The organism is Acinetobacter sp. YH12218 (assembly GCF_013417925.1).
GTDB lineage: Bacteria > Pseudomonadota > Gammaproteobacteria > Pseudomonadales > Moraxellaceae > Acinetobacter > Acinetobacter amyesii.
In genome coordinates this window covers 1-57,671 of the sequence record NZ_VPDB01000009.1, presented here as the reverse complement: position 1 = coordinate 57,671, position 57,671 = coordinate 1, and the positions used below count along the sequence as shown (strand labels likewise).

The following is a 57,671-nucleotide window of genomic DNA, read 5'->3' as shown; positions in this document are numbered from 1 at the left end:
TGGCTTAAAGTTTTCCTTGACCAAAGCTTGTACGTCGTCGTGATAGTACATCCCAATAAAAATGAGGGCAGAAGTATAGTTGAAGCTCAGGTTTTTTATACGATATGTAGAAGGCGATTGTTTAATAGTTAAGATATTATCTTCACTTACTTCTATGGTTTCTTTGCTAAGAATGTTTTCACATTCGACAGTGATAAAATAATTGTATTCGGTGTGGAATAAGCTTTCAAAATCACTCATTTGTTTTGGGCTAAATGAACTGATAGGTTGTTCTCTGGGAATGTGTTCAATGGCACTGTCTAATGGTAGGTTTTGAATGTAGTCGCTATTAATTTTGTTAATTATTCTATTCTCAAGATTTATCATTTTAGTCTATTGTTTGTAGTGGCTTGAATTTATTTTAAAATTTAAATAAACATGCAGGGAGCATTTAACTCCCTGAAGTCGTTCAGTGAATTATCGTTTACTTATCTTTCGGCTCTGGTGGTGTCATCCCAAACTGTAAATACGCCATATTGGTGGCAATACGTCCACGCGCAGTACGCATGACATAGCCTTGCTGAATGAGGTAGGGCTCGATTACATCTTCTAGCGTCCCTGAGTCTTCTGCCATAGCAGCAGCTAGAGCTTCTACACCTGCAGGGCCACCATCAAAACGCTCTAGTAGCATTGATAAATAACGGCGGTCTAGCGTATCTAAACCATCTTTATCGACATTTAGCATGTCCAAAGCACGTTGAGCCATCTCTTGGGTTACTTCACCTGTGCCTTTGACTTGCGCATAATCACGGACCCGGCGTAATAAACGGTTTGCAATACGAGGTGTCCCACGAGCACGGCGTGCAACTTCTTGAGCACCTTCGGCGGTCATGGGCACATCCATCAAGTTGGCAGAACGAGTCACAATATGCGTTAAGTCTTTGACAGAATAGAACTCTAAACGTTGTACGATACCGAAACGGTCACGTAAAGGAGAGGTCAGTAGGCCTGCACGAGTCGTCGCTGCAACAAGAGTGAAGGGTGGTAAATCCAGTTTGATCGAACGGGCAGCAGGGCCTTCACCAATCATGATGTCGAGTTGGTAATCCTCCATCGCTGGATAGAGAATTTCCTCGATGACCGGTGAAAGACGATGGATCTCATCAATAAATAAAACATCACCTTCTTCGAGGTTGGTTAGCATTGCAGCCAAATCGCCTGCACGCTCAAGGACGGGGCCTGATGTTGATTTTAAGTTGCCGCCCATTTCACGGGCAATAATATTGGCCAGTGTGGTTTTACCTAAACCCGGTGGGCCAAAAATTAAGGTGTGATCAAGTGCTTCTTCACGGCCACGCGCAGCACCGATAAAGATTTCCATTTGTTCACGGACGACAGGCTGTCCGATGTAGTCATCAAGGGAAGTTGGGCGAATGGCGCGGTCGAAGTGGTCTTCGGGTTTTTCTGAACCACTGATAAGACGGTCTTGCATAATTATTTAACTAATCTCTATATCGTTGTGGAAGAATCACAGCCTCAAAAAGCGATTGAACTTTAAATGCCATTGTATAGGCGATTCTCACTTTTGACTGGGCAAAAGTGACAAAACCCATTTGTTAAACTGATGCTACGTCCTTGTAGCACAGTTTAACGGCGACATCCTTGTCGCCTGCGTGATTCACATACTGTCTATAACCCTAAAAGGCAAAGGATGCGGTGCTCATTAGAAACTACAAATTATTTATTCATCGACTTAAGTGCTGCACGGATAATGTCGCTGGCTTCAGTAAAGTCACCTTTGGCAGCATTCACTAATTTTTGTGCTTCAATTGGTTTGTAACCTAATGATTGTAAGGCCGCCTCAGCTTCGGCTACGGCAGAGTTGCCCGTAAATTGAATTTGTTCAACAGTTGAATTCGTTGGTGCAGTGCCTGAAGCCATGGCTTTAAAGCGATCACGTAACTCAATCATGAGGCGTTCAGCGGTCTTTTTGCCTACACCCGGAACTTTGACTAAAGTGTTTATATCTTCATGTTCAACCGTGTGAATCAGCATTTCAACACTTAATGTTGATAAAATGCCCAGTGCCATTTTAGGGCCTACGCCGTTAACTTTTAAAAGTGTGCGAAAAATCAGTTTTTCTTGAGCATTGCTAAATCCATACAGCAGTTGTGCATCTTCACGAACAGCCAGATGTGTCCACAGGGTAATTTTTTGACCTTTTTGTAGTTGGCAAAATGTTGAAAGTGGGGTGTCAATTTCATAGCCCACACCATTTACATTGAGTAATACCGTTGGTGCTTCCAATGCCAGCACTTCGCCAATTAAACATCCGATCATGTCATTTATTCACTTTATTTCAGTTTAGTCTGAGCCATTTGCTCAATTTCAATTTGTTGTGAGATTAGCGTGAAGGCCAGCGAATTACTAGCCTTCACATTTTTTCAGGTTTAAAAGAAACCAACTTTATTGCCTTGAAGTTCTTGTGCAAGGTTATAAGCCTGATGGTCTGAAAATTTAGAGATAATATCCAATACTTGCATGATGTTTTCATAATGCAACGGCCCAAAATGTGCCCCCGAACGGTGAAGAATGGACATCAGTCGTTGTTCTTTAAAACTCAAAGTTTTATTTGGCGTAGTTAGAGGAATAAAGGCATCTAAAATATTTTGTAGACTTTGATGCGCAATAATCTCTAAGCCGGCTTTTTGTGGATGTTCAAAAATTTTATCGCGGGCTAATTCTTTTGCTCGGTTAATTCCACGCTCAATATCTTCACTGCAATATTGCAATAAACTGCCTTTAAGTTGACCTGACAAAATTTCATGATGATGGCGGGCGAAGGCTGTCGTGACTTCTTCGACTAGACGTTTCATCACACGACCACGTAATGCAGCTATTTTTTGTTGCCAAGTGGTATCAGTCATCGCCAATTCGGCAGGTATGCCATAGTCACCGACCAGATCAAGGAAAATTGGCTCAACTTCGTTATAGTTCAACATGTTGAGGATAATGCCATCTTCAAGGTCAATTAAGGCATAACAAATGTCATCTGCGGCTTCAAGCAAATAGGTCAACGGATGACGACAGTAGTGATATTCGCCCAGTTGAATTAAACCGAGTTGTTCTGCAATTTGCTGCAAGATTTCTTTTTCTGCTTGATAACAACCAAACTTTGCTCGTTGGCTCGCAGGTTTATTGCCTTGCGATGCAATGGTTTTTGAAAGCCAGGGGTATTTTAAATATGCACCTAAAGTTGCATAGGTTAAACGCATACCCCCATCATTTGGATGATAATCAATTTTAGTCAGTAGGCGTAAACCTTGGGCATTGCCTTCGAACTGTCTCACGTCGGCTTCTTCTTCAGGGCTTAAGTCCTGTAAAAAATTGGTATGTGATGCATCATCAAACCATTCTCGAATGGCATATTCGCCTGCATGGCCAAAAGGCGGGTTGCCAATATCATGTGCTAAACAAGCGGCTTGAATAATCGCACCAACATCGGCAGGTGAAATCCACATCGGGAGTTCATCTTTAATTTTCTCAACCGCCAACATCCCCAATGAACGTCCAATACAAGACACTTCTAAAGAGTGCGTCAGGCGAGTATGAATGCCATCGTGTTGGGTTAATGGATGGACTTGAGTCTTGCGATTAAGCTGTCGAAAACTCTGCGAAAATATAATGCGGTCGTAGTCTTTGTGGAAAGGGCTACGTGCCTGTTCAGAGCTATGTTTATTACTACCAATACGAACTGTAGAAAGCAGTTCAAGCCAACGCATTTGAGTCATTTATCATTATTCAGTTATTTACTAAAAACTATGATGCCAAACTTGTGACTAAAGTAATAGTGGGTCGCGTCATAGCTTGACACTTTATTTAAGGGTATCGGTGGAGGTATAGAGTTATTCGTATTAAGGTAGGGTGTTTTTAAGATAAATATTATTCATTGGCCAGACTATTCGCTGATTCAAACCGATTGGGAATGTCGCCTTGAAAACCTCAAAATTCTAAAATTGATATTAATTTTCGATTAATGTTTTTTACAATTTATTTTGTGCTAAGCTGCACTGCTGTATTCAATCTTTTTGACTGAAAATAAAAACAAAATTTAAAAAATCTTGTGCCATTCTCGAACAGAAAATGCTTTTCCCATCTAGCTGATTTCGCCAATACACAGTAGAATATGCGCTCTCTTCAAGTCACATTGCGGCTTGGTTCAAAAGACCAGCCCGTGGAGCCAAAATCAGCATGTTTATCGTGGCCGGTGCACCAGCACACTCTTCTTTTAAGAAAACGCAACTATTAACACGTCTATCTTCGATTAGTTCTGTTCAGGAAATTGAAAGCCAATTGGTCTATCTATTTGACCAAGCGCTAAGCGAACAGCAACAGCAATCTGCTTTACAGCTGCTTAATGATGGTCAATCTTTTGAATTGCGCCAGCCAGCAAGTGATGAAGTCCAAATATTAGTGACGCCACGCGTTGGGACAATCTCTCCGTGGTCGTCGAAGGCAACAGACATTTTCGCCAACTGTAATACACCGGTTCATCGCCTTGAACGCGGTGTTTTGTTTACTTTGAAGGGCGTAAATGCTGTTTCTGATGAAGTAAAACTAGCATTACATGACCGCATGACCGAAAGTGTTTTCAATCAAATTGAAGAAGCGACTGCGCTGTTCTCTGAAACTGAACCAAAGCCGTTAAATGCAATTGATATTTTAGGTCAAGGCAAAGACGCTTTAGTGAAAGCAAACTCTGAATTTGGTTTTGCACTATCTGACGAAGAAATTGATTATTTAGTTGCAGCGTTTAACAAGCTTGGCCGTAACCCGCATGACATCGAATTGATGATGTTTGCTCAAGCAAACTCTGAGCACTGCCGTCATAAAATCTTTGGTTCAGAATGGACAATTGATGGCGAAGTTCAGCCATTGTCATTGTTCCAAATGATTAAAAACACTTATAAAGAATCTCCAGATGACGTTTTGTCTGCATATAAAGACAACGCATCAGTGATCGTGGGCTTTGACACTCAACGTTTCTATCCGAAAAAAGACGAAGAAACAGGTCAGCACGTTTACAAATATAAGAGCCAAGCTGCTCACATCTTAATGAAGGTGGAAACGCATAACCATCCGACAGCAATTGCGCCATTTGCGGGTGCTGCGACAGGTTCAGGCGGTGAAATCCGTGATGAAGGCGCAACTGGCCGTGGCGGTAAGCCAAAAGCAGGTTTAACAGGTTTCACTGTTTCTAACTTGAACATTCCTGGCTTTGAACAGCCTTGGGAAGAAAACTACGGCAAGCCGTCTCGTATGGCATCTCCGCTTCAAATTATGATTGAAGGCCCATTGGGTGGCGCTGCGTTTAATAACGAATTCGGTCGTCCTGCTTTAAATGGTTACTTCCGTACGTTTGAACAAAATGTAAATGGCGACGTAAAAGGCTTCCATAAGCCAATTATGATTGCCGGCGGTTACGGTAACATCCGTCCTGACCATGTAGAAAAAGATGCGATTCAACCAGGCGATTTACTGATCGTACTAGGTGGTCCTGCAATGCTGATTGGTTTAGGCGGCGGTGCAGCGTCTTCTGTAGACAGCGGTAAGTTGGGTGAAAACCTAGACTTCGCATCTGTACAGCGTGAAAACCCAGAAATGGAACGCCGTTGCCAAGAAGTGATTGATGCTTGCTGGCGCATGGAAGATCATAACCCAATCGTGTCTGTACATGACGTAGGCGCGGGCGGTATCTCAAATGCCATGCCTGAACTTGTGAACGATCACGAGTTAGGTGCGGTACTTGATCTGCGTAAAATTCCATCGCTTGAAAAAGGCATGTCTCCGATGGAGATCTGGTCGAATGAAGCGCAAGAACGTTATGTTTTGGCGATCCGTCCAAGCTCATTAGAATTATTTGAATCACTGTGTGCACGTGAACGCTGTCCATTCGCCGTACTTGGTGAAGCAACTGAAGCGCGTCAATTGACAGTGAACGATCCACTGTTTGAAAACAAAGCTGTGGATATGCCAATGCAAGTGATGCTTGGCGGTACACCACGCATGAGCCGTTCATACGAAACCATTGAACGTAAAGGCGATGACTTCACTGCTGAAACAGTAACAGATTTGAAAGATGCGATTTACCGCGTTCTTAAGAATCCAACTGTTGCATCTAAATCGTTCTTGATCACGATTGGTGACCGTTCGATTACAGGTATGGTTGCACGTGATCAGTTCGTCGGTAAGTGGCAAGTGCCTGTAGCGGATGCTGCAGTAACAACGACTAGCCTTGTTGGTTATACAGGTGAAGCGATGGCAATGGGTGAGCGTCCACCAGTTGCGTTGTTGAATCCTGCTGCTTCTGCACGTTTATCTGTAGCAGAATCAATTTCAAACATCATGTCTGCAAAAATCGACCAGATCAGCGACATTAAATTGTCTGCAAACTGGATGGCTGCTGCAGGTCAACAAGGTGAAGACCAAGCGCTATTCGAAGGTGTTAAAGCCATCGGTATGGAAATGTGTCCTGCTTTAGGTATCGCAATTCCTGTAGGTAAAGACTCATTGTCTATGCGTACAACTTGGAATGATGACGGTGTTGATAAATCTGTAACATCTCCTATGACAGGCGTCATCACAGCATTTGCACCTGTAACAGATGTTCGTAAAACATTAACACCTGAACTTAAAAATATCGAGTCTGTACTTGTACGTATCGATCTTTCTAAAGGTCAATTCCGCCTTGGCGGTTCGATCCTTGCTCAGGTTTATAAAGCAATTGGTTCTGTAACACCTGATGTAGACAGTTTTGATGACTTCAAAGCATTCTTTGCGTTGGTTCAAGATTGGAACAACCGTGGTCTAATCAAGGCTTACCATGACATCGGTGATGGCGGTCTATTGGCAACTGTTGCAGAAATGATGTTTGCTTCACGCCTAGGTGCAGCACTTGAAGATCAATCTGTTGAATCTCTATTTGCAGAAGAAATTGGTGCAGTGCTTCAAATCAGCAAAGCGGATTGGGCTGCATTAGAAGCTGAAGTTGCAGCGTCTTCATTGCGCGATGCAATTGCAGTGGTAGGTACTGTAAACGATACAGATACTTTAACTGTAAATGGTTTGAGCTTAGACCGTGCTGAATTACAGCAAGCATGGACTGAAGTGTCACATCAAATCCAACGTCTGCGTGACAACGTAGAAACTGCGGATCAAGAATATGCGTTAATCGCGGACAAATCACATGCAGGTTTAATTGCAAAACCAACATTTGATTTGAACGAGCCAATCGAAGCACCGTACATCAATGAACGCCGTCCAAACATGGTGATTCTGCGTGAACAAGGTGTAAACGGTCATGTAGAAATGGCTGCTGCATTCGATAAAGTCGGCTTCAACACTGTAGATGTACACATGAGCGACTTGCTTGCTGGCCGTATCAGTCTTGATGACTTTGAAGGTTTAGTCGCGTGTGGCGGTTTCTCTTACGGTGACGTATTGGGCGCAGGCGGCGGTTGGGCTAAATCTGTATTGTTCAATCCTAAACTTCGTGACCAATTTGAGAAATTCTTCAACCGTGATGAAACTTTCTCTCTAGGTATTTGTAACGGCTGTCAAATGTTGTCTCAGCTTGCACCATTAATTCCAGGTGCAGACGCTTGGCCTCGTTTCCACCGCAATACTTCAGAGATGTTTGAAGCTCGTGCTGTAAACGTACGCGTTGAAAAATCAAATTCTGTATTGTTAGAAGGTATGGAAGGTTCGATTCTTCCTATCGCTGTAGCACATGGTGAAGGTCGTGTGGTTACAAGCGCAGAAAACATTGCAGCATTGAATGCTGGCGATCAGGTGATCTTGCGTTATGTAGATAGTCAAGGCAACCCAACGCAGCATTACCCAATGAACCCGAATGGTTCGCCAGAAGCGATTTCAGGTGTAACGTCTAAAGACGGTCGTGCAACGATTATGATGCCGCACCCTGAACGTAACTTCCGTGCGATTCAGCATTCTTGGAAACCAGAAGATTGGGATCAAGACGGTGCTTGGTTACGTATGTTCCGTAATGCACGTAAATTTATTGGTTAATCTTAGATAGATGAATAATAGAAAAGAGCCGCCTTCGGGTGGCTTTTTTTATGTTTAAAATGTACCAAAAGATATATTAATTATTGTGAATGCTTATTTTTACACATATAATCGCTTTCGATTTTTAACCACCTGCGGGTGGTTTTTTGTTGGTTTTAAATTTTTATTTCTCCCACTGAACTTGGTTTAGATTTTGCTTTTATATTTGTGGAAACATGCTAGTGTGTAATTTATGCACAATAACTATGCAAGATTAAAGACTAGCAAGATAAAAGAAAGATGGATAAGTAAACGAGTTCAGTATCAACACTCATGATGAGGTGATGACATGATTAAAATAGTAGAATATTCGGCAGTGGATAAGTCTGCGCTGCGTAAAAAGGGTTGGAAGCTTTTTGGTGCAGTGGTGTGTTTGCAGTTGGTGTTTTTATTTTTGGGTTATGCGTTGCAGATGTAATATTTGAACAATTGAAACCGCCGTGAGGCGGTTTTTATAAGCCTTCCGCGTTAGATGGTAACAAAGCACTATATTTTTCTTTCAATTGCTTTTTAAACTTCTTATCCCAAATAATAAAATCAATACCACCATCATAAGGTGCAACAATAATTTTTTTTTCAAATGAAACGAGAAATGCATGAATTTCTTCATTTGCAATTTTTAATAATAAATCATCATGTTTTTTAGGCTCCCATATTATTTGAGTGTATAAGGGTATAAAACAGACATCATTTTCATCACCATCATCAAAGTATTCAGGATCTATCTGATGTAGATTCATAGAAGGTGATTCTATTAAATTGTAGGAAATGATTTTTCTTCTATCATACTCAGGGTGGAAATAATTTGGCTCTGGCTGAGAATAATGTGGCGTAACATAATTACCTGTCACAAGGTAAACCGAGGTATCTAAGCCTAAACAATCTGTGATGATCTGATTTTGACGATCTAATAAAAGTAGCACTTCTTCTGTTGTGTCTGCATATTGTTTAGACTCGGGCAAGCTATGCATACGAAACCAATATTCCGAAAAATAAAATTTTAATACGTAAGGAATAGGTACTTTATTTGGAAAGTGATCATTCCATTGTTGTTCAAAGGTTTTAGTCATTGTTAATCTTTATATATTCTTAATGGGTTTAATATAACTTAGCATTAGGTAAATTTTCATATATCAAATGCAATGCTCAAGCTTATCTACTTCATACCTGAATAGCATCTTGAATCTACCAAACTTGCCGTATTTGAAGCAGGTGTCAGAGGTAGGCAATTTTGAGCACTGTACGTGGTAAATTTAGAGACAATACCAACTCAACATTTAGTCCGACAGAGTCTAACGGGCGACATCCATGTCGCAGGTTCCGTGATCAAATATTAAAATTTGATTTGATGATTGACTGTTAATGATTCTATTTAAATCATTAACTGAATCTGCTTTAAGACAGCCTTCAACGTATTTTCATAATCAAAAGCAGCATTAGTACTGTCTTGGTATCGCCAAGCCACATAACCATCTGGACGGACTAATACTGCACCTGATTCATGGATTTCAGATTTCGCATTCCATGTCCCATAAACGTCACGATATTCACGTGATCCAATTTGAATCACATCTAAATAAGGTAGATTCAACGATTCAGCAGCAGATTTCCAACCTTTGCCTGAAAGACCTGTCAGTAGGGTGAAACGACCATGCCCTGTAATATCTAACGTTGATTGCTTATCGCCTTTGGCATCAATAATCCAAGTATGTGGAACTTTAGCCCCCGGACGCGTGGTTGCTTGCAAGTAAAGCTGTTGATCTTTGGCAAAGATCTCAGGTTCAGATTCAGCAATCATGGCATTGGATGTATAGCGCTGATTCAACTCTACACCTTGGGCATTAAACTCAAAGTTTTTAATTTCTAAGGCTTGATATAGCTTTTGACGAATTTCTGCAGCTTGTTCATCTTCCGCAAAAATACGTTGCATCATTTGAGCTTGAGTTGTGATGCCTTGGTCAAAGCCAAATACCTCTTTGAGATGCTTATAGTCAAAGCGAGATTGATTGGCACGCGCCACGATTTGCTTGCCGACAGGCGCACGCTCTAATGTATAAGAATCAAGTAGAGCAGGAGTAGCCCAACCTTTGATGGCATACGCCAATTTCCAACCGAGGTTAAAGGCATCTTGCATACAGGTATTTGAACCTAAGCCACTTGATGGTGGATGACGATGCACCGCATCACCGCCGCAGAATACACGACCTTTTGAATATTCGGTTGCCCATGTTTGGTTCACATACCAATAAGACAATTTTTGAATTTCGACATTTTCTACTTCAGCACCGACAAAGGCATTTAAACGACCACGCACTTGCTCTTCGGTGACTTGTGGTTCACCTTTGGAAATATCAAAGCCCCAACCCATAATCCATTCATTCCACGGTGTAATGGCACGGAGTAAGCCCATGCCCAGATCACCAAAGCTGGCTTCAGGATTGACAATCCATTGCAAAATGGCAGGGCGGTGTTGCACATATTTGGAAAGATCAGCTTTAAACGTGACATAGACTGTACCTGCGCGAGACATCACCCCTTCCATGGGTAAATCAAGCTCTTCAAGCACTTTAGAGCGAGCACCATCCATACCAATTAAATATTTGGCACGTAAGCTAAATTCAGTTTGGGTAATGCGATTAAGGAATGTTGCTGTTACGCCATGTTCATCTTGTATATGGGACAAATATTCAGTATTAAAATTATAAATTGCACCACGCTCGGCTGCATTTTTTACCAACAAAGCTTCCATTTTCGGTTGAATAAGATCGACTAATGGACAGGGGCTACCTTTAATATAATCGCCATGACGTTCATCGCCCGTGCCCCAAGCACTCATACGGGCAATTTCTTCACCGACAAGACTTGTGGTAATGAGGCTTTCACCCATCTGCTCCCAAGGAGTTGCAATTTCTTTGACCTGTTCTTCGATACCTAAGTCACGCAACACTTCCATCGCACGTTGGTTGGTAATATGGGCACGCGGACTATTAGCTAACCAATTAAATTGGGTAAAAAGCTGAACCTGTATGCCGTAATTTGCCAAGGCCAAACCTAAAGTAGAACCTGCAGGCCCTGTGCCAATAATCAGAACATCGGTATCGAATTGCTGTGTCATACAAAACTCCATGTGTATGTGAAGCGCAAACTTGGAATAGTCCGCAGTCTAGGCAAATGGTTTTCCGAGTAGAATGGATATTCATATAAACTATAGATCTATTGGTATTTTGACTGCATGACACAGGTGATGTAGTGAGTGTGTGGAGTGAAGTGAATGGAATTACGACATTTACGTTATTTTGTGACGGTGGCGAAAGAACAGAGTTTCACTAAGGCAGCGGAAAAACTATTTACAGCACAACCATCGCTCAGTCAGCAAATTAAAGACTTAGAGCAAGAAGTTGGGGTGCAATTATTTGAACGTTCTGCTCGCAAAGTCTTACTGACCGATGAAGGGCAGGCTTTTCTGAAATATGAAGAGCAAGCACTAGAAAATGCCAAACAAGCTGTAGCCGCAGCTCGCCACGTGGCGCAAGCCAAAAATAATCAAATACATATTGGCTTTTTAAATGTCGCAGAATTGAAAATTATGCCGAGTATTTTGGCGCAATTAAAACAGCATATTCCTGATTTGAAAATTCATTTACATAGCTTGACGTGTACAGAGCAAATCCAAAAACTCAAAAATACCGAATTGGATATTAGCTTTACTCGTTATCACTTAAGTCATGACGACTTTACCAATATTCAGGTTTTAAGTGAGCAGATCTATCTAGTCGGTGCAGCGCATCTGCATCCATCAGATCGCATCTTAAAACTTCAAGAGTTAAAAAATCACACCATTATTATGTGTGAACAAAATGCTTCTCCTGTTTTTTACGATACCTTAAATGCCTTGATTCCTTTTGATCAGCATCAACATGATCATATGCTGTGGGTGACCAATGTCATGCAGCATTTAAATTTGATTAATATGGGCATGGGCCTGAATTTTGTGCCCGAATATTTACTCAAATTTTTAAATGATTCGGTCAAAGTCATTCAAACAGATGTGGAATTACCGAAACTAGGTTTATATGCAACCTATCCGCATGCATCGAATAATGTGGCATTGAACATGATTTGCAGTGCTTTAAATGATGTAGCTGCTCAATAGCGTCTAGAATAGCCAATGTTAAAACTGATTTATTATGTACCTGAGTCTCACTTAGAATCGACTAAACTGGCCGTATTTGAAGCAGGAGCAGGTGGTATAGGAAACTATGAACACTGCGCGTGGCAAGTACTTGGAACAGGGCAGTTTAAACCTGTAAAAGGTGCAAATCCATTTATTGGTGAGTTGGATATGTTGGAGCAAATTCCTGAATGGCGCGTGGAAACCATCGTGCCTGAAGAAAAGGCAAGTGCGGTAGCGAGGGCTTTAAAAGCAAGTCATCCTTATGAAGAGCCGGCATTTGAGTTTATTCAAATGGTGGATATTCAATTTTAATGATGCTTTTAAATTTTTAAGTTATAGAAAAAAGTAGATACACGAAGGGTGACATGAATGTCACCCGTTAGACAGAGATTCAAGGATGAATCTTCTGTCTAACAAGGGATTTTGGTTACTTTGATCCTTCAAAGTAACGTAATACCTACGCGTTATACACTAAAGTCACGTAGCTAATTGAGGTTGTGAGTATTCAATTGAAAGCAAGTTAAACCTTCTGAATAAATAAATCACGATCAAAACGATACTGCGGGAAGAACACACCATCTTTAGCACGTTCACCTGCACCAATCACCATCACTGGGTATTGCTGAGCATTTAATCCTAAAATCTTCTTCACCAAAGGTTCATCAAAACCTTCCATCATACAACTGTCAAAACCATAGGCACGTAATGCCAAAACTAAGTTTTCACAAGCCAATGCTGTAGTTTTGCTCGCCCAAAGTTTCGCATCTGCTTCATTAAATGCTGTTACAGGCAATTGTTTATCCAGTGTACGTGCAACTTTGAAAGCTACTTTCTTAAAGTTACCTAGTGCGTTGAAGTAACCTGTTTTATAGTTATAGGGAATAAACTTGTAATACTTTTGCACAGCTGCAGGTGCTTCAGGAAATGGAAATTCCGAAATATTACGTTTAGCCATTTCATCTACACGGTCGGTACGCGCGACACAGACAATCAATTCAGCAGCAGTTTTTGCCGCAAGTTGCCCTAAGCAAGCTTTCACCAACTGTTTTTTCTTTGCAGGGTTCTGAACGACATAGAATGTCCAAGGCTGTAAATTTGATGAATTTGGCGCAAGCAGGGCAAGGTCTAAGCATTCATCTAAAACATCGTTTGGAATGGCCTTGTCGGTAAACTTACGTACAGAACGACGGCTTTGTACAACTTTTTTAAAATTTTCGATATCGATGCCTTCAGGTGCAGGTTCGTAGTAGCGTTTCTTTTCAGGTTTATTTTCAGTTTGTGATGCTGCAGTCATGTGGAAACATCCAGTTTTTAATTTAGAAAATAGATTGGGGCTGAGATGAAAAAAACCACCCAAATATGAGTGGTTTTTAAGTTCCATTACAAATTAATTGAACTGAGAGAAGTCAGGTTTGCGTTTTTGCATAAAGGCTGCAACAGCTTCCATCATTTCTGGAGAACCTACTCGATCCATGAAAATCTCAGCTTCATGGTCAATCCATGCCACGATTTCATCTACATTATGTTTCATTAATGCTTTTGATTGAACCAAAGAAGCTAGTGGTAGTGCAGATAACTGTGCTGCTTTTTTCGCAGCCGTCGCATAAGCATCTTCTTCAATACTATTGACCAAATTTGCTGAAAGCGCTGTCGCACTATCAAACTTTTGAGCAGTTAACAGTAATTCAGCAGCTTTATGGTAGCCGGCTTGTTGAACCAATAGCTTGCTCGATGCACCTTCAGGTGATAAACCAAGGCTCACAAACGGAATTTGGAATAGGGCGGTATTGTCGCTGTAGACTAGATCGCAATGAAGCAGAATCGTAACACCAATCCCAATGGCAACACCGCGAACCGCAGCAATCAGCGGCTTAGAAAATTGAGCAGCAGATTTTAATAAAATGAACGGTGCGCCTTCTGAAGCTGGAGCTTGTCCTTTTTGAGCAGCAGATTTCATAAAATCTTGCATGTCATTGCCCGCACTGAAGTCCGCATCTTGACCACGGAGTACAATTACACGCACTGAAGTATCCTGATCAGCTTCATCTAATGCTTTTGCAATCCACAGATATAATTCTGTATACAGCGCGTTCTTCGCCTGAGGTCGGTTGATGGCTAAGGTCAGTACGCCATTGTCCAAATTCGCATTCAAATGTTCATGGGGTTGTTGAATACAGCTCAGTGTCATCGTACTATCCTTGCGTAAAAGTTTCGTTTTGATTTTATGCTCAACATTATGTCGCATATTTCAGCCTGTGGCACAACTGCTCAGTTCATAAAAAGTTTGATTTGATATGAAATATACATTTGATTATTTGGTTTTCATTGGGCGTTTTCAGCCGTTCCATTTAGCGCATTTGCAAACCATTAAAATTGCCTTACAACAAAGTCAATATGTGCTTTTAGCACTGGGTTCGGCGCAAAATGAACGTAATATCAAAAATCCATTTTTAGCGTCAGAACGTGAGCAGATGATCCTGTCGAATTTTTCAGAGCAAGATCAGAAGCGAATCAAGTTTGTACATGTGATTGATGTATATAACGATGAAAAATGGCAAAAGTTAGTCAAATCTTTGGTGAATGACGTGGTTGAAACGAATGCAAAAGTCGGTTTGATCGGGCATTTTAAAGATGATTCTTCTTATTATTTAAAATTCTTCCCCGAATGGGAAATGGTTGAGTTGGATAGTCTAGAAGGAGCCATTTCAGCGACACCGGTACGTGAAGCGTATTATCGTGGTGAAATTCAGCATGATGCTTTTCCTCAAGGTACCGTCGATTTTTTGAAAAAATTTCAACAGACAGACATTTATAAACAACTTCAACACAAATTTATGACTCAGGATAAAACAAATCTGCTATAAAAAAACGCTAAAATTTCTAGCACTACAATGGAGCAAAAAAATAAACATTGTAGTGATTTTAGGCTGTGTTTTATTCAGGAGAAAAACATGAATTTGCGTCACGGAACCTTAGCAAAATATATGGGAGCCTTCGCTTTATGCTGCGTATTGCCCCTACATGCTGCTGAGTGGACGCTAACGCCTAATAGTCAGGTCACATTTGGCATTAAATCTGTGGGGCTATCTATTGTTGAAGGGCGCTTTAATAAGGTTCAATCGAACCTAAAATTTGATCCTGAAATTCCGCATAAAGGTTCAGCGCATTTACTGTTAGATGTAGATAGCATCAGTTTTAGTAATCCAAGCTTAAAGGGATTAATCTTGGGCAGTGAATATTTTGATGCCGCTGAATTTAAGCAAGTGAAGTTCGTCAGTAAACAAATCGAACCCGTGGCTTATGCGAAATATATGATTCGAGGGGATCTCACCATTCGTGGCATCACTAAGCCTGTGATCTTCGATACCACACTCACCCCAAGCCCGCAAAATCCAAAAGTGTTGGATGTTCAATCTTTAGCAACCATTAAGCGTAGTGATTTTGGTATGCGTAAAGCACTCGGTGGAGTAGGTGAGCAAGTATTGATACAGCTCAAAGGCCAATGGCGGCTTGAATAACCCTATTTTGCTGGCTTCAACACATATGATCTTTGGCGTGTTGTAGCATAAAAGCAGTTATTTTCTGTAATTGAATTGATTGTTGGTTCCAATGATGCCAATACAAGGCTAAATCAATACTGAGTTCTGTTGAAAGCTCTATCAATTTTCCCGCTGCTAATAAGTCTTTGCTTTGATAGTCGGGTAACCATCCGTAGCCCAAGCCCATCGTAATGGCATCAAAAAATGCCGTTGAAGAGGGAATGAAATGATGCGGATATTGTGAAGGATTGAGTCCGAAATTTTTCTGAATCGATTGCGTATGCAGGTCATCCTTCTCATTAAAAATCAGTGCAGGCGCAGCCCTTAACGCATTTCGCGTCACACCTTGACCGAACCATCTTTGGATAAAATCAGGGGTTGCTACAAAGCGATAATGCATTTCTCCCAGATATTCTGCGACGCAGCCTTTCATGGCTTCTGATTCTGTTGTGACACAGGCATTGACCAGTCCTGCTTCTAATAAATGATGCGTTTGTGACTGATCATCGACCTGAAAATGAATCACGATTTTTTCTTCAATTAAGAGATCTTTGAGTAGCGGAAGCAACCATGTCGCAAGTGAGTCAGCATTGGTTGCAATATTGACTTGATAAAACGCATTCGCGGTTTGTCCTGTTAGATTTTGCAGAAAATTATGTTCTAGTAATTTGCTGTGTTGTAAATAATGCAATAAAGATTGGCCCGCAAGTGTTGGGCGGCACGGACGTTCACGCACAATGAGTACATGACCTAATTTCTTTTCTAAAGTTTGCAGCCTGAGCGTGACCGCAGATGCCGTAATGTTTAAACGTAGTGCAGCTTGTTCAAAGCTTCCCGTTTCAGCAACCGCAAGAAATGCTTCACTATGTTTGCTTTGTAGCATGAGTCACCTATGAGCATTAGAGATTCTGCAAACTAAGAAAAACTTAGTTATAGTGATATTTATTTATAAATACTTATTTTAAACAATAAGCTTGGATAATAGCTACATTCATTTAAAGCTTTGAAAGTGTAGTTAAAAATGTTGCACAGTTATATGCAAGGGCTCGCAATTGGATTTAGTCTAATTATCGCGATTGGTGCGCAAAATGCGTTTATTCTCAAGCAGGGGTTAAAAAAGCAGTATATCTTTTGGCTTTGTGCTATTTGCGCAGCTTCTGATTCGATACTCATCTTACTAGGTGTGCTCGGATTCTCTCAATTGGTTGAAAGTCATCCGGAAATTGTGAGTGGAGCGAAATATTTGGGCGCAACGTTTTTAGCAGTTTATGGAGCACAGCATTTTCTGCAAGCCTTTAAAACTTCGAGCAGTTTAGCGCCCAGTGAGAAGAATGAAACAAAATTATTGAAGTTGGTACTGATCTGCTTGGCTTTAACGTGGTTGAATCCACATGTGTATCTCGATACGGTTGTGCTGATTGGATCTATTTCCACGAAGTTTGACTCGACCGCAGTCTATTTTGCGACTGGAGCAATCACAGCCTCATGGGTATTTTTCTTTGTCCTCGGATTTGGTGCGCGCTATTTATTACCGCTCTTCCAAAGTGCAAAGGCATGGAAAGTTTTAGATTTTATTATTGGCGTTGTGATGTGGGGAATTGCAGCCTCATTATTGCTCTAGTTAGAAGCTTCTTATTAAGTTTGAGCCCATTCCTAAAGGAGCGGGCTCAAATCATTACTTTTATGCTGCTTGTAATGCTTTTAAATCTTCTAGGACTTGTTCTGCATGGCCTGCGGCTTTGACTTTACGATATTCTTTCACCAGCTTGCCATGATGGAAAATAAAGGTTGAGCGTTCGATGCCCATAACCTTTTTGCCATACATATTTTTTTCTTTAATCACATCGAAATGCTGACATAGCACTTCTTCTTTATCACTGATTAAATCAATGCTTAGATTTTGCTTTTCAGTGAAGTTTTGATGGGCTTTAACCGAGTCGCGAGAAATGCCGTAGATTGGTGTATTAAGCGCATCAAACTGATCTTTTAAGCATGAAAACCCAATGGCTTGCGTCGTACATCCTGGTGTTGAATCTTTAGGGTAGAAGTAGATGATCAGCCAGTCATTGTTTAGTTCTGCAAGGTTGACTTCACCTGAGGTGGTTGGGAAGGTTTGATTTGGTAAGCTAATTTCAGTCATGAAGATTTCCTTTTTCATGTCTTATCCCTAAATGGGCTTAAACAAAGTATGTGAAATATGACCATCATACAGAATTTACTTTGAACTTAAAGCAATAAAAAAGCCTGCAAATGCAGGCTTTTTTGAGACGAAAATTATTTTTTCGCTTGAGCAGATTTCATTGCTTCTTCAGTTAAAGTTTTTAATTTACCTGTTAACTGAGGGCCGAAACATGCTTGAAGGTCTTTATTTTGTTTTTGAACAAAAGCGAGTGTTGCAGGACTTTTCTTCTGGTTGATTGTGCTTTGGATTTCCCATTTTTGAGCATTGGTTAAACGACCATCTGCTTCAACAGCACAAGTACAGTATTTGCTAACTTCAGCGGCAGTTAGTTTTTTACCTTTGCCAGTTTCTTCTTTACAAACATTAATTAACGAAGATTTTACGTTAGTGCTCTTATATGCTTGTTGAAGCTTGTCGTTGTCAGCGTGTGCAACTGAAGCAAACAATGCAGCCGCAGAGAACGCAGCAGAAAGAATAATGTTTGATTTTAAATTTTTCATAAACCCTACCTTGTTATTTCGGTATGTAACGTGTCGGATCTTCAACACCTGCGTCAACGAAACCTTGTTTACGAAGACGACAGCTATCGCATTTACCGCAAGCACGACCTTGGTCATCTGCTTGATAGCAAGACACCGTTTGACTGTAGTCTACGCCATGTTCTATACCTAAGCGAATGATATTTGCTTTGGATAAATGTAACAGAGGTGTTTCAAATTTAAGTGGTTTTCCTTCAACGCCAACCTTTGTTGCAAGGCGAGCCATGTTGGCAAATGCTTCGATAAACTCTGGACGACAGTCTGGATAGCCTGAGTAATCAACTGCATTAATACCAATGACAATCGCTTCTGCACCAAAAACTTCCGCCGCAGCTAAAGCATATGACAAGAAAATCGTGTTACGAGCTGGTACATAAGTTACAGGAATACCGGCTTGTTCATGATCAGGAACTTCAATGCTATGGTCAGTTAACGCAGAGCCACCTAAGTTACCTAAATCGATATTAATGACACGATGTTCTACACCAGCTTGCTTAGTTAACTCACGAGCAGCATCTAGTTCTGTCGTAGAACGTTGACCATACATAAAACTTAAGGCGATACATTCATAACGTGCTTGAGCCCAAGCTAAACAAGTGGTTGAGTCTAAGCCGCCAGACAATAAAACTATGGCACGAGGGCGCATATGCATTACTCCAAATAATTCTTTAAAACTTAACGACCAGTTTCATCGTTCCAAAGCAACTTATGTAATTGCAATTGGAAGCGAACAGGGAGATGGTCTTCTAAAATCCATTGTGCTAAATCACGTGCAAGCTGAGGCAAACGAACAGCACCTTTTTCAACGGCAAAGGCCGGAGAGAACCAAATGGTGCTGACTTTTTCGTTTAGCTTATAGTGCTCAACTTGCTGTTTTGACCATTCATAGTCTTCACGATTACAAATCACAAATTTGATCTGATCATGCGCTGTTAAATGGTCGAAGTTGCTAAGCAAGTTTCGTGCAACTTCACCCGATGTCGGGGTTTTTAAATCCATAACTTTTGAAACACGCGGGTCAACTTTAGACACATCTAAAGCACCACTGGTTTCTAAAGAGACTTCGCAGCCTAAATCGGCCAGACGGGTCATGAGGGGAAGGGCGTTCGGTTGAGCAAGTGGCTCACCACCCGTCACGCAAATATAAGGAGTTTTAAAATCTAAAGTGGTTTGAATAATTTCTTCTAATGATTGGCGTTCACCGCCTTCAAACGAATAGGTTGTATCACAATAAGTGCAACGTAACGGACAGCCCGTCAAGCGGATAAAGACCGTAGGCAAACCTGCGGTATTGGCTTCACCTTGCAATGAATAAAAAATCTCCGTAATACGTAAACCCGCAGACGGATCAGAAACAGGAATAGCGGAAGATCGAAGGGTACTCATAACAAAATTAACCAGATATAAAAAAACAAAAAATCTCTACGATCATTGCTAACCGTAGAGACGAGGAGCGATAGAGGCTCCACGGAACACGAATGCTCCGCTGAAATAAAGACTTAGTCTTCGCGTAATAATTCGTTCAAGCTTGTTTTCGCACGAGTTTTCGCGTCAACTTTTTTCACGATTACTGCAGCGTATAGGCTGTATTTACCGCATTTAGACGGCAAGCTACCAGAAACCACAACAGAACCCGCAGGAACACGGCCGTAATGGATTTCGCCAGTTTCACGGTCATAAATTTTGGTCGATTGACCAATGAATACGCCCATTGAAATCACAGAACCTTCTTCTACGATTACACCTTCAACGATCTCAGAACGTGCGCCGATGAAGCAGTTATCTTCAATGATTGTTGGGTTTGCTTGAAGTGGTTCAAGAACGCCACCAATACCAACGCCACCTGACAAGTGAACGTTTTTACCAATTTGAGCACATGAACCAACAGTTGCCCATGTATCAACCATCGTACCTTCGTCAACATATGCACCAATATTGACATATGAAGGCATCAATACAACATTTTTCGCTTGGAAAGAACCTTTACGTGCTACAGCAGGTGGTACTACACGTACACCAGCAGCTTTAAATTGTTCTTCAGTCCAGTCAGAGAACTTAGTATCAACTTTGTCATAGAAGCGTAAGTCACAAGCTTCCATTGGTTTGTTGTCATTCAATTTGAATGAAAGCAAAACGGCTTTTTTCACCCATTGATGAACAATCCATTCACCATCAATTTTTTCAGCAACACGTAATGTACCGTTATCTAGGCCAGCGATCACTTCTTCTACTGCTGCACGTACTTCAGCAGGACAGTCAGCTGCAGTGAAATTAGCACGGTCTTCAAACGCTTGTTCAATGATTGTTGAAAGCTGAGACATGTTCTTCCATCCAGAAAAAAATTTTCCAAGATTTTACACTAAATCGAGTCAAAAATAGATGGTAAATCGGTCTAGGATCGGAATTAATTATTAAGCAAGCACTAAAACCAAGAAATTAAGAGTGATGAATTTAGCATTTTCATAAGGTTTGTATAAAAAATACGCAAAATATACAGAATTGTTCCTTAACATCATTATTATATTTAAAAAAATGAAACAAAAACTCTTTATTAATCAATATTAAAATCTAAATGTATCAAAAGTTAACAAAAAATCAGTAAATTTGCATAAATGTTGAGCTGTGTTTCCTTTTAACATGTGCCATATAAGAAGTCTGTAAAATCTGAATAACAGTTTATTTTGAGGAGAAACACATGAAATCATTACGTTTATTAACAGTAGCTGCTCTACTTACTGCTGCAGGTACTGCAATGGCAGATACCTCTGTAGTTCATGATGGCTATGCATTTGATCAAAACCAACTTATCCCAACTGGCGCTCGTCTAGAAGTGGGTACGACTGGTTATGGTGGTGCGTTACTTTGGACTGCGAACCCATACGTCGGCCTTGCTTTAGGTTATAACGGTGGTGATATTTCATGGTCTGATGACTTATCTGTCGATGGCGTAAAATACGACATGGATATGGATAACAAAGTTGGTTACTTAAATGCAGAAGTTCGTCCTTGGGGTGCAAGTGCTAATCCATGGGCTCAAGGTCTTTATGTTGCTGCGGGTGTAGGTTATATCGACACTGAATATACGTTAGATAAGCGTCGTAAAGGTGATACACCAATTAAAATTGATGGTGAAGAGACAAACTTTACACGAGTAAACGGTACAGTGTCTTATGATAATGACATCGCTCCATACCTAGGTTTAGGTTTTGCGCCAAAATTGAATAAAAACTGGGGCGTATTCGGTGAAGTAGGTGCTTATTACACTGGTAATCCATCGGCTAAATTGACAGGTGTAGGTGATGACCCTGCAATTCTTGCTGACCATGAACGTAACGTTGAGCAAGATGACAAATACGAATGGCTTCCAGTAGGTAAAGTAGGTGTGAGCTACCATTGGTAAGTTATTACTGAAATAAAAAAACGAGCTTCGGCTCGTTTTTTTTGTTTTTAGAATGCGTTTAAAATCTGTGACCAAATTTCAAACCATAGATCATGGCATCATTGTCTGAGACACTTGCAAGACCTGAAATATGAGATGTTTCAGTATTCGATGGTTTTGAGAGTTTCATATAATACAGGCCAGTCGCTAGAAAATTGTTCGGGTTAAATTTATACATCATACCTAAACCTAAACCTCGATAGCCATCACTTGGGTTTAAGGTAGACGCCGCATTTCCTGTCCCGTTGTCCCAAATAAACTCTGCAGCAGCGAGCCAACTCGGATTCAATTGATGTGCAATCCCTAACTTTCCTGACCATTGATCTTTCTGATATTCCACCAATTGGATATCAGCTAAATCACGGTATTGTGGATCGAGTGCTGCGTATTGAAGCACGGCATTAAACTGCGGTGGCTGAATGTTGAAATCTTTCCAATTAATCCAACGAACTGTGCCATATACAGCATTATGTGAGCTAACAGCTGTTTGAAATTCAAAATTGACGCTTTGTGGCGTTTGAATTGAGGTATGGGTGTCAAGTACTAATTGAAAAGGACCATTTGAATATAAAGTTGATTCAGAGGTCTTATTTTCATGTTTTATTTTTGAACGATAGGTTAGGCTAGTTTTAATAGCATATTCAGGGAGTTGATAACTGAATCCGAGCAGCCAACCAATCGCTTCATCTTGTTTAAAATCGGCATGGTAGCCATTGAGAGCAGCATATTGTTGCCCAGAAATTTTTAAATCACCTTTAAATGTTTGTAGGCTTAAACCGCTATAAATATTCCAATTATTATTAGGTTGATAGCCTACCAGTCCAGTTAGGTTATGCGTTCTAAAGTTAATATCGGCGCTTTCAATATCGATATTTGAGCCATCGGGTAAGCGAGGACTATATTGATAACTGATATCAGTATGAAAAGGTTGCTCATAAATTACTCCCGCAGAAATATTTTCATGTGGTTGAATTTTAAGTGCAAATTTCCCAGAAAATTGTTGATGAGCGAGATTCCCTGTAGAAAAATCAGTGATGCCCAATTCACTAATTAAGCCTTGATTCTGAACTTTGCCGTCAACTTGAGCATCGACATAAGCGAAACTGGCTTCAGTATAATTTCCGGGTTCAAGAAAGGCCGAGATCGATTGATCTGAGTTTTCTATTCCTGCTGCATACATGATCTGTATGGGGCAGACGATACCGACTGCCACTGCGACGAATTGATTTTTCATAAATATGGGTCGGAAGTAATAAGGTTTTAATTTTTATTGTGTTGGATGTATTTTAATCAAAATTAAAAATAAAGCCAAGAAAACTTAGATAAAATATGTGTTTACCAAAAAAAGAGGACAGTAGGTGTCCTCTTTAATTCGTCAATTGGCCTATCATTCTTCTGGGTAAGCCACTTTTTTCAACGCTTTGATGTCGGCATCTGGTGAGCATAAAGAAATAAACTCGTAGCCATAACCGCGTAGCAAATGTCCTTTGCGAACAGCAATCCAAGTGGTATTAACGCCAAAAATATCGGTAGGAATCTGTTTTAAACGGTAGTCACGTTCTGGGTCATATGCCACATCGTTGACAATACCAACCCCCATATTAAGTTCAACATAGGTTTTAATAACGTCTGCATCAAGTGCGGACATCACGATATCTACATTAAAGCCTGAATCTTCAAAAGCTTTATCAATTTTAGAACGACCCGTAAAACCACCGTGGTAAGTAATAATTGGATAGTTCGACAAATCTTCAATGGTGATATTTGATTTTTGGGTCAGTGGATGCTCTTGTGGTGTGATGATACTGTGTTGCCAGTTATAGTAAGGCACACTTGCAAGGTTATCTTCGGTGGTTAACGATTCGGTTGCGATCCCAATATCCGCTTCACCTTGAAGGAGCATTTCTGTAATTTCAACAGGGCTTGCTTGTTGCAAAATTAGATGAACTTTTGGAAATTCTTTTTTAAATTGGTTCACAATCGGCGGCAAGACATAACGCGCTTGCGTATGTGTGGTCGCAATAGTCAATGTCCCTTCATCCACTTTGTTAAAGTCATCTGCTAGACGTTTAATATTGTCTGCATCCACGAGCATGCGTTCAACGATTCCCAATAAAGACTGGCCTGGTTCGGTTAAACCGAGTAGACGTTTACCTTTACGAATAAATAGCTGTACACCAAGTTCATCTTCTAGATCTTTGATGTGTTTACTCACGCCAGACTGCGAGGTGTAAAGTGCAGCAGACGCTTCTGTTAAATTAAAATTCTGACGTACGGTTTCTCGAATAATTCTTAATTGTTGGAAATTCATAATTTTATTTTACCTTAAAAGCAAGTGGGGCTTGTAAAGGCCCCCAACTTTTTGTTTTATGCAACTTGGTTTTCAAATAAATGCAAGTTCGTTGCACTTAACCATACTGTTTGATTTGGGCGGAATTGATGTGCTTTCGCTTCATCTGCCGTTAATGAAATTTCAATCAGATTGCCCTGACGGTCATGCAATTCAGCAATCACTTTACCTGCAATCCAAAGCTCACGTACAAAAGTTGCTTGGATAGCATTTTCTTGCGGCTGTGCATGAATGCGTAGTTCATCCGGACGAGCGAAGGCAATGACATTTCCTTGCGGCGCATTGGCATTTTGTGGCAACAAAATTCGGTCTTCACCAATTTGAATGAGGCCATTGCTATTTTGACCTTCAAAACGGTTGGCTTGACCTAAAAAGTCAAATACAAACGGTGTTGCAGGTTTTTCATAAACTTCACGTGGCGAGCCAATCTGTTCTACGTTGCCTTTGTTCATCACAATGATTTGATCGGCCACTTCAAGTGCTTCTTCTTGGTCATGGGTCACGAAAATAGAGGTGATGTGGAGTTCGTCATGCAAGGTACGTAACCAGCGGCGTAATTCTTTACGAACTTTGGCATCCAATGCACCAAAAGGTTCATCCAGTAATAACACACGCGGCTCAACCGCTAAAGCACGTGCTAAGGCAATACGTTGGCGTTGACCACCTGAAAGTTGTGCAGGGTAACGGTCAGCCAAGAAACCAAGTTGAACAAGATCAAGTAAACGAGTAACCCGTTTTTTGATTTCAGCTTCATTTGGACGCGTTGCACGTGGGCGTACGCGTAAACCAAAAGCAATGTTGTCAAATACGGTCATATGACGGAATAGTGCATAATGTTGGAATACAAAACCAACTTCACGTTCACGGACATGAACTTTAGTGGCATCTTCACCTTCTAGAATGACTTGACCGCCATCGGCAGATTCAAGTCCTGCAATGATACGCAATAGGGTAGTTTTACCACAGCCTGATGGGCCAAGCAGCGCAACGAGCTGACCATCAGGGAAATCTAAAGAGATATTTTTAAGTGCATGGAATGCACCAAAGTGTTTTTCAATATTTTTTACTTGAATACTCATGAGGTCATTCCTTAAGAAACTTGTGAATCTTCTTTACGCTTGTCTTGTCGTTCCTGACGTAGTTCAACCCATGTTTTTAAAATCAGGGTGACAATCGCCAAGAGCGCTAATAGTGAAGACACAGCAAAAGCAGCACTAAAGGTATATTCGTTATAAAGGATTTCTACATGTAGCGGTAAGGTGTTGGTTTCGCCGCGAATGTGACCTGAAACCACAGAAACAGCACCAAACTCACCCATTGCACGTGCATTACAGAGAATCACGCCGTAGATTAAGCCCCATTTGATATTTGGAAGAGTCACTTTCCAGAAGGTCTGCCAACCTGAAGCACCCAATACGATTGCCGCTTCTTCTTCCTCTGTCCCTTGAGCTTCCATTAACGGAATTAGCTCACGTGCCACAAAAGGAACGGTAATAAACACAGTAGCAAGGACAATGGCTGGAACGGCATACAAAATTTTGATGTCGTTATCCATTAACCAGCCGCCTAACCAACCTTGAGTACCAAAAATCAATACCAACATTAAGCCAGCAATGACTGGAGAGACTGAAAATGGCATATCAATAATCGTGGTTAAAATAGATTTACCACGGAAATTAAACTTGGCAACACACCATGCCGCAGCTACACCAAAGACCACGTTTAGCGGTACGGCAATCACAGCGGTCAGTAAGGTCAGTTTCACTGCTGATAATGTGTCTGGATGAACCAGTGCTTGGAAGTAAACGCCAACACCTTGTTTAAAGGCTTCAACGAAAACCAAAATCAAGGGCAAAATCAGGCAGCTCGCAAAGAAAATCAATGCAATCACTATCAGTGTATAGCGTACCCATGTTGGTTCACGCGTAGCATCACGCGACTGTAATTTTTCCGCAAGCGCATTACTGTTCGTATTCATCGTGCAGTTCTCCCTGTACGGCGACTTGCCCATGCTTGAACCAAGTTAATTAAGAATAAAATGGCAAAAGAAATCACCAGCATCACGACTGCAATCGTGGTCGCGCCTGCATAATCATATTCCTCAAGACGAGAGATGATCATCAATGGCGCAATTTCAGTTTTGAAGGGTTGGTTACCTGCGATAAAAATCACCGATCCATATTCACCCACACCGCGTGCAAAGGCCAAAGCAAAACCTGTTAACAGTGCAGGAAATAGAATAGGTAAGATCACTTTGGTCATGATCTGAAAGCGATTTGCACCCAGTGCAGAAGCTGCTTCTTCAAGTTCAGTTTCTAGGTCGCTCAGTACAGGCTGTACAGTACGAACCACAAAAGGAATACCAATAAAGATGAGAGCCAAGGTAATCCCGATTGGGGTATATGCGACTTTAATGCCAATGGGTTCAAGGTACTGACCGATCCAACCAGTCGGTGCATATAACGAAGTCAGTGCAATACCAGCAACGGCAGTTGGCAATGCAAAAGGCAAATCAACCAATGCATCGATAATACGTTTACCCGGGAAGGTATAGCGAATCAAACACCATGCTAAGAGCAAACCAAAAACCACATTGACTAACGCAGCAATAATGGCGGCACTAAAACTCAGTTGTAACGATTTTAAAATACGTTCTGAGCTTAAAATTTCCCATAGTCCATCCCAACCGATACCTAAAGATTTAATAAATACGGCCGAAAGGGGAATGAGCACAATTAAGGATAAATACGCTAGGGTAAAGCCTAGAGAAAGACCAAATCCTGGCAGCACTCGGGATCGCTGCGACATGATGACTCCTCAAAATGAGAAAAGCTGACTTAAAAGGTCAGCAAAATTGAATAAATGATTTTGCGACAAGCTTAATGCTCAGTACTTAAAAAGCAAATTGAAATAAATACTTGTTTTCATCAGTAAAGCTGATATGTTTCATGTGGTTTTCTGAAATTAAGTAATTGAAAATTTCAGGAAACGGTCCAAAACCTGATGCAACATTAATGTGACCCACAGCACCCATATTCACAGGGTAAAGCTTCCAAGCATCAGCAAGTTGTTTTGCATCTTCAAAGCCAAGCCAAGGATCATTTTCACTAATCAACATCGTTGTCGGCACACGAATACTTAATTGATGAAAAAATGCTTTGTAATCCGTCGTACTGTCGCGTGCAAAGCCGTTTTCTCCAAAGCGTGCTGGATTGGCTGGCGCAACCAAAACTAAATTTTTGATTTTTTTATTAAGTTCTGGATACAAGGCCAATGCTGCCACCGTGGTTAAACAACCAAAGCTATGCGCCACAATTTGAATTTCACCCTGTAGAGGTCGTACGGTTTGAACAAATTGTTTAATCCAGTCTTTTAGTACAGGGTGATTCCAATCTTTTTGCTGAACACGAGAGCTAGACATGAGCTGACGTTGTAACCAAGATTGCCAATGTGCGTGTTCACTACCGCCTACACCCGGGACAATTACTGTATGTGTCATGTCAAGTTCTCCTGATTCAGTCAATGACTGGTCTTATTTTCCGTTGTTGGTTTTGACGATTTGGTCAAACACGCCGCCATTTTCAAAGTGTGCTTTTTGGACTTTATCCCAACCACCAAATTCTTTATCAATGGTTACGAGTTTAAGTGGCTTAAAGACTGATGCGTATTGTGCAAGCGTTGTAGCGTTACGTGGACGGTAAAAGTTCTGAGCCGCGATTTGCTGACCACGTGGTGAATAAAGGAAGTTTAAATAACCTTTGGCTAAATAAAGATTGCCTTTTTTCTCTGCGTTTTTTTCTAAAACAGCAACAGGGGGCTCAGCTAAAATTGAAAGTGAAGGGGTCACAATTTCAAATTTACCCGGTTGTTCACGAATCGCTAAATGTGCTTCATTTTCCCAAGCCAGCAATACATCACCAATACCACGTTCAGCAAAGGTCGTAGTCGAACCACGTGCGCCTGAATCGAGCACTTTGGTGTTTTTATAAATTTTACGGACAAATTCTTGAGCCGTTGTATCATTACCACCCGCTTGATGTTTTGCCCAAGCCCATGCAGCTAAATAGTTCCAACGTGCACCGCCTGAGGTTTTCGGGTTTGGGGTGATAATACCCACGCCTGGTTTAACTAGATCGCCCCAATCTTTAATCGCTTTTGGGTTGCCTTTACGGACTAAGAACACAATGGTTGAGGTATATGGCGTTGAGTTTTGTGGAAGTTTCTTTTGCCAATCTGCAGGTAAAAGTTTGGCTTTTTCTGCAATCACATCAATATCCGCTGCCAGTGCTAAAGTCACCACATCGGCATCTAAACCATCAATGACGGCACGTGCTTGTTTACCTGAACCACCGTGAGATTGTTTAAAATTAATTTTTTGACCTGTACGGCTTTCCCAATATTTACTGAAGTCTTTATTCACACTTTCATAGAGTTCACGCGTTGGGTCGTAAGATACGTTTAAAAAATCTTTCGCAGCTGCGCCAAAAGAATCCGTTGAAATAACTGCAGCAAGAACACCCAATTTTAACTTTGCGGAAATACTCATGTGAACCTCAATAATTTTTACTTTATCTGTAACATGGATGAAGAATAGCGCCAATCTTTATGCATAAAAAATAATTAAAAACGAATTTTATATGAATAAAAAAGATAACAGGCGTATCTACGAAAAAAAAGCATCGACCTTATGCGAAAGGAAGATGCTTTTCGCTATTTAAAGCATTATTTTGAATTATTGGTCTTCACGATTTGGTCAAAGACGCCACCATTTTCAAAATGTTTTTTCTGCACTTTGCTCCAACCACCAAACTCTTTATCAATCGTGACGAGTTTTAAAGGTTTAAAAACATTTTTATATTTTGCTAAAACTGCCGCATTACGTGGACGATAATAGTTCTGTGCGGCAATAGTTTGACCTGCAGGTGAGTACAGATAATTTAAGTACGCTTTGGCTAAATTTTCATTGCCATCCTTCTTGGCATTTTTTTCTACAATCGCAACAGGTGGCTCGGCCAAGATAGAAAGTGAAGGGGTCACAATCTCAAACTTACCCGGCTGTTCACGAACTGCCAAATGTGCTTCATTTTCCCAAGCCAATAACACGTCACCAATACCACGTTCAGCAAATGTAGTTGTTGCACCACGTGCGCCTGAGTCGAGGACTTTGGTTTGCTTATAAATTTGACGGACAAATTCTTGGGCTTTTGTATCGTTGCCACCTGCTTGATGTTTGGCCCAAGCCCACGCAGCTAAATAGTTCCAACGCGCACCACCCGATGTTTTTGGGTTCGGGGTAATAATGTCGACACCTTGTTTAAATAAATCGCCCCAGTCTTTGATGCCTTTCGGGTTGCCTTTATGCACTAAGAACACAATAGTCGATGTATACGGCGTTGAGTTTTGCGGAAATTTCTTTTGCCAGTCTTTTGCAACTAAACCACGTGCAGCAATTTCATCAATATCTGCAGCCAAGGCCAAAGTGACGACATCGGCATCTAGACCATCAATAACTGCACGAGCCTGTTTACCTGATCCACCATGAGATTGTTTAAAGTTAATGTCTTGGCCTGTGGTTTTTTTCCAGTAAACACTAAAGTCTTTATTGAAGTTGTCATACAATTCACGGGTTGGATCATATGACACATTTAAGAAATCTTTGGCAGATGCACTAAATGCTGTGGCAGAAATGAATGCAGCCAAAACCCCAAGTTTTAATTTAGATAGATTCATGTTGTCCTCAATTTTTATACATGTTTTGTTGGATGAGGCAAGAATATCTGTAGTTTTTATGCAGAAAAAATAATTAAAAAAGAATTTAATATGAACAAAAAAGAAATATATGCTGAACGATTATTTTTTAAAATAAAGTGATGTAATTGGGATGACGATGTATGCAGTGTTTTAAAAATGCGCAGCAAATAGAACAAGTTGATTTACTTGATCGAGCCTTTCACTATGGCGATGGCTGTTTTAGCACGGCACGTATTCGCCAAGGACAAATAGAACTTTTAGCTTTGCATATTGCACGATTAAAACTGAGTAATGAGCGATTAAAGCTAAATGCAGATTTAAGCCTCATTGAAGACACTCTAAAATTGTTACGTAAACAAGATGTCGTCAATGGCACTTTAAAAATTGTGTTGAGTCGTGGTATTGGTCAGCGTGGCTATAGTTTACCTGAGCATCCAGCAGATGTTTGGGTGTTTTATTACCCCAAAGCTGTTGCAGATTTTGAGTACGAAAATGTCGAAAGTGGTGTATTACATCAAGCCATTGGGTTAACCATGCCAAGTTTGGTGGGCTTGAAGTCCTTAAATCGATTAGAACAAGTCATGCTCAAAGCAGAGTTGGATCAAACCCCATGGGGGGAAGCTTTGGTGACGGATGTGCAAGGTACAGTTGTCGAAGGTGTGAGCAGTAATTGTTTTATTCGTACAAATGAAGGATGGATTACGCCCGAACTTCGTTATAATGGCGTGCATGGTGTCATGCGTGCAGAAATTTTAAAACGGATGCAGCAGCATCAGATTGCATGTACTCAACGTCACGTCAATATGGATGAAATTACGCATTTTCAGAGTGTTTTTTTCTGCAATGCTTTAAGTCCCATGAAAATTGCATCAACTCTGAATGGAGTTGAGTTAGATGTTCAAGCTTGTATTGAACTTTTCCGAACACTTCAATTAAGTCAGATTCGTTAATATGTCCACCGCGTCTAAAAAAACAAATAAGAAAAAATCTGCCAAAGCAGGTTTTCCATTTAAAGCATGTTTGGTTGTGCTACTTGGCATCGTTGTACTTGTGGCGATTTTACTGTGGTCGAGTTTATTTAAAGCCTATCCCGTGGAAGGCAAAAAGCAAATGTTGGCGATTGGTGCAGGGGATACCTATTCAGGTTTTATTGACCGACTGGCCAAAGAGAAACAAGTTCATTTTCCTATTATTTTGAAGTTGTACCAAAAGTTCATGATTAATGACACCTTAAAAGCAGGTGTGTATGAAATTCATGAAGGTATGAGTGTACGAGAAGTTATGGAGTTGATTTCGAATTCTGAAAATGCGCAAATGAATCGAATTCTAGTGATCGAAGGTACGACATTTAAGCAACTGATAGATGCTTTAAAAAATGACCCTTTGGTGACGCATGACATCAGTCATTTACCGTATGCAGAAATCTTAAAAGAGCTCGGCATTCCGTATTCACACCCTGAAGGATTATTTGCACCGAATACGTATTTCTTTGCAAAAGGCGAGTCTGATCGTAAAATTTTAAAAGATTTGTATAACAGACAAATCAAAGCCTTAGATCAGGCTTGGACTAATCGAGCTCAAAATTTACCGTACAAAGATAAATATGAAGCCTTAATTATGGCGTCGATTATTGAAAAAGAAACCAGTCTTGATCGTGAGTTAGAGCAAGTATCAGGGGTGTTTGTCCGTCGTTTGCAACAAGGCATGCGTTTACAAACGGACCCTACGGTTATTTATGGCATGGGCGATAAGTACAACGGTAATATAACTCGTCAGGACTTACGTACACCAACAGCCTATAACACTTACACGATTAATGGTTTACCACCAACACCGATTGCTTTGCCGAGTCAAAAAGCAATTGAAGCCGCGATGCATCCTGATTCATCTAACAATATATATTTTGTTGCAACAGGAAATGGCGGCCATAAATTTAGCAGTAATTTGCAAGACCATAACCGCGCGGTACAAGAATATTTATCTGTAATTCGTGCGAAAAACTAAGGAGTGAGCATGTTTATTAGCTTTGAAGGTACGGAAGGTGTGGGTAAAACTACACTCATTCGTAAATTACATGATCATTTCCAAAATTTGGGTAAAAATGTCGTACTTACACGTGAGCCGGGTGGTACACCTATGGCTGAACAAATTCGTGCATTACTTCTGGCCGTCAATCATGATGAAGCAATGAGTGATGATACAGAGTTGTTACTTATGTATGCTGCACGCGCACAGCATTTGGCGCGCGTGATTTTACCTGCATTGGCAGAAGGTAAAATCGTTTTATGCGATCGTTTTGCCGATTCGAGTTTTGCTTATCAATGTGCAGGACGTGGTTTAGATCGTGACAAGCTCAATGTCTTAAATGCAAGTTTTGTTGCGCGTATACCGGATATTACTTTTTGGCTTGATGCACCGATTGAAACAGGAATGTTAAGAGCAAGAGAGCGTGGTGCTTTAGACCGTTTTGAACAAGAGAAAGCAACTTTCTTTGAGAAAGTAAGATCAGGTTTTGCTGAGATTCATCAAACGCACCCTGAACGAATGAAACGCCTTGACGCAACCCAAACACCTGAGCATGTTTTCCAACAGGCATTATCGCATCTACAGCAGATCTAAAATGCCATAGTATTTGTTAGGCAATTGATTTAAAAATCATCCATAGCAAAAGTTATGGATGATTTTTTATGCATGCTACAAAACAGGAGATTATCAATTTCCTTAAGACTGAATTTGCGCCAAGCTTAAAGCATTGCACTATCGTTGAAGTTGGTGAAAAGGCTGCCACTTTAATTTGGCATGTGACTGAAAAAGATTTGCGGCCTGGCAATACTGTTTCAGGCCCGACTATGATGACTTTGGCGGACTTTGCGCTATATGTGGCTATATTGGGGGAGATCGGGATTGTAGGACTGGCGGTCACGACCAATATGAATATTAATTTTTTAAGAAAACCCGAAGCCAATCAAGATTTAATAGGCGAGTGTCGATTGCTGAAAGTGGGCAAAAGTATAATTTATGGTGAGGTGTTGGTGTATTCAGCAGGTGTGGATGAGCCTGTTGCACATATAACAGGGAGTTATTCTATTCCACCGAAGCGATTATAAAGGCTCAATTGCATTTGCTGATTCAAATAAAAAGCCGAATTTACATTCGGCTTTTTATGGTTTTTAAACATTTTAGATGTTTAAGAAACCAGTTCTGTATTCACCAATGGACATTCCACTTGGAAATTGGGTGGACTTAACACCGTTTTACGTAGTTCGTCTGCTTGTTCAGGATAGTCTAAAGTGAAATGCAGACCACGAGATTCTTTACGTTCCATTGCACAGCGCACAATCATTTCTGATACCAGTACCAAGTTACGTAGTTCAATCAGATTTTTACTGACTTGGTAGTCTTGGTAATACTCGGTAATTTCACGATTAAGCATTTCAATACGATGGAGCGCTCGTTGAAGCCGCTTGGTCGTTCTGACAATGCCCACGTAGTTCCACATGGTTTGGCGAAGCTCGTCCCAATTTTGCAAAATCACTACATCTTCATCAGGGTTAGTCACTTGCGAGTCATCCCATTCTGGGACATGAGGCGCCTGATAAGTCCCTTGATGTTGTGCTGTGATATGTGTTGAAGCACTCATACCATAGACGAAACATTCAAGTAAGGAGTTACTTGCCATACGGTTTGCACCATGTAGGCCGGTATAAGAGGTTTCTCCAATGGCATATAGGCCTGGAATATCGGTCTGACTGTTTTCATCAACCACAACGCCACCACAGGTGTAGTGTGCTGCCGGAACCACCGGAATCATTTCTTTGGTAATATCAATACCGAGTTCCATTAAGCGTTCATACAATGTTGGGAAATGTTCTTTGACAAATTCTGCAGGTTTATGGGTGATATCAAGCCAAACATGACGGATTCCTAGACGTTTGATTTCATAATCAATAGCGCGCGCTACGATATCGCGTGGTGCTAATTCGGCACGCTCATCAAAGCGCAGCATAAAGCGTTCACCATCTGGAAGACGTAAATAGGCACCTTCGCCACGCATCGCTTCGGTAATTAAGAAAGAGCGAGCTTGAGGATGATATAAACAGGTTGGATGGAATTGGTTAAACTCCATATTGGCAACACGGCAGCCTGCACGATACGCCATGGCAATACCATCACCCGTCGCAATGTCGGGATTTGATGTATATAAATATGCCTTCATGGCACCACCACAGGCAAGGGCAGTGAACGGTGCTAAAAAGGTATGTACTTTTTCGGTTTTTTCATCTAAAGCATATAGACCGAGAGCACGGTTTTCAGCTTCAGGATTTAATTTTTGTGCGGTGATTAAATCGATTGCAATAAAATTTTCAAAAATATGAATATTGGCTTTTTCTTGCGCACGTTCAACCAATGTTGTGGAAATAGCACGACCTGTGGCATCTGCTGCATGGATAATCCGCCGGTGAGAGTGACCACCTTCACGTGTCAGATGTAACTGTTCTTGGTCGTCTAAAGTAAATTGCACACCCTGATTCAGTAGAAAATCGACAGAAGATTTACCACCTTCAACGGTTTGTTTTACCGCTGCCATTTCACATAAATGCGCACCGGCAATCATGGTGTCATTGATATGTTGTTCAATAGAATCTGTTTTATCGAGGACGGCTGCCACGCCACCTTGGGCAAAATATGTACTGGCATCCGTCAGCGTCGACTTAGCTAAAACAGCAATATTAAAATGATCTGGTAACGAGAGGGCTAAACTTAAACCTGCACCGCCACTTCCCACAATAATCACATCAAATTGATGTGTCGTGTTTAAATTAGACATGTTCATCAGCTAATTTTAAAAATGTCCGATCATCACAACTGTTTTTGCCTAAAAACGCAATGACTATAAATTAACTAAATAATGAAAAATATTCATGGATCTGTAATATTTAAGGAATGTTTAAGATTGTTTATCCTAAATATTCATCAAACATTTTATTACGAAGCTTAGACTTGCATTGTGATAAAAACTAACGTATTTCAAATGATAAGCACAATTGAGTGAATGCTAACAATGAATAAATCGTATTTACAAAAGGGACTTTATGCAGCTGTGTTTACGGTTGCTAGCGTACAAACGCAGGCAGCAGGTCCTGTTGATTTTTCCAATTTGGTTGAACAGGTCAGCCCAGCTGTCGTAAGCGTGAATGTGGTTAAAAAGCTCAGTCAAGAAGAGCTTTTACAGCAGCAAGTCCCAGAAATATTACGACGCTTTTTTGGTAATCAGGTCGTTATCCCGCAGCAAAAAATGCCGCAAGAAAAGACCGGTTATGGAAGCGCATTCTTTATTAGTAAAGATGGTTATCTATTAACTAATCACCATGTGGTAGAAGATGCATCGAAAGTCACCATCGTATTGAATGACCGCCGTGAAATTGATGCCACCGTTGTGGGTAGTGATGAGCGGACTGATGTGGCTTTGCTAAAGGTGAAAGGTTCAAATTTTCCAGAGCTACGCACAGGTAATGTTGACCGTTTACGTGTAGGTGAGCCAGTGTTGGCTATTGGTTCACCATTTGGTTTTGACTATTCAGCTTCGGCAGGGATTGTCAGTGCGAAAATGCGCAATATGATGGGAGAAACCTCGGTTCCATTTATTCAAACCGATGTGGCATTGAACCCCGGAAACTCAGGCGGCCCTTTATTTAACCAGTCTGGTGAAGTGGTTGGGGTGAACTCTCGTATCTTTAGTGGTACGGGTGGTTATATGGGTTTATCGTTCTCGATTCCTATTGATGTGGCGATGGATGTTGCAGACCAATTAAAGAAAAACGGCAAGGTGACACGTGCTTACTTAGGCGTTATGCTGCAAGATATCGATCGGAATCTTGCTGAATCCTATAACCTTTCAAAACCTGAGGGCTCATTGATTACTCAAGTTGCACCGAATTCACCCGCAGCAAAAGCTGGCTTTAAAGCGGGTGATGTCATTTTGAAATTTAATGGTACACCGATTTCACGTACTGGCGAACTACTGAATTATCTCAATCGTACAGGTCCTAATCAAAGTATTCAGCTTGAAGTATTACGTGATGATAAACGCCAAAACATTTCAGCAACCTTGATCACTGCACCAGATGATACGCCTGCAAAAGCTGAAATTGCACCTGTGAAAAAAGGCCCTGTAATTGGGGTGTCAATTCGTAATTTAACTGCAGATGAATTAAAGCAACTGAGTGTGAAAGGTGGTGTATTAATTCAAGATGTACGAGCTAGTGGTATTGCTGCACAAGCGCGAATTCAGCCGGGTGACGTTGTGACTCAAGTTAATAATAAAGTCGTAAACAATGCAGAAGATTTTGTGAAAGTTATTTCAGAATTGAAAAATGGCAGCATTGCACGTGTTTCTTTGATTCGTCAGGGGCAACGTGCGATTGTGGGCATGCGCATTCAATAATGATTTGCTGAATGAAAACCACTCCAAGCGAGTGGTTTTTTTAACTTTAGTGTTTTTGCAATTTACCCTTAGATAAAAATGAGTAGACTGTGGAGCATATTTTAAAATTTGCAGGACGCTATGAGCGATATCTTTGATTTAAAAATTACAGTTCAAGCTGAACATATCGACACATTAAATCATGTGAATAACGTGGTGTACGTCAGTTGGATGCAAGATGTCGCGACAGCACATATTGAAGCCTTGGGTTTAGGTTTAAAAGAATATATTGAATTGAAGCATGCCATGGTTGCTGTTGAGCATCATGTGCAATATCGCAAAGCAGCAGTTGAAGGTGAGGAGATTATTCTGCGAACGTGGCTCAATGATATCAATGCGTTGTATTCATTTCGTCAGTATGTATTTTATCGACCTAAAGACAAAGCGATATTATTTACAGGCAATACGCAGTGGGCATGCATTGAAATTGCCACAGGTCGTCCAAAACGCATGTCGCCAACCTTTACCCAAGCGTATCAACCTATTGCGGATAGCCTAAATCCGCTGGATTTTAGTGCTTATGATCTTTGAGTTTGATTTTATCGCAAAATTTCAAACCAAGACTAGCCAAGTTCTCCATGTAGGATGAATGACTTGCATAAAAGCAATGCATTATTTTCGATACTTTGAAAAATCCATCTGCTATAATCCTCGGCAATTTCTATTCGGCTTTTGCTATGCATAAAGAATTGCATGTATAGCGCTTTTATTTTTCCAAGGTAGCCCATGGCGCAAGCTAAAAAATCTGTTGATATAAAAAACATTCGTAACTTCTCGATCATTGCGCATATCGACCATGGTAAGTCGACGCTTGCCGACCGATTTATTCAAACTTGTGGTGGCCTGCAAGATCGTGAAATGCAGGCACAGGTTCTAGATTCTATGGAATTAGAACGTGAGCGTGGTATTACGATTAAAGCTACGTCTGTGACTTTGTATTACACTCATCCTAACGGTGAAGAATACCAGCTTAACTTTATTGACACACCTGGGCACGTTGACTTTTCTTATGAAGTTTCACGTTCACTTGCTGCATGTGAAGGCGCATTATTGGTGGTCGATGCTGCACAAGGTGTAGAAGCCCAGTCTGTTGCTAACTGCTATACAGCAATTGAACAAGGCTTAGAAGTCCTACCTGTTTTAAATAAAATCGATTTGCCGCAAGCAGAGCCAGAGCGTGTTATTCAAGAAATTGAAGACATTATTGGTATCGAAGCGACTGAAGCACCTACATGTTCAGCTAAAACCGGTCTAGGCATTGAAGGGGTGCTTGAAACACTAGTCAATGTCATTCCTGCACCCGAAGGCGATCGTAATGCACCATTACAAGCCTTAATTGTTGACTCTTGGTTCGACAACTATTTGGGCGTGGTTTCTTTAGTTCGTATTAAAGAAGGTCGTGTGCGTAAAGGCGATAAAATGTTGATGAAATCAACTGGTCAAACGCACATCATCACCTCAGTAGGTATTTTTAATCCTAAACATACAGAAACTGACATGCTCGAAGCAGGTGAAGTTGGTTTCGTGATCGCGGGTATTAAAGATATTTTTGGTGCTCCAGTTGGTGATACGATTACCTTGGCAACTACACCAGAAGTTCAAAGCTTACCGGGTTTCAAAAAAGTGAAACCACAGGTCTATGCAGGTTTATTCCCAATCGATTCAAGTGAATTTGAACCGTTCCGTGAGGCGCTGCACAAACTGCAAATTAATGACTCAGCGTTGTTCTTTGAACCTGAAAGTTCAGATGCACTTGGTTTTGGCTTCCGTTGTGGCTTCTTGGGTATGCTGCACATGGAAATTGTACAAGAACGTTTAGAACGTGAGTATGATCTGGACCTGATTTCTTCAGCACCAACCGTAATTTATGAAGCGGTGATGAAAAATGGTCAAACCATTTATATCGACAGTCCTTCTAAAATGCCTGATGGTTCAACAGTTGAAGACTTACGTGAGCCAATTGCTGAATGTCACATTTTAGTACCGCAAGAATACTTGGGTAATGTGATGACTTTATGTGTTGAACGTCGCGGCGTTCAAAAGAATATGAAGTTTATGGCGAACCAAGTGGCCATTACGTTTGAAATCCCAATGGCTGAAGTAGTTATGGATTTCTTTGATAAATTGAAATCATGTTCACGCGGTTTTGCATCGTTAGATTATAACTTTGTGCGTTTTGAGAGTTCATCTCTAGTTAAGGTGGATGTGTTAATCAACGGTGAAAAGGTTGATGCCTTGGCCATGATTTGCCACCGACAAGATGCTCGCCATCGTGGTATTGCACTTGTGGAAAAAATGAAAGATTTAATTCCACGTCAAATGTTCGATGTGGCTATTCAAGCAGCGATTGGTGCACAAATCATTGCACGTTCAACTGTAAAAGCGATGCGTAAAAACGTTTTGGCTAAATGTTATGGTGGTGACGTGTCGCGTAAGAAGAAACTTCTTGCGAAACAAAAAGAAGGTAAGAAACGTATGAAACAAGTGGGCAGCGTCGAAATCCCACAAGAAGCGTTCCTTGCTGTATTGAAAGTAGAAAGATAATAAATAGAGGTTTATGAGCTCATGGATTTTGACTTTAATTTGATCCTTGTTCCTACCACAGTCATTTTTTTCTTAATTTGGCTGTTGGATAAGTTTGTCTGGAAGCAACGGCAGACCAAAGGTAAAGGGAATGAAAATGTCGTTATCGCATGGGCTTATGATTTCTGGCCGATTCTAGCGATAGTTTTGGTGATGCGTTCATTCTTATATGAGCCATTTAATATTCCATCTGACTCTATGGTTCCAACCTTAGAAACAGGTGATTTTATTGTGGTAAATAAATATCAGTATGGCGTACGTTTACCTATCGTCAATAAAAAAATTCTTGATGTCGGTGAACCTGAGCGTGGTGATGTCATTGTATTCCGTTATCCACCACAACCAACCATCAGCTATATTAAACGAGTGGTCGGTTTACCAGGTGATCATATTATTTACGATCATGGTCAACTGAGTGTGAATGGTCAAAAGGTGGCAAAAGTTCCTGTAGAATTTAGCCGTGAAAAAGATCAACTTGATACACCTACACCGATTTATCATAAAGAAACCATGGGTAAGCATACGTTTACCATGCGTGAGCTTGAAGGCGTCAATGTTGCGCGCCAAGCACCATTTATCAACTATGTTGAAAATGGTAAATATTCAACAGAAAATGGTTTATATTGGGAGGTTAAGGTTCCTGAAGGTCACTATTTCGCGATGGGGGATAATCGTGATCAAAGTGCGGACAGTCGTTTTTGGGGCTTTGTGCCTGAAGAAAACCTCACTGGACGTGCTTTTTACAAGTGGATGCATAAGGAACCTGGTTTAAAACTGCCTTCATTTAGTCGTAATGGCAGTATTGATTAGTCTTACATCAGGAAAATAAAATGAGACATCAACGGGGAACGTCTTATATCGCAATTTTAATTGCTGTGATTGGTTTTGCTTTTTTAGCTAAAGTTGTTATTGCGGTTTGGGGGCCGTATCTCGATAACAAAATGATTAATGGGTTAATCGAGGAGCAGTTAAAAAGTGGACCTGCGAATATTAGTCCAAGTAAATTTGTTCAAGAAATGGATAAAAGATTTTCAATGAACAGTATTCGCGATGTTAGTTTTAAAGATATTGCTCAAGTCTCTAATGAAAAGGGGCTTGAAGTAAAAACGGATTATGAAATAAGAAAACCTTTCTTATTGAATATTGATATTGTGTTGAAGTTCGAGAAAAGTTTTGATCAAAGCTCAGTCCAAGCTAAATGAAGCTCGTTTAGCAAGTCGTATCGGTTATCAGTTTAAACAACCTGAATTGTTACAACTGGCCTTGACCCACCGATCGGTGAGCCATAAATACAATTATGAACGCCTAGAATATCTGGGCGATTCATTGTTGGGTATGATAATTGCCAATTATCTGTACCATGCCTACCCGCATGAAAATGAAGGGCGTCTAACGCGTATGCGTGCGACACTGGTTCGTCAGGAAGCGCTAGGAAAAATTGCCAATGACTTAAAACTCAGTCAAGAATTAATCTTGAGTACAGGTGAGTTGAAATCTGGCGGTCATCATCGTGAGTCTATACTTGCGGATACCGTTGAATCGATCATTGGTGCAATCTATGTCGATTGTCAGGATTTAAAAATTCTGGAACCGATTGTTCTTAAATGGTATGTGCCATATTTAGATCATATTGAACCAACTGATCAACTGAAAGATCCTAAATCACGTTTGCAAGAGTATTTACAAGCACGTAAAAAACCTCTCCCGGTTTACGAGGTTGTAGATATTCAGGGTGATGCTCCGAACCAACATTTTAAAGTTGAATGTACAGTTGAAGGGCTCCCTGTTAAATACGGTGAAGGTTCAAGCCGTCGCTTTGCTGAACAGGCAGTAGCGGCAGAAATCTTAGAAATTTTGGAGAAAAAGTCTTAATGACTACTCATTCCGATCACGTAGATGCTGATCACGAGTCGCAAGGCGACAGTAACGATTTAATTAGTCAGTTCTTTAGTGCACAAGGCACTGAAATTCCAGCCGATTTTAAAAGTGGGTTTGTGGCGATTGTTGGTCGTCCAAACGTGGGTAAATCAACGTTGATGAACCATATTTTGGGTCAAAAACTTTCCATTACCTCTCGTAAACCACAGACCACACGTCATAAAATTGTGGGTATTGACTCACGCGAAAAATCTCAAGCGGTATTCGTAGATACCCCGGGGATGCACAAAAAAGAAGTCCGTGCCATTAATAAAATGATGAACCGTGCGGCACATTCTGCACTTCGTGATGTGAACTTAGTTTTGTTTGTGATTGATGCAGACAAATGGACACAGAATGATGATTTAGTGTTAGAGAAGCTAAAAAATGCCGATATGCCAGTGATTCTTGTGATCAATAAAATTGATACACTAGAGAATAAAAACCATGCATTACCATTGATACAAGAGCGTGCAAAATTAATGAATTTTGCAGAAATTGTTCCTGTATCAGCATTACGTGGTGCAAATTTAGATCATTTGCGCAGCACGATTGAAAAATATTTGCCGTTCCAACCACCACTGTATTCACTTGAGCAATTGACCGATCGTTCAGAGCGTTTCCTTGCGTCTGAAATTATCCGTGAAAAAATCATGCGTCAATTGGGTGAAGAGCTGCCTTATGATTTAACGGTTCAAATTGAGTCGTTTAAAACAGAAGAAGCAACGGTAAATCCAAAAACAGGTCGTCCTAAAGTGGCGTGTACCTATATTGATGCGACGATTTTTGTCGATCGCTCTGGTCAGAAAGCTATTGTGATTGGTGAGAAAGGTGCCAAACTGAAAAAAATCGGTATGGATGCACGTGTGGATATGGAAAAAATGTTCGAGCAAAAGATCATGTTGACGCTTTGGGTGAAAGTCAAAGGCGGTTGGTCTGATGATGAACGTGCGTTGAAAAGCTTGGGTTATAGCGATATCTAATCGTTAAATAACAAACTTTGAGGGAAGAGTAATGATGAAAGTATTAGCTGTAGTGGCATGTGTTTTGTTTCTACAAGGGTGTATTCATAAAATCGTTACTGTTCCTGTCAAAGTGGCTTATAAAACCACAAAAGGCGTGGTTAAAGGTACTGCTGCAGTTGTGGGTGCAGTCATTCCAGATGGGGATGAAGATGAAGACGACAAGAAAAAGAAAGACAAGGATTAATATTTCAAATCATGCGTAATGAGATACTGCATGGTTATTTAATTCACCATCGTAAATATCGTGAAAAAAGTCATATTGTGCACTTGTTTACTCAGGAGCATGGTCGAATTGATGGTATTCTCAGGCAAACGCCACCTCCCCAGTATCAACCAATTTGCTTGCAAGCATCTGGTAAGTCCGAACTTAAAAACTTTAGTAAACTCGAAATTGTAAATCAACCGATTTTCTTTTTTGGTGATGCTTTTTTTTCAGGGTTTTATCTGAATGAAGTCTTATTGAGATTATGTCCCTTAGAGGTTGAGATGCCTGAGACATTTGCTCAATATGCACACACCTTGGAAAAACTTCAATGCATGTCTGTCCAGGCCCACCCAGATCTATTCTTACGGCAAATCCTTAGACAATTTGAGCATGTGCTGCTTGAAGAGTTGGGTTTTGCGTTGGATTTTTCAACTGATGCAAATCAACAGCAAATTCAGCCTCATGAAAATTATCAATTTCATTTAAACGAAGGTTTTCAACCTGTCATTAAAGCCTCACGCGCAACATTGTCAGGTCAACATATTTTAAGTATGTGTGATTATGAAAAAGGTGGGGAATTTAATCCTGAACAGTTACAATTACTGTCTAAGTTGTACCGACAAATGATTACTTCCTTGCTTGGCGATCGTCCATTAAAAAGTCGTCAATTGTGGATACAGAATTCTCAAACTCAACGTCATTAGGAAAGAATTATGGCAGCTTTGCTTGGTGTAAATATTGACCATGTGGCAACACTACGAAATGCACGTGGGACAACTTATCCAGATCCTGTGAATGCCGCAATTATTTGTGAGCAAGCGGGGGCGGAAGGGATTACGCTGCATTTACGTGAAGATCGTCGCCATATTAAAGATGATGATGTACGTCGTATGCGTTCTGTATTAAAAACCCATATGAACCTTGAAATGGCAGTGACCAATGAAATGGTTGAATTTGCCAAAGAGATTCAGCCGCATCATGTATGCTTTGTTCCTGAAAAGCGTGAAGAAGTCACGACTGAAGGCGGTCTGGATGTGGTTGGGCATTTTGAAGATGTGAAAAACGCGACTCAAGCACTCGCGGCGATTGGTTGCGAAGTTTCATTATTTATTGATGCTGACTTTGCTCAAATTGATGCAGCGATTGCCTGTGGTGCGCCTACGATTGAGTTGCATACAGGTGCATATGCAGATGCTGAAACACCTGAAGCGCAGAAAGCAGAGCTGGAACGTATTATTCGAGGTGCTGAATATGCCGCATCTAAAGGATTGATTGTGAATGCTGGCCATGGCTTAAATATTGACAATGTCACTCCGATTGCGCGCATTGCGCAAATTCATGAATTGAATATTGGTCACTCGATTATTGCTGATGCTGTATTTATTGGATTGGCACAGTCTGTAAAACAAATGAAAGCTGCGATTAAAGCCGCACGTTAATTTTTAAGTAAAGTATATGTCAAATATTGATTATGATGCCCTAATGAAGCCAGTCATTGGCTTCTTGGGGTGTGAAACACCAAAAGCATGGCTAGATGAAGCTTTAAATAATTTGGATATCCTGATGCAGGATCATGCCAATTGTGAAAAGAAAGCAGCAAGTACAGCAATGAATTTGATGTTTCGTTATAGTTTTTTCTCGGATTTACAAATCAAACTGGCACAGCTAGTACGTGAAGAAATGCTGCACTATGAGCAAGTGCTGGAACTGATGGCAAAACGTGGTCAGAAATGGACTGCAATCAGTGCTGGTCGGTATGCAGGTGGTCTACGTAAAGAAGTGCGGACTTACGAGCCAGAAGCGTTAATTGATATCTTGGTGATTGGCGCATTTGTTGAAGCACGGTCATGTGAGCGTTTCTATGCGCTTGCACCACATGTGGATGAAGAGTTGGGGCGTTACTACCGCTATTTGCTAAAGTCTGAATCACGCCATTATGAGGACTATTTAGCATTGGCCATGGATGTGGCGACGACTAATAAGTTGAAAAATCCAAAAGAAGATATTCAAATGCGTATTGAGCATATTCGTGAAGTTGAAAAAAATCTGATTAGCAGCCCAGATGATTTATTCCGCTTTCATAGTGGTGTGCCAGTCAAAGCAGCTTGATAAAAAAATCCTCCAGAATGGGGGATTTTTTATGCACTTAAAATAAATGATAATAAGAATTATTTACAACTATCTTGGATGAATCTAAAATGAAATGATCTCTATGAATCAAACAATTTAAGCTCTCTTATTCAATATGAAATTACAATTCACTTTACTCTGTTTCGCTTTGTGTGCGGTTGGTCAGGCTCAAGCGCATTATCCTTATGTTGCGCCTCTAAACTATCAAACATTTAATAATCACAGTGCCATTCTTTCAGGTTTTTATGACAATCCATTTGTTTCAGAAATAGCTATTAAAAACTTTAATTTCCATGTACATACACCATCAGGTGATAAGCTACATTTAACAGATGCCGATTGGGTAAAAACGCAAACGGTCAGCAGTTATATTTAGAAAATAAGCAGGATGGCACGTATCGTATTCGCGGTGAAAAGCAGGGAAGTACAGCGCGTTTTGCTTATGATCAAAAGCAGTGGAAAGCGTTAATCAATGGTGTGCGTGATCCTCAAAAAACTGCGAATGCAAATGTCATTTATACAGTCGAGTTGACTAAAAAGTCGCAAATCAAAAGTATTCAAACGCAGGAAATCATTGAAACTTTTGTATCACGTCGTGTAACGTCTACACAAGTGGTGAATCATTTACATGATGGTTTTGATGTGCAATTTAAAACTCATCCGAATGCCATTATGCAAAATGAGCCTGTCCAACTGAAAGTGCTAGATCAGAAAAAAGCGGTTGCGGGTTTGCAGATTGAAATTTTGCAGCAAACGACGGATTACAGCCGTGAAGGAAAGGTTTATAAAACGCTTAAAACTGATCAAGATGGAAACTTAAATTTTAATCTAGCAGATCGTGGTCAGTATTTACTGAAAATTGACTATCAGCAGCCTTTTGAAATGAAAGGCGATACATTAAAACGATATAAATATACTTTGAGCTTTAATGTAATCTAAGGGTAGTTAAAAGAGAAAAAGCTCTGCGATTTGCGGAGCTTTTTTATGAAAATGATTTAGCTATCTTTAGGTTCAAGATAAAACATCGATAAACCTATCAATAAAATTAAACTGGTTTGAGCGAAAAAGTGTTTATTAAAACCGCCATAATATTGCTGCGAATAGCCTGCAATCAGTAAATAACCCGTTAAATAAAGCAATCGATAATATCGGCTCTCAAAACAATAACAGACACTTGCAAAACATAAAATCAGACAACCAATCACCATATAGTGGATATCCCAAATGATGGTGTTGATTGCAAATAAAAGTGCTGAAAGTGCGCCGATAGATAAATTACGCAGGCTTTCAAACCCTTGAAAAATGTGCATCAAAGCTAATATGAAGAATGGCAATAGAGCAAGTGCATATTTTATTCTTATACTGTTTTGCGTCATGAGCATAAAATTTTGCTGTTTCTCAACAATGGGGCTAGTACTGATGCTTAGCCTAAGCCATTGCAGGGTTAAGTGTTCAGGGATGTTGGCTTTAACTAAAAATTTGAGAGTGGCTTGTGGTGGAATAATATAATTTTCTTGGAATTCATGGCCATAAAACATCCATGACTTATTGGTCTCTAGTGTGTGATATTGCGTATTTTTTTGAGTTGAGATGTTAAAAAGTTGTCCAGTTGCATTTAACCCAGCTTTCATACATGGTGTTTCTTTCTCGTGAACAATACATAACGGCAGTACCGAAATTTCAAGATCTTTTCGAGTTTGTTGCTGACCTGCAAAATCGATATGAACATATAACTGATCAGATTGGTTTTGCAGCGTAATCGGTGTGCTTGACCAATATAGTCCTTCTGTCATCTCGTTCAATACAGATTCAGATATTTCGGGAATAGTATTGTGATTTTGAAACTGCTGAGGTGGAATCAACCATTGTAGCTTGCTGTCAAGAAGGGTGTTCGATTCACTATTATATAAATTGGGTGGTGTTTTGAAATGTTGCTCAATTTCACTTTCGGGTGTGCAGCTCACCAAATAAATTGCAAATGGGCTGATAAAAATTAAAAGAAAAATGAATGCAGTGAGATAGTGTTTTAAGGCAGTTTTATTTGATTCAGCATCAACTTGAATGAACATTTTTTTATTTTAATGACAATGACTTATAGATTATATGTAAATCATAGTCATTAAAAAAGCCCATTTAAATAAATGGGCTTTAGAATTTGGCTCTCCAACCTGGGCTCGAACCAGGGACCTGCGGATTAACAGTCCGTCGCTCTACCGACTGAGCTATTGGAGAATCTGAATGCGATTATAAGCAGATTTTGAAGAGGGTCAAGCTAAAAATACCAATATGAGGAGAAATGCGTGATAGATGTTTTTTATTTGAACAAAAAGAAGGATTTTTTAGAAAAAATGAATCTTAGGCTTGCAAAGAAAAAATTCAATTGATAGTCTGAATGCAACAACAGAGCGTTTAAACATATGTTTAAACAGTGTGGATTTAAACCCAACTTGCCAGCACTAAAATGGCTAAACAGGAGAAAGCGAATGAATACGCTGACTATTTCTCAGATTTTTTCAAACTTTACTTTTTATCAAGAAAACTATCTTTCTATTATCAGTAATCAAGAGCAATATCAAACACCTGTCGAAGGTGCATACGTTGACGTTTGGCCTTTGGGTCGACGTGACTTGGCATTGGGTGATTTATTACAACTGTGGTTTAGTGAAAAATGGTTGATCAACGCGCCATGTCATTTACGTTTTGAACATCAAGATGATGGTCGTCGTGTGCCTTTGCAACGCAAGCAAGACTTGTATTTATACCAATTGGCAGGTAATGCGTTATCAGGCTCAAATCGTTCTAAAGTATGGTCTATTTCAGAACAACGGGATCTTCGTGTTGAGTTAGATAGTACTTTAAAATATTACTGCTTTCAAAAGGGCAGTAATCGCATTGATCTAAGCGAAGGCCAATTAATTCGTGCCTTACATTCAGCAATTTAAGTTTGAAACATCATCTGCTCGCATTGAATTGCGAGCAGAAAAATAAAAATATTAAGGACGTATAATCATGCAGGTTGCAGTTGCATGTGCATAAAGTTTGCCATTGTCATCAATAATTTTCCCTTCAGAAATCCCTAAATTTTTACTGATATTAATGACTGTTCCTATCGCTGTAAGTTCAACATCCTTTGGAATTGGGCGACACATTTTAATATTTAAGTCGATGGTGCCATAACCTACACCTGCCTCTAATAACGTGTGAATGGCGCAACCTGTCACCGAGTCGAGTACAGTAGCAGCAAAGCCACCATGCACGCCGCCTAGCGGATTTAAGTGTCGTGCATCTGCTTTAGCCTTAAAGCTAATACTGCCCTCAGATACTTCATAAGGCTGCATAGGAATAGTTTCGCTAATACTTGCTGGTGGAATTTTTCCTGCACACATGGCTTGTAAAAGTTGCAGTCCAATCATTTCTTTTGGGTTCATTATTGTGGCCTATTTTACGAGTTCTAAAATGGAATCTAAACTTAACATAGCTAATTGTTGAAAATATTGTCAAGTTGATTCTTTGCCGCTTTCATTGAGTAATCTTGCATTTAGTATTTTGTTATCGACTAAAATCGGAGAGGGGCGTGTTCAGGAGGCGTGGCATTTAACCGGTATAGCGATGAAGGTGGCATTCGTGGTCGCCTTATCCGCCTCAATCGTTGTGGCAGTATTTCATCCTTATATGTTGCCCTTGTTCAGTAATGACAAAGATGTACTCAACGTGGTTTTCGCATTGGTGTTTTTATTGTGTTGGATGCATATCTTTGATGCGATGTTAGTAGTTTCGGTCAATATGTTGAGGTGTTGGAAAGTTATTGTATTTCCGATGCTGGTTTATAGCGGCATGATTTTGATTTTCGGACTTGGCGGCGGCTGGTATTTGGCATTCCATCCAGTGACATGGTTGGGGCGTACGTACGATGCATTCAATATTCAAGGTTTTTGGATCATGCTGTGTGTTGCTTATACGCTGGCAGCAGTTATTTGCTTTATCTGCCTTAAATGGAAACATAGCAAATATTTTAAAATGGCTCAGATATAAAAAACCCGCGAATATCGCGGGTTTTTTTGATTTGATCTTTAGATCAAATTATTTTTCAGCAGCAATTGAAGCAATCGCAGCGTCTACGCCTTCGATTGAATCAGCAGCTTTCTTGATACGTGCAAGCGCATCTACAAGAACTTCGTCTGCAGTTGCATAAGAAATACGCATGTAACCACCTAGACCGAACGCATCACCAGGAACTACGGCAACACCAGTTTCTTCCAATAACCATGCAGAGAATTCTGTGCAAGATTTTAAACCTTTTGCACGAATCAATGGGCGGATGTTTGCATATGCATAGAATGCACCATCAGCAGGAAGGCAAGTGATACCGTTGATGTCGTTCAAGCCTTTCACAACTAGGTCGTGACGGCGTTTGAATGCTTCAATCATTGGCTCAAGAACGTCTTGAGGACCATTCAATGCAGCTTCAGCAGCAACTTGTGAAATAGAAGTTGGGTTTGAAGTTGATTGAGATTGGATTTTTTTCATCGCACCAATAAGTTTAGCAGGGCCCGCTGCGTAGCCAATACGCCAGCCAGTCATTGCATAAGCTTTAGATACACCGTTAAGAACGATTACGCGATCGTAAAGGTCTGGTGCAACTGTTGCGATGTTGTAGAATTCGTCGTCCCAACGGATTGGTTCGTACATGTCATCAGAAGCAACTAAAACTTCTGGGTATTTACGTAGAACGTCAGCTAAAGCAAGTAATTCTTCTTTAGTGTAGATCATACCTGTTGGGTTAGAAGGGCTGTTTAGAACCACTAAACGAGTTTTGTCAGTGATTGCAGCTTCTAATTGAGCAGGCGTAATTTTGAAACGTTGGTCTTCACCACATTTCACGATTACAGGAGTACCTTCAGCAATGATCACCATGTCTGGGTAGCTTACCCAGTAAGGAGCAGGGATAATTACTTCGTCACCTTTGTTTAACAAAGCAAGTGCCAAGTTAAAGAAAGATTGTTTACCACCACAAGAAACCAAGATTTGGTTTGCAGCGTAATCAAGGTTATTGTCGCGTTTTAATTTAGCAATAATTGCTTTTTTAAGACCTGGAGTACCGTCAACAGCTGTATATTTAGTGAAGCCATTGTTGATAGCAGCAATTGCAGCATCTTTGATGTGTTGTGGGGTATCGAAATCCGGTTCACCTGCGCCTAAACCAATTACGTTTTTACCAGCAGCTTTTAATTCAGCAGCTTTGTTAGTAACAGCAAGTGTAGGGGACGGTTTGATGCTATTTACACGATCAGACAGACGTACGTCCACGGCAGTATTCCTTCTTATAGGGATTAAAAAATAAAAAGCACACTATCTTAGCTTAAATGCACAGTAATGGGGAGTGGCAAAATCAACAATGTGCAAAAAAGTGTGATATTCCATCCTAACCATATAATTGAGAAAATTTACATTGAGTTACTTAAATTTTTAATCAAATTTTATGGCAAATTCTTAAAGTCACGGACAAAAATAGGGCATAAAAAAGGCCACAATATGTGTGACCATTTTTAATAAAATTTTGTGCTTCAAATACTTTGCTTATTGAACAAAACGCGATAGATCTTCTTCAGGGCGAGCAGTTAGCACTTCTACACCATTTTTTGTTACAAGTAGCGTGTGTTCGTACTGTGCAGACAAGCTATGATCTTTAGTCACGACAGTCCATTTGTCGCCAAGAAGTTTGGTTTTCCAGTCGCCACCGTTCACCATTGGTTCGATGGTAAAGGTCATGCCTTCTTCTAAGATCATGCCTGTATTGGGTTGACCGTAGTGTAAAACTTGTGGTTCGTCATGGAAAACGGTACCAATACCATGACCACAGTATTCACGTACAACACCAAAACGTTCTGATTCAACATATTGTTGAATAGCATGGCCGATATCACCCATGGTTGCGCCTGGTTTTACCACCGCCATACCACGGTACATGGCTTCTTGGGCAACTTTGCATAAACGGTTCGCTAAAATAGTGGTTTCACCACCCACGATGTACATCATGTTGGTATCACCGTGGTAACCATCTTTAATCACAGTGACATCGATGTTTAAGATGTCACCTTTTTTTAACTTTTTGCTTTCAGATGGAATACCGTGACACACAACATGGTTCACTGAAGTACAGATCACGTGCTGGAACGCTGGACGACCCGGCGCAGCGCCATAACCTAAACAAGCAGGAATAGCTTCTTGTTTGTTGACAATATAGTCATGACAAATCGTATCAAGTTCTAGGGTAGTCACACCTGGAACAATATGCGGTTTGATCATATCCAAAACTTCTGCCGCCAGTCGACCCGCGACGCGCATTTTTTCAATTTCGTCAGGCGTTTTAATTAATCGACGTGGAGCTTCGTAAGTACTGTTCATGATCTCTAAAAACTTTTGGAAATTTGTATGTGACTATGGTATAAATAGCCGCCCATTTTATCAAATGCTTTTTCGTGAATATCTTTCACGAGCTTTGTGCGATGGGGCAATAAAATCCGCACATATATCGACACATTTCTCTGGGTGCCTTTTTAGGTGGAGAATGCGGGTATATGGAGGCCTAACCCAAACTTTAAGGTAAAGAAAATGGCAGATTACAACGTAAGCATGCGCGACCTTCTTCAAGCAGGCGCACACTTCGGTCACCAAACACGTTTTTGGAATCCAAAAATGCGCGAATACATCTTCGGCGCGCGCAACAAAATTCACATCATCAACCTTGAGCACACTGTTCCTGCGTTAAATGATGCTTTGAACTTTGCTAACAACTTGGCTAGCAAAAAGAACAAAGTTTTGTTCGTTGGTACAAAACGTGCAGCTTCTGCAATCATCCGTGAACAAGCTCAACGTGCAGGTCAACCATATGTTGATCACCGCTGGTTGGGTGGTATGTTGACTAACTGGAAAACTCTTCGCCAGTCAATCAACCGTCTAAAAGACCTTCAAACTCAATCTACTGACGGTACTTTCGCTAAACTTACTAAACGTGAAGCTTTAGAACGTACTCGTGAGATGGAAAAACTTGAACGCGCTCTTGGCGGCGTTAAAAACATGGGTGGTTTACCTGACGCATTATTCGTAATCGATGTTGATCACGAAGCAATTGCAATTAAAGAAGCTAAAAACCTTGGTATTCCTGTTATCGGTATCGTTGATACAAACTCTAACCCAGACAACGTAGACTACGTTATCCCTGGTAACGACGATGCGATCCGTGCAGTTACTCTTTACGCTTCTGCTATGGCTGATGCGATTCTTGCTGGTAAAGAATATGCTCAATCACAAGCAAATGCACAAGCTAAAGGCGAAGAAGCTCCTGCTTCTGAGGCTTAATGCGTTTGACGTAAGCTTGTCATTTTTGCGACACGTGATGGTGGCAAAGTAAGCGTCATGTATGCAGACGGCCCAAGAGACAGCTCTGGGCCGTTTCTGTTCTAAAAAGAATTCATTTTCTACCGTATTTAGGAGATTAACATGACTGCAGTTACAGCAAGCATGGTTAAAGAATTGCGCGATCGTACTGGTCTTGCAATGATGGAATGTAAAAAAGCATTAACAGAAGCGGGCGGTGACATCGAATTAGCGATCGACAACCTTCGTAAATCTGGTCAAGCTAAAGCTGCTAAAAAAGCGGGTAACATTGCTGCTGACGGCGCGATCACTATCGCTCAAGAAGGCAACAAAGCAATCCTTGTAGAAGTTAACTGTCAAACTGACTTCGTTGCTAAAGACGAAAACTTTGCTGGTTTCTCTGCTAAAGTTGCTGCTGCTGCGCTTGCTGCTGGTGTAACTGACGTTGCTCAAATTGCTGAATTGAAACTTGAAGATGGTGCTACTGTAGAAGAAGCTCGTATCGCGCTTGTTCAAAAAATCGGTGAAAACATCCAAGTGCGTCGTGCTCAAATCGTTGAAGGCGACAACCTTGCAGTTTACAAACACGGTTTAAAAATCGGTGTTGTAGTTGCATACGCTGGTGATGCTGAAACTGGTAAAGGTTTGGCTATGCACATCGCTGCATTCAACCCAGTTGCTGTAAACGAAGCTGGCGTTTCTGCTGAACTTATCGCTAAAGAAAAAGAAATTGCTGAAGCGAAAGCAATTGAATCTGGTAAACCAGCAAACATCGTTGAAAAAATGGTAACTGGTTCAGTTCAGAAATACTTGAACGAAGTTGTTCTTGAGAACCAAATGTACGTTATCGACAACGATAAGAAAGTTGCAGAAGTTCTTAAAGCAACTGGTACTACTGTTGCTAACTTCGTACGTTTCGAAGTTGGTGAAGGTATTGAGAAAAAAGCTGAACTTTCTTTCGCTGAAGAAGTTGCTGCTGCTCAAGCTGCTGCAAAATAATCTCTGATTATTTGTAGAAAAAAGCCCTCGTTTTAGAGGGCTTTTTTTATGGCTGTAGCTTTACTGATTTCAAAGCTATTTAAACTTTATATTGTGTACATTGTTGTTCACAGATTCTATTTTTATCCATATTAATGACTATAATGAGTTGAAAATTTAGATTTAAACTATCTTATGGCAAACAAAACAAACTTAACCATCGGCGGAATTATTGTTGCGCTTGCAGCAGCTTATTTCGGAATCGATTTACAACAACAAAAAACTGCACCAGTTCAGACGACAGCTGAACAAAACTCACAGCCACAAATAGAACCAGTACAACCCGCAGATGCTCAACAAAAAGGGCAGAGTGCTGAAGATATCATTGCGCATGCATTTAAAAATAAACTCAGTAATGTTCAGGTTGAGGGTGCAGGTCAAGTGAAAGCGGTACTACGAGATGATAATGAAGGTAGTCGCCATCAAAAGTTCATTTTGACCTTAAATAATGGTCAAACGCTTTTGGTCGCGCATAATATCGATCTTGCTCCACGAATTGACGACTTGCAAAAAGCCGATACAGTTCAATTTTACGGTGAATATGAATATTCAGATAAAGGTGGTGTGATGCACTGGACACATCACGATCCGAATGGACGTCATCAGGATGGTTGGTTAAAGCATCAAGGTAAAACCTATCAATAAAAATCACATAGTCATTTTTAACTTTAGTCATTTAAAAGATCATGATTCAGATGAAGCTATCAACATGAAATTGGATTAACCATATTGAGTAAAAGCCAGTGTTTTAACACTGGCTTTTTGGTCGTATAAATAGAAAAAATGATTGGAAATACCAGAGATAAATACACCTATAAACAATAGGGTTTTAAGCATCGAATATGAAGAAAACCGATGTGGAATAAGTGAAAAAGAGATCTATGAAATTAATCGTGCTCTAAATGCTCTTTATTTGCGATTTATAGCGTGTTTTCCAATTACCAAGTACTTTTCCTGCAAATGTATCTAAACACCAAATAGGGCCAATGAGGAGGAATTGGAGATCTTTGAAAAAAGAGGGCTTTTTACCTTCAATTTTATGGCCATAAAATTGACCAATCCATGCGAATATAAAGAGCGCGATATAAAAGCCATATCCAACTGGTAACACCCAAATTAGCCATGCCATGATTAATGTTAACGCGGCGATTGCAACAGCAAGGACAATGTCTAAACGTGCGTAAAAGATAAATGCTAAAACAAGTAAGACAGCAGTAAGTAGCGCGCTAAAATGCGCCAATATGCCAACGATTGAAAAATAAATCGTGGGTACGCAAATCCAGTGAATCATTTTATTGGTTTTATTTTGATGACTTTCGCTGTATTCATCAAACCATTCGTTGATTGTTTTCATGATAGTCCTTAATCATGGGGAAGGACTCCAATAAAAACAAGAATGGGGTAAGGGTCAAAATCGGGTTACTGAAGATTTGAAAGGCTAAGAGGCTACAAATAAAAAACCACGCTAGGCGTGGTCTGTTAAATGCAGTCACTTCATTGGAGAATTAAGAATTTGGACCGTCTACGCGTTCAATGCTCACGTTTGCAGTACCCGCACTGGTAATACCCAATTGCTTAGCAGCGCCATAAGATAAATCGAGAACACGGTTACCATGGAATGGACCACGGTCATTTACTTTGACCACGACGCTTTTACCATTATTGCGATTCGTAACACGAATAAAGCAATTAAGTGGCAGGCTACGATGTGCTGCTGTAAGTGCGTTCATGTCAAACGTTTCACCGCTTGCTGTTTTACGACCGTGGAATTGACGACCGTACCAAGAAGCAGTACCAGTTTGAGTGAACTTACGAACAGTATTCGAAGCGACAGTGTTTAACTTTTCAATCACTGAAGGCTCATCTTCAGGGATTTCGATTTTAGCAGCGATTGTTTGACGACGAATTTTATCGCCAGAACGCTCAGTGATTGAAAGGCTACTTAAATTCGTAAAGTTTGAATTGAAGCTTTGAGCTTCTTTATTCAATACACGAGCTGCAAGACGCGAGTTGTCATTATCATGATTGAATGATGATGACTGAACCATCTCAGCTTGTGACTGACTTAGCGCAACTGCCGTGGCAACCGCTAAGGCATATTTAAAAATTGATGACTGCATTGTTTATCTCCCAATGGCATATTTACTGGTTCAACTAAGTCGCTGATATCCATGTAAACACGTCTGATATTTCACTTTTGCAACTACATTTAACGAGATGGATAATATTCATGCCATCGATAGGCTGTCTAGTGTTTAATTAAAATACTTTGAAAATGTCTAAAAAATTAACAATAGTTGGTTAAAAAATAATCAATAATGTAACAAAGTGTGTAGAATGTCGAATAAATGCTCATTTTAGCGAAAATATTTGTTGACTTTTTTGCTCTATAGGAAAAAAAACCAGTCTTATCGACTGGTAACTTCAGTGCCTAAAAGCCATAGCGCAGTCGCATACATACGGCTTTTGTTATAGGTTGTAATGACCTGAAAATTTGGATAAGTAATGTAATAAATTGGTCCATAACTATCTTGCAATTGGATGACATTGACCAAATCTAGATCATCGATTTTTACCAATGGATTCATAGGGGTTACACCTTGAGCCTTGAGTACACCATAGGGTGTTGGCTGGTTTAAATCCTTTGCAATAATAGCATCTGGGTTGTTTCCACTATAGCGAGCAGCAAAAGCAATCGGTTGATTACGCTGCCAACCATAATTTGCTAGATAATTTGCAATTGAACCAATGGCATCGACAGCCGAATTACGCAGGTCAACATGACCATTGCCATCGTAGTCCACACCAAATTTTGGAATGTTACTTGGCATAAATTGAGGATAACCCACAGCACCTGCATATGAACCGACGACAGAGTTGGTTGGAACACCATCTTTATATGACCAAGCAATCAGTGCAGCAAGTTCATCTTGGAAATATTGTGCACGGCGTTCATAGCCAAAACCAAGGGTCGCTAAAGCATCACGGGTGATAAAATTACCTTTATTGCTGCCGTAGCCTGTTTCAACACCCAAAATGCCTAAAATCACGGATTGAGGCACACCAAATTGTTGTTCTGCACGATTTAAAGTGTCGGCATATTGACTTTTGAAACGAACACCGCGTTGAATTGTGCTTTCAGCTAAAAAGTTGGTTTTGTATTGGTACCAAGGCTTTGATTCGCCAGGTCTATTCATAATGCTAATAATGTTAGGTAGGTTTTTACTGCCTTGCATTGCCCAATCAATTTGATTTTCACTCAGACCATAGGTTTGCATTGCATTTTGTTTAAAGCTTGCATATGCCGGATGAGATTGGAAGTCGTTAGCCTGACAAAAACTGGTCAGTGAAATTGAACCGGCCATAATGGCAATATGTGATAGTTTTTTATAAAAATTTCGATTTAGCATAAATAAAAAATTTCCAGTTGCTTTAGCGATGAGTATGAACAAAATTTCGAGGGGAAAAGATCCTGAAAATTGTGATGACCTTCTGGTTTCATAGCTCATTAAAGGTAAAGGTTACCAATAGCAACTAAGATACCACTGACAGCGCATGCTTTCATAAATAGATATACAAAAAAAGACAAAGCAAAGGATTTTTTCGTAGTTAACATATTGAAAAGTGACATATTCATTTACATAACTTGCAAATATTCACAAATCATTTGAAATATAGATGACTCTAAAACTCATGCGTCATAAAAACGCAGAACGAATAAACTTTATCGCGTTGCGAAATACTGTTTAGAAGCTACAAATTTTGCAAAGTAAAATCCAAAAAACGAAGGGGGCAGGGTTAGAAAAGCACAGGTCTAAAAACATCTATATGCATGTGATGGCGTATTCACCTCATGGGTGTTTTCGCTAACGCTTCAATGCTGTTGAAAACGTTGCTATATATAGTAGAAATATAGACTGAATGTTAAAAAAGAAAGAGATTGAATATTGAAATGGATGCATTGAAATTTAAGCCAAAATGACGGCAAGCATTCAAATCCTGTTTGTAATCAGGTTCTTTCTTTTCTGTGTGGATTTTTAAAAATAGTACATATAAATGTACTGTCATTTAATTGAGATCAGTTCATATTCTAGAACTGTGTTTGCATGACTATATATAGTCATTGTATCGGGATTCGATTTTATGCATTTAGCCATAAAAAAACCTAGCCGAAGCTAGGTTTTGACGAGTAGCGCGATTTATTTGTTAAACATCGCATCATGTGCTTCTGCAAGGGCACCTAGCTCTTCTTTGGTTAGATTTGGGAAAATCTTATCAATCGCGATATGAATTGCTTTAATCACGGCAGAAGAACCGATATCGGCTGCTTTACGTTTAATCATGCCTAAATCGAGTGTTTTATTAAAGTCATTCATAAAATGACGTACTGCAGCTTCAGCAAACTGTTTATACAGCTCACCAAAAGCAGCTTTATTGACATCTACACCTGATTTAATTTCGGCATAACTGTTTTTAAGGTTAGTGACCAGTCCTGCATCTAAGCTTAGACCTACACGATGAGCGCCGACTGTGTCCTGAAATAAACTACGTTCTGAAAATTCAATGGATTGTTTCACCACATCATTCGGAGATTTACCCAGTAGCTGCTTTAACAATACAGCGACTGTTGATTTGACATAGCCAGCCAGTTTTTCTGCTGTGTCGCGCTTGTCGCTTGCAGGAAACAGATGAACAGGAGCTAATATATAGCTAAATACCAAATAAATCATTACAGTAATCTTTAAATAATTTATCAATATCTTTAACTCTAAACTTAGTTCGAATCGCCTTGACTCGTGACCACATATTTTCTATTGGATTTAAATCTGGAC

Annotated in this window: 60 protein-coding genes, 1 tRNA gene and 1 pseudogene (1 of these 62 running past the window's edge); 30 read left to right on the top strand and 32 right to left on the bottom strand. The window is 40.3% G+C overall.

Annotation, left to right across the window (positions count from 1 at the left end; genetic code table 11):
• The 4 genes from FTV03_RS04405 to FTV03_RS04390 all read right to left on the bottom strand — a co-directional run.
• On the bottom strand, nt 1-366 hold the 5' portion of the coding sequence (locus FTV03_RS04405; protein ID WP_180040166.1) for a hypothetical protein. The gene continues 282 nt to the left of window position 1, outside the view; only the first 366 of its 648 coding nucleotides appear in the window; its start codon is at nt 364-366; the stop codon falls past the left edge of the window.
• 97 nt (nt 367-463) lie between these two features.
• Nucleotides 464-1,471, bottom strand: coding sequence for a Holliday junction branch migration DNA helicase RuvB (gene ruvB / locus FTV03_RS04400; RefSeq protein ID WP_168378058.1), 1,008 nt, complete (start codon nt 1,469-1,471; stop codon nt 464-466).
• 245 nt (nt 1,472-1,716) lie between these two features.
• The gene (gene ruvA, locus FTV03_RS04395) at nt 1,717-2,319 is read right to left on the bottom strand and encodes a Holliday junction branch migration protein RuvA (protein WP_180040164.1); all 603 of its coding nucleotides are present in this window, start codon (nt 2,317-2,319) and stop codon (nt 1,717-1,719) included.
• Between the two features lie 110 nt (nt 2,320-2,429).
• A complete protein-coding gene (locus FTV03_RS04390; protein WP_180040162.1) occupies nt 2,430-3,770 on the bottom strand; it encodes a deoxyguanosinetriphosphate triphosphohydrolase in 1,341 nt (446 codons plus the stop codon).
• Between the two features lie 460 nt (nt 3,771-4,230).
• Between FTV03_RS04390 and purL the strand changes: the two genes are divergently transcribed.
• Both purL and FTV03_RS17895 read left to right on the top strand, forming a co-directional pair.
• On the top strand, nt 4,231-8,067 hold the full coding sequence (purL, locus tag FTV03_RS04385; protein WP_180040160.1) for a phosphoribosylformylglycinamidine synthase: 3,837 nt from the start codon (nt 4,231-4,233) through the stop codon (nt 8,065-8,067).
• Nucleotides 8,068-8,395: 328 nt separating this feature from the next.
• Nucleotides 8,396-8,524, top strand: a complete 129-nt coding sequence (locus FTV03_RS17895) for a KGW motif small protein (protein ID WP_257220672.1) — start codon at nt 8,396-8,398, stop codon at nt 8,522-8,524.
• A gap of 34 nt (nt 8,525-8,558) precedes the next feature.
• On the opposite strand, the gene FTV03_RS04380 is transcribed toward FTV03_RS17895, so the two are convergent.
• Nucleotides 8,559-9,176, bottom strand: a complete 618-nt coding sequence (locus tag FTV03_RS04380; RefSeq protein WP_180040158.1) for a hypothetical protein — start codon at nt 9,174-9,176, stop codon at nt 8,559-8,561.
• Nucleotides 9,177-9,478: 302 nt separating this feature from the next.
• Nucleotides 9,479-11,221: an FAD-dependent monooxygenase gene (locus FTV03_RS04375; protein WP_180040156.1), complete on the bottom strand. Its 1,743-nt coding sequence runs from the start codon at nt 11,219-11,221 to the stop codon at nt 9,479-9,481.
• A 156-nt stretch (nt 11,222-11,377) separates the two neighbouring features.
• Between FTV03_RS04375 and FTV03_RS04370 the strand changes: the two genes are divergently transcribed.
• Both FTV03_RS04370 and FTV03_RS04365 read left to right on the top strand, forming a co-directional pair.
• Complete coding sequence (locus FTV03_RS04370; protein WP_180040154.1) at nt 11,378-12,259, top strand: LysR family transcriptional regulator; 882 nt, start codon at nt 11,378-11,380, stop codon at nt 12,257-12,259.
• A gap of 15 nt (nt 12,260-12,274) precedes the next feature.
• Complete coding sequence (locus FTV03_RS04365; RefSeq protein ID WP_180040152.1) at nt 12,275-12,592, top strand: YqfO family protein; 318 nt, start codon at nt 12,275-12,277, stop codon at nt 12,590-12,592.
• A 208-nt stretch (nt 12,593-12,800) separates the two neighbouring features.
• On the opposite strand, the gene FTV03_RS04360 is transcribed toward FTV03_RS04365, so the two are convergent.
• Both FTV03_RS04360 and FTV03_RS04355 read right to left on the bottom strand, forming a co-directional pair.
• Complete coding sequence (locus FTV03_RS04360) at nt 12,801-13,574, bottom strand: nitroreductase family protein (RefSeq protein ID WP_180040150.1); 774 nt, start codon at nt 13,572-13,574, stop codon at nt 12,801-12,803.
• A 93-nt stretch (nt 13,575-13,667) separates the two neighbouring features.
• Nucleotides 13,668-14,468 (bottom strand): enoyl-CoA hydratase-related protein, encoded by an 801-nt coding sequence (locus tag FTV03_RS04355; protein ID WP_078190356.1) that lies wholly within the window; start codon nt 14,466-14,468, stop codon nt 13,668-13,670.
• 106 nt (nt 14,469-14,574) lie between these two features.
• Between FTV03_RS04355 and FTV03_RS04350 the strand changes: the two genes are divergently transcribed.
• Together FTV03_RS04350 and FTV03_RS04345 are read left to right on the top strand one after the other, a co-directional pair.
• Entirely contained in the window at nt 14,575-15,144 is a 570-nt protein-coding gene (locus tag FTV03_RS04350) for a nicotinate-nicotinamide nucleotide adenylyltransferase (RefSeq protein ID WP_180040148.1), read from the top strand.
• 87 nt (nt 15,145-15,231) lie between these two features.
• Nucleotides 15,232-15,798 (top strand): YceI family protein, encoded by a 567-nt coding sequence (locus FTV03_RS04345; protein WP_171262626.1) that lies wholly within the window; start codon nt 15,232-15,234, stop codon nt 15,796-15,798.
• 16 nt (nt 15,799-15,814) lie between these two features.
• Here FTV03_RS04345 and FTV03_RS04340 read toward each other — a convergent pair whose 3' ends face one another.
• A complete protein-coding gene (locus tag FTV03_RS04340) occupies nt 15,815-16,702 on the bottom strand; it encodes a LysR family transcriptional regulator ArgP (protein WP_180040146.1) in 888 nt (295 codons plus the stop codon).
• 138 nt (nt 16,703-16,840) lie between these two features.
• On the opposite strand from FTV03_RS04340, the gene FTV03_RS04335 reads away from it, so the two are divergent.
• Nucleotides 16,841-17,440 carry a LysE/ArgO family amino acid transporter gene (locus FTV03_RS04335; RefSeq protein ID WP_180040144.1) on the top strand — a complete coding sequence of 200 codons (600 nt, stop codon included), beginning with the start codon at nt 16,841-16,843 and terminating at the stop codon, nt 17,438-17,440.
• Nucleotides 17,441-17,500: 60 nt separating this feature from the next.
• Here FTV03_RS04335 and FTV03_RS04330 read toward each other — a convergent pair whose 3' ends face one another.
• From FTV03_RS04330 to dapD, 5 genes are all read right to left on the bottom strand, one after another.
• Nucleotides 17,501-17,959 (bottom strand): peroxiredoxin, encoded by a 459-nt coding sequence (locus tag FTV03_RS04330; protein WP_180003271.1) that lies wholly within the window; start codon nt 17,957-17,959, stop codon nt 17,501-17,503.
• Nucleotides 17,960-18,093: 134 nt separating this feature from the next.
• Nucleotides 18,094-18,501 (bottom strand): hypothetical protein, encoded by a 408-nt coding sequence (locus tag FTV03_RS04325; protein ID WP_078190350.1) that lies wholly within the window; start codon nt 18,499-18,501, stop codon nt 18,094-18,096.
• 13 nt (nt 18,502-18,514) lie between these two features.
• Entirely contained in the window at nt 18,515-19,186 is a 672-nt protein-coding gene (gene queC / locus FTV03_RS04320; RefSeq protein ID WP_078190349.1) for a 7-cyano-7-deazaguanine synthase QueC, read from the bottom strand.
• A gap of 29 nt (nt 19,187-19,215) precedes the next feature.
• Nucleotides 19,216-19,926, bottom strand: a complete 711-nt coding sequence (gene queE / locus FTV03_RS04315) for a 7-carboxy-7-deazaguanine synthase QueE (protein WP_180040142.1) — start codon at nt 19,924-19,926, stop codon at nt 19,216-19,218.
• A 113-nt stretch (nt 19,927-20,039) separates the two neighbouring features.
• Nucleotides 20,040-20,861, bottom strand: a complete 822-nt coding sequence (dapD, locus tag FTV03_RS04310) for a 2,3,4,5-tetrahydropyridine-2,6-dicarboxylate N-succinyltransferase (RefSeq protein ID WP_078190347.1) — start codon at nt 20,859-20,861, stop codon at nt 20,040-20,042.
• Nucleotides 20,862-21,235: 374 nt separating this feature from the next.
• Here dapD and carO point away from each other — a divergent pair, with 374 nt between their 5' ends.
• A complete protein-coding gene (gene carO / locus FTV03_RS04305; protein WP_180026882.1) occupies nt 21,236-21,940 on the top strand; it encodes an ornithine uptake porin CarO in 705 nt (234 codons plus the stop codon).
• A 58-nt stretch (nt 21,941-21,998) separates the two neighbouring features.
• Here the strand turns inward: carO and FTV03_RS04300 are convergent, their stop codons facing one another.
• From FTV03_RS04300 to FTV03_RS04265, 8 genes are all read right to left on the bottom strand, one after another.
• Nucleotides 21,999-23,213 (bottom strand): OmpP1/FadL family transporter, encoded by a 1,215-nt coding sequence (locus FTV03_RS04300; protein ID WP_180040140.1) that lies wholly within the window; start codon nt 23,211-23,213, stop codon nt 21,999-22,001.
• Nucleotides 23,214-23,366: 153 nt separating this feature from the next.
• Nucleotides 23,367-24,290 carry a CysB family HTH-type transcriptional regulator gene (locus FTV03_RS04295; protein WP_180003268.1) on the bottom strand — a complete coding sequence of 308 codons (924 nt, stop codon included), beginning with the start codon at nt 24,288-24,290 and terminating at the stop codon, nt 23,367-23,369.
• 56 nt (nt 24,291-24,346) lie between these two features.
• A complete protein-coding gene (locus FTV03_RS04290; protein ID WP_078192019.1) occupies nt 24,347-25,408 on the bottom strand; it encodes a sulfate/molybdate ABC transporter ATP-binding protein in 1,062 nt (353 codons plus the stop codon).
• Between the two features lie 11 nt (nt 25,409-25,419).
• Entirely contained in the window at nt 25,420-26,307 is an 888-nt protein-coding gene (gene cysW, locus FTV03_RS04285) for a sulfate ABC transporter permease subunit CysW (RefSeq protein ID WP_180022493.1), read from the bottom strand.
• Nucleotides 26,304-27,137, bottom strand: coding sequence for a sulfate ABC transporter permease subunit CysT (cysT, locus tag FTV03_RS04280; RefSeq protein WP_180040137.1), 834 nt, complete (start codon nt 27,135-27,137; stop codon nt 26,304-26,306). Before cysT ends, cysW begins: the two co-directional genes overlap by 4 nt.
• Nucleotides 27,138-27,222: 85 nt before the next feature.
• A complete protein-coding gene (locus tag FTV03_RS04275) occupies nt 27,223-27,828 on the bottom strand; it encodes an alpha/beta hydrolase (RefSeq protein ID WP_180007628.1) in 606 nt (201 codons plus the stop codon).
• Between the two features lie 33 nt (nt 27,829-27,861).
• The gene (locus FTV03_RS04270) at nt 27,862-28,875 is read right to left on the bottom strand and encodes a sulfate ABC transporter substrate-binding protein (protein ID WP_180040136.1); all 1,014 of its coding nucleotides are present in this window, start codon (nt 28,873-28,875) and stop codon (nt 27,862-27,864) included.
• A gap of 176 nt (nt 28,876-29,051) precedes the next feature.
• Nucleotides 29,052-30,059, bottom strand: coding sequence for a sulfate ABC transporter substrate-binding protein (locus FTV03_RS04265; RefSeq protein WP_180040134.1), 1,008 nt, complete (start codon nt 30,057-30,059; stop codon nt 29,052-29,054).
• A 161-nt stretch (nt 30,060-30,220) separates the two neighbouring features.
• Between FTV03_RS04265 and pabC the strand changes: the two genes are divergently transcribed.
• The 4 genes from pabC to FTV03_RS04245 all read left to right on the top strand — a co-directional run bounded on the left by pabC (nt 30,221) and on the right by FTV03_RS04245 (nt 33,187).
• Nucleotides 30,221-31,030: an aminodeoxychorismate lyase gene (gene pabC, locus FTV03_RS04260; protein WP_180040132.1), complete on the top strand. Its 810-nt coding sequence runs from the start codon at nt 30,221-30,223 to the stop codon at nt 31,028-31,030.
• 1 nt (nt 31,031) lies between these two features.
• A complete protein-coding gene (gene mltG, locus FTV03_RS04255; RefSeq protein WP_180022488.1) occupies nt 31,032-32,084 on the top strand; it encodes an endolytic transglycosylase MltG in 1,053 nt (350 codons plus the stop codon).
• Between the two features lie 9 nt (nt 32,085-32,093).
• Nucleotides 32,094-32,699 carry a dTMP kinase gene (tmk, locus tag FTV03_RS04250; RefSeq protein WP_180040130.1) on the top strand — a complete coding sequence of 202 codons (606 nt, stop codon included), beginning with the start codon at nt 32,094-32,096 and terminating at the stop codon, nt 32,697-32,699.
• 68 nt (nt 32,700-32,767) lie between these two features.
• Nucleotides 32,768-33,187, top strand: a complete 420-nt coding sequence (locus FTV03_RS04245; protein ID WP_180040128.1) for a PaaI family thioesterase — start codon at nt 32,768-32,770, stop codon at nt 33,185-33,187.
• Nucleotides 33,188-33,267: 80 nt separating this feature from the next.
• Here the strand turns inward: FTV03_RS04245 and nadB are convergent, their stop codons facing one another.
• Nucleotides 33,268-34,914: an L-aspartate oxidase gene (gene nadB / locus FTV03_RS04240; RefSeq protein ID WP_180040126.1), complete on the bottom strand. Its 1,647-nt coding sequence runs from the start codon at nt 34,912-34,914 to the stop codon at nt 33,268-33,270.
• A 228-nt stretch (nt 34,915-35,142) separates the two neighbouring features.
• On the opposite strand from nadB, the gene FTV03_RS04235 reads away from it, so the two are divergent.
• From FTV03_RS04235 to FTV03_RS04180, 13 genes are all read left to right on the top strand, one after another.
• A complete protein-coding gene (locus FTV03_RS04235) occupies nt 35,143-36,525 on the top strand; it encodes a Do family serine endopeptidase (protein WP_180040124.1) in 1,383 nt (460 codons plus the stop codon).
• Nucleotides 36,526-36,645: 120 nt separating this feature from the next.
• Nucleotides 36,646-37,095 carry a thioesterase family protein gene (locus FTV03_RS04230; protein ID WP_078190331.1) on the top strand — a complete coding sequence of 150 codons (450 nt, stop codon included), beginning with the start codon at nt 36,646-36,648 and terminating at the stop codon, nt 37,093-37,095.
• 195 nt (nt 37,096-37,290) lie between these two features.
• Nucleotides 37,291-39,108 carry a translation elongation factor 4 gene (gene lepA, locus FTV03_RS04225; RefSeq protein WP_078192005.1) on the top strand — a complete coding sequence of 606 codons (1,818 nt, stop codon included), beginning with the start codon at nt 37,291-37,293 and terminating at the stop codon, nt 39,106-39,108.
• A gap of 21 nt (nt 39,109-39,129) precedes the next feature.
• The gene (lepB, locus tag FTV03_RS04220) at nt 39,130-39,957 is read left to right on the top strand and encodes a signal peptidase I (protein ID WP_180040122.1); all 828 of its coding nucleotides are present in this window, start codon (nt 39,130-39,132) and stop codon (nt 39,955-39,957) included.
• A 20-nt stretch (nt 39,958-39,977) separates the two neighbouring features.
• Complete coding sequence (locus FTV03_RS04215) at nt 39,978-40,349, top strand: DUF4845 domain-containing protein (RefSeq protein ID WP_180040120.1); 372 nt, start codon at nt 39,978-39,980, stop codon at nt 40,347-40,349.
• Nucleotides 40,321-41,019 (top strand): ribonuclease III, encoded by a 699-nt coding sequence (gene rnc, locus FTV03_RS04210; RefSeq protein WP_111883979.1) that lies wholly within the window; start codon nt 40,321-40,323, stop codon nt 41,017-41,019. Before FTV03_RS04215 ends, rnc begins: the two co-directional genes overlap by 29 nt.
• Nucleotides 41,019-42,047, top strand: a complete 1,029-nt coding sequence (gene era / locus FTV03_RS04205; protein ID WP_078192001.1) for a GTPase Era — start codon at nt 41,019-41,021, stop codon at nt 42,045-42,047. Before rnc ends, era begins: the two co-directional genes overlap by 1 nt.
• A gap of 31 nt (nt 42,048-42,078) precedes the next feature.
• Nucleotides 42,079-42,273, top strand: a complete 195-nt coding sequence (locus FTV03_RS04200) for an NF038104 family lipoprotein (protein WP_078192000.1) — start codon at nt 42,079-42,081, stop codon at nt 42,271-42,273.
• 8 nt (nt 42,274-42,281) lie between these two features.
• Nucleotides 42,282-42,998, top strand: coding sequence for a DNA repair protein RecO (recO, locus tag FTV03_RS04195; RefSeq protein ID WP_180007698.1), 717 nt, complete (start codon nt 42,282-42,284; stop codon nt 42,996-42,998).
• Between the two features lie 9 nt (nt 42,999-43,007).
• Entirely contained in the window at nt 43,008-43,733 is a 726-nt protein-coding gene (gene pdxJ, locus FTV03_RS04190) for a pyridoxine 5'-phosphate synthase (protein ID WP_180040118.1), read from the top strand.
• 16 nt (nt 43,734-43,749) lie between these two features.
• Nucleotides 43,750-44,403 (top strand): tRNA-(ms[2]io[6]A)-hydroxylase, encoded by a 654-nt coding sequence (locus FTV03_RS04185; RefSeq protein WP_180040116.1) that lies wholly within the window; start codon nt 43,750-43,752, stop codon nt 44,401-44,403.
• 136 nt (nt 44,404-44,539) lie between these two features.
• Entirely contained in the window at nt 44,540-44,800 is a 261-nt protein-coding gene (locus FTV03_RS17890) for a hypothetical protein (protein ID WP_257220670.1), read from the top strand.
• Nucleotides 44,764-45,363 (top strand): DUF4198 domain-containing protein, encoded by a 600-nt coding sequence (locus FTV03_RS04180; RefSeq protein WP_257220668.1) that lies wholly within the window; start codon nt 44,764-44,766, stop codon nt 45,361-45,363. Before FTV03_RS17890 ends, FTV03_RS04180 begins: the two co-directional genes overlap by 37 nt.
• Before the next feature lie 56 nt (nt 45,364-45,419).
• On the opposite strand, the gene FTV03_RS04175 is transcribed toward FTV03_RS04180, so the two are convergent.
• Nucleotides 45,420-46,493, bottom strand: coding sequence for a hypothetical protein (locus FTV03_RS04175; RefSeq protein ID WP_180040114.1), 1,074 nt, complete (start codon nt 46,491-46,493; stop codon nt 45,420-45,422).
• Between the two features lie 87 nt (nt 46,494-46,580).
• Nucleotides 46,581-46,656, bottom strand: a tRNA-Asn gene (locus tag FTV03_RS04170).
• Nucleotides 46,657-46,907: 251 nt separating this feature from the next.
• Here FTV03_RS04170 and FTV03_RS04165 point away from each other — a divergent pair.
• Nucleotides 46,908-47,366 (top strand): hypothetical protein, encoded by a 459-nt coding sequence (locus tag FTV03_RS04165; protein ID WP_180040112.1) that lies wholly within the window; start codon nt 46,908-46,910, stop codon nt 47,364-47,366.
• A gap of 51 nt (nt 47,367-47,417) precedes the next feature.
• Here FTV03_RS04165 and FTV03_RS04160 read toward each other — a convergent pair whose 3' ends face one another.
• Nucleotides 47,418-47,855 carry a PaaI family thioesterase gene (locus FTV03_RS04160; protein WP_180040193.1) on the bottom strand — a complete coding sequence of 146 codons (438 nt, stop codon included), beginning with the start codon at nt 47,853-47,855 and terminating at the stop codon, nt 47,418-47,420.
• Between the two features lie 91 nt (nt 47,856-47,946).
• On the opposite strand from FTV03_RS04160, the gene FTV03_RS04155 reads away from it, so the two are divergent.
• The gene (locus tag FTV03_RS04155; protein ID WP_180040110.1) at nt 47,947-48,456 is read left to right on the top strand and encodes an MATE family efflux transporter; all 510 of its coding nucleotides are present in this window, start codon (nt 47,947-47,949) and stop codon (nt 48,454-48,456) included.
• Between the two features lie 48 nt (nt 48,457-48,504).
• On the opposite strand, the gene FTV03_RS04150 is transcribed toward FTV03_RS04155, so the two are convergent.
• Nucleotides 48,505-49,731 carry a pyridoxal phosphate-dependent aminotransferase gene (locus FTV03_RS04150; RefSeq protein ID WP_111883988.1) on the bottom strand — a complete coding sequence of 409 codons (1,227 nt, stop codon included), beginning with the start codon at nt 49,729-49,731 and terminating at the stop codon, nt 48,505-48,507.
• 270 nt (nt 49,732-50,001) lie between these two features.
• Nucleotides 50,002-50,829, bottom strand: a complete 828-nt coding sequence (gene map / locus FTV03_RS04145) for a type I methionyl aminopeptidase (protein WP_180003232.1) — start codon at nt 50,827-50,829, stop codon at nt 50,002-50,004.
• Nucleotides 50,830-51,036: 207 nt separating this feature from the next.
• Between map and rpsB the strand changes: the two genes are divergently transcribed.
• The 3 genes from rpsB to FTV03_RS04130 all read left to right on the top strand — a co-directional run bounded on the left by rpsB (nt 51,037) and on the right by FTV03_RS04130 (nt 53,484).
• Nucleotides 51,037-51,783: a 30S ribosomal protein S2 gene (gene rpsB / locus FTV03_RS04140; protein WP_078190314.1), complete on the top strand. Its 747-nt coding sequence runs from the start codon at nt 51,037-51,039 to the stop codon at nt 51,781-51,783.
• A gap of 141 nt (nt 51,784-51,924) precedes the next feature.
• Nucleotides 51,925-52,800: a translation elongation factor Ts gene (gene tsf, locus FTV03_RS04135; protein WP_078190313.1), complete on the top strand. Its 876-nt coding sequence runs from the start codon at nt 51,925-51,927 to the stop codon at nt 52,798-52,800.
• A 174-nt stretch (nt 52,801-52,974) separates the two neighbouring features.
• Nucleotides 52,975-53,484, top strand: a complete 510-nt coding sequence (locus FTV03_RS04130; protein ID WP_180040108.1) for a DUF3465 domain-containing protein — start codon at nt 52,975-52,977, stop codon at nt 53,482-53,484.
• A gap of 253 nt (nt 53,485-53,737) precedes the next feature.
• On the opposite strand, the gene FTV03_RS04125 is transcribed toward FTV03_RS04130, so the two are convergent.
• From FTV03_RS04125 to FTV03_RS04110, 4 genes and pseudogenes are all read right to left on the bottom strand, one after another.
• A complete protein-coding gene (locus tag FTV03_RS04125) occupies nt 53,738-54,193 on the bottom strand; it encodes a DUF962 domain-containing protein (RefSeq protein ID WP_180040106.1) in 456 nt (151 codons plus the stop codon).
• Between the two features lie 151 nt (nt 54,194-54,344).
• Nucleotides 54,345-54,959: a septal ring lytic transglycosylase RlpA family protein gene (locus tag FTV03_RS04120; RefSeq protein WP_180022476.1), complete on the bottom strand. Its 615-nt coding sequence runs from the start codon at nt 54,957-54,959 to the stop codon at nt 54,345-54,347.
• Between the two features lie 288 nt (nt 54,960-55,247).
• Nucleotides 55,248-56,249, bottom strand: coding sequence for a lytic murein transglycosylase B (gene mltB / locus FTV03_RS04115; protein ID WP_180040104.1), 1,002 nt, complete (start codon nt 56,247-56,249; stop codon nt 55,248-55,250).
• 789 nt (nt 56,250-57,038) lie between these two features.
• Nucleotides 57,039-57,533, bottom strand: a pseudogene (locus FTV03_RS04110) (hypothetical protein); the annotation flags it as partial.
• Nucleotides 57,534-57,671 lie beyond the last annotated feature (138 nt).

Coding starts and splice junctions, on each gene's coding strand:
- FTV03_RS04275 (WP_180007628.1), bottom strand. CDS start 27,828: ATGACACATACAGTAATTGTCCCGGGTGTAGGCGGTAGTGAACACGCA.
- FTV03_RS04370 (WP_180040154.1), top strand. CDS start 11,378: ATGGAATTACGACATTTACGTTATTTTGTGACGGTGGCGAAAGAACAG.
- tmk (WP_180040130.1), top strand. CDS start 32,094: ATGTTTATTAGCTTTGAAGGTACGGAAGGTGTGGGTAAAACTACACTC.
- FTV03_RS04215 (WP_180040120.1), top strand. CDS start 39,978: ATGAGACATCAACGGGGAACGTCTTATATCGCAATTTTAATTGCTGTG.
- FTV03_RS04165 (WP_180040112.1), top strand. CDS start 46,908: ATGAATACGCTGACTATTTCTCAGATTTTTTCAAACTTTACTTTTTAT.
- FTV03_RS04325 (WP_078190350.1), bottom strand. CDS start 18,501: ATGAAAAATTTAAAATCAAACATTATTCTTTCTGCTGCGTTCTCTGCG.
- FTV03_RS04375 (WP_180040156.1), bottom strand. CDS start 11,221: ATGACACAGCAATTCGATACCGATGTTCTGATTATTGGCACAGGGCCT.
- FTV03_RS04365 (WP_180040152.1), top strand. CDS start 12,275: ATGTTAAAACTGATTTATTATGTACCTGAGTCTCACTTAGAATCGACT.
- FTV03_RS17895 (WP_257220672.1), top strand. CDS start 8,396: ATGATTAAAATAGTAGAATATTCGGCAGTGGATAAGTCTGCGCTGCGT.
- FTV03_RS04230 (WP_078190331.1), top strand. CDS start 36,646: ATGAGCGATATCTTTGATTTAAAAATTACAGTTCAAGCTGAACATATC.
- FTV03_RS04185 (WP_180040116.1), top strand. CDS start 43,750: ATGTCAAATATTGATTATGATGCCCTAATGAAGCCAGTCATTGGCTTC.
- FTV03_RS04130 (WP_180040108.1), top strand. CDS start 52,975: ATGGCAAACAAAACAAACTTAACCATCGGCGGAATTATTGTTGCGCTT.
- lepA (WP_078192005.1), top strand. CDS start 37,291: ATGGCGCAAGCTAAAAAATCTGTTGATATAAAAAACATTCGTAACTTC.
- cysT (WP_180040137.1), bottom strand. CDS start 27,137: ATGTCGCAGCGATCCCGAGTGCTGCCAGGATTTGGTCTTTCTCTAGGC.
- FTV03_RS04265 (WP_180040134.1), bottom strand. CDS start 30,059: ATGAATCTATCTAAATTAAAACTTGGGGTTTTGGCTGCATTCATTTCT.
- dapD (WP_078190347.1), bottom strand. CDS start 20,861: ATGTCTCAGCTTTCAACAATCATTGAACAAGCGTTTGAAGACCGTGCT.
- FTV03_RS04350 (WP_180040148.1), top strand. CDS start 14,575: ATGAAATATACATTTGATTATTTGGTTTTCATTGGGCGTTTTCAGCCG.
- FTV03_RS04175 (WP_180040114.1), bottom strand. CDS start 46,493: ATGTTCATTCAAGTTGATGCTGAATCAAATAAAACTGCCTTAAAACAC.
- nadB (WP_180040126.1), bottom strand. CDS start 34,914: ATGAACATGTCTAATTTAAACACGACACATCAATTTGATGTGATTATT.
- FTV03_RS04295 (WP_180003268.1), bottom strand. CDS start 24,290: ATGAATTTCCAACAATTAAGAATTATTCGAGAAACCGTACGTCAGAAT.
- cysW (WP_180022493.1), bottom strand. CDS start 26,307: ATGAATACGAACAGTAATGCGCTTGCGGAAAAATTACAGTCGCGTGAT.
- queE (WP_180040142.1), bottom strand. CDS start 19,926: ATGAGTACCCTTCGATCTTCCGCTATTCCTGTTTCTGATCCGTCTGCG.
- FTV03_RS04245 (WP_180040128.1), top strand. CDS start 32,768: ATGCATGCTACAAAACAGGAGATTATCAATTTCCTTAAGACTGAATTT.
- pdxJ (WP_180040118.1), top strand. CDS start 43,008: ATGGCAGCTTTGCTTGGTGTAAATATTGACCATGTGGCAACACTACGA.
- FTV03_RS04340 (WP_180040146.1), bottom strand. CDS start 16,702: ATGCTACAAAGCAAACATAGTGAAGCATTTCTTGCGGTTGCTGAAACG.
- FTV03_RS17890 (WP_257220670.1), top strand. CDS start 44,540: ATGAAATTACAATTCACTTTACTCTGTTTCGCTTTGTGTGCGGTTGGT.
- FTV03_RS04380 (WP_180040158.1), bottom strand. CDS start 9,176: ATGACTAAAACCTTTGAACAACAATGGAATGATCACTTTCCAAATAAA.
- FTV03_RS04360 (WP_180040150.1), bottom strand. CDS start 13,574: ATGACTGCAGCATCACAAACTGAAAATAAACCTGAAAAGAAACGCTAC.
- map (WP_180003232.1), bottom strand. CDS start 50,829: ATGAACAGTACTTACGAAGCTCCACGTCGATTAATTAAAACGCCTGAC.
- FTV03_RS04345 (WP_171262626.1), top strand. CDS start 15,232: ATGAATTTGCGTCACGGAACCTTAGCAAAATATATGGGAGCCTTCGCT.
- mltG (WP_180022488.1), top strand. CDS start 31,032: ATGTCCACCGCGTCTAAAAAAACAAATAAGAAAAAATCTGCCAAAGCA.
- mltB (WP_180040104.1), bottom strand. CDS start 56,249: ATGCTAAATCGAAATTTTTATAAAAAACTATCACATATTGCCATTATG.
- carO (WP_180026882.1), top strand. CDS start 21,236: ATGAAATCATTACGTTTATTAACAGTAGCTGCTCTACTTACTGCTGCA.
- FTV03_RS04125 (WP_180040106.1), bottom strand. CDS start 54,193: ATGAAAACAATCAACGAATGGTTTGATGAATACAGCGAAAGTCATCAA.
- FTV03_RS04290 (WP_078192019.1), bottom strand. CDS start 25,408: ATGAGTATTCAAGTAAAAAATATTGAAAAACACTTTGGTGCATTCCAT.
- ruvA (WP_180040164.1), bottom strand. CDS start 2,319: ATGATCGGATGTTTAATTGGCGAAGTGCTGGCATTGGAAGCACCAACG.
- lepB (WP_180040122.1), top strand. CDS start 39,130: ATGGATTTTGACTTTAATTTGATCCTTGTTCCTACCACAGTCATTTTT.
- FTV03_RS04235 (WP_180040124.1), top strand. CDS start 35,143: ATGAATAAATCGTATTTACAAAAGGGACTTTATGCAGCTGTGTTTACG.
- FTV03_RS04200 (WP_078192000.1), top strand. CDS start 42,079: ATGATGAAAGTATTAGCTGTAGTGGCATGTGTTTTGTTTCTACAAGGG.
- FTV03_RS04270 (WP_180040136.1), bottom strand. CDS start 28,875: ATGAGTATTTCCGCAAAGTTAAAATTGGGTGTTCTTGCTGCAGTTATT.
- queC (WP_078190349.1), bottom strand. CDS start 19,186: ATGCGCCCTCGTGCCATAGTTTTATTGTCTGGCGGCTTAGACTCAACC.
- era (WP_078192001.1), top strand. CDS start 41,019: ATGACTACTCATTCCGATCACGTAGATGCTGATCACGAGTCGCAAGGC.
- purL (WP_180040160.1), top strand. CDS start 4,231: ATGTTTATCGTGGCCGGTGCACCAGCACACTCTTCTTTTAAGAAAACG.
- FTV03_RS04335 (WP_180040144.1), top strand. CDS start 16,841: ATGTTGCACAGTTATATGCAAGGGCTCGCAATTGGATTTAGTCTAATT.
- FTV03_RS04300 (WP_180040140.1), bottom strand. CDS start 23,213: ATGAAAAATCAATTCGTCGCAGTGGCAGTCGGTATCGTCTGCCCCATA.
- FTV03_RS04390 (WP_180040162.1), bottom strand. CDS start 3,770: ATGACTCAAATGCGTTGGCTTGAACTGCTTTCTACAGTTCGTATTGGT.
- FTV03_RS04120 (WP_180022476.1), bottom strand. CDS start 54,959: ATGCAGTCATCAATTTTTAAATATGCCTTAGCGGTTGCCACGGCAGTT.
- FTV03_RS04355 (WP_078190356.1), bottom strand. CDS start 14,468: ATGACACTGAGCTGTATTCAACAACCCCATGAACATTTGAATGCGAAT.
- tsf (WP_078190313.1), top strand. CDS start 51,925: ATGACTGCAGTTACAGCAAGCATGGTTAAAGAATTGCGCGATCGTACT.
- FTV03_RS04330 (WP_180003271.1), bottom strand. CDS start 17,959: ATGACTGAAATTAGCTTACCAAATCAAACCTTCCCAACCACCTCAGGT.
- rpsB (WP_078190314.1), top strand. CDS start 51,037: ATGGCAGATTACAACGTAAGCATGCGCGACCTTCTTCAAGCAGGCGCA.
- ruvB (WP_168378058.1), bottom strand. CDS start 1,471: ATGCAAGACCGTCTTATCAGTGGTTCAGAAAAACCCGAAGACCACTTC.
- pabC (WP_180040132.1), top strand. CDS start 30,221: ATGCAGTGTTTTAAAAATGCGCAGCAAATAGAACAAGTTGATTTACTT.